Below are 57,671 nucleotides of genomic sequence, written 5' to 3' on the forward strand. Positions count from 1 at the left end.
GCACAAGCGCGGCCGGGGCATCTGAGCCGCGTTCAGGTCCCGGTGCGTCGCTCCGCGGCGTCGAACGCGGGCGCGAGCGGGGCCAGCGCCGCGCGGAGCTGGTCGGGCAGTGAGCCGGAGGGCACGACCAGTCCTCCGGCTTGCAAGCCCTCGGCGGCCCCCGCGTTCGCGGCCGGCTGGAGCCAGCCCTCCAGTGCGATGCGCACCGCCGCGGCCACGCTTGCCGCGAGGACGCGGGCCGTGTGCGCTCCGGCGTCACCCAGGCGTTCGGCGATCGCTGCCGTGAGCGGGGGCTCGATGCCGGTGGTGGTGTCGAGGAACGCGTCGCGCAGCGCGGTCCGGGTGGTGATCAACAGCAGCACCTGGCGTTCGTGCTCGCCGGTGTTCGCGTACTGCTCGACCACCGCCTCGGTGACGGCGTCGGCCAGGCGCGCTCCTGCGGGCCGAGCCGTGACCGCCGCCGCGATGCGCGCCTCCCGGTCGGCGGTGACGGCGGAGACGATCGCCTGCTCCCGGCTGGCGAAGTAGTTGTTGTAGGTGCGCGGTGAGACCCCGGCCGCCTCGGCGATGTCCTCGACCCGCACCTGGTCCGGTCCGTGCTGCACGGCCAGGCGCAGGGCCGCCTCGCGTAGCGCCTCGCGCGTGGCCTGCTTCTTCCGCTCCCGCAGCCCTGGGGGTGGCGTCGTCACGGTGCCAGCGTCCCACGCAGGGCTACGCGCGCGCAAAGTTGCGCGAACGAAAACTTGCGTACACGCATGTTTCCTGTCAGTCTCGACCCGACCGGGCCCGACGGAGAGGACGCCGCCATGCGCGCAAGAGGAATGACCTACGACACCGGATTCGTCGTGCACGGCCAGACGTCCCGCGAGCACCTCGATCCTGCGGTGGTCCGGCGTGAGCTCGCCATCATCCGCGACGACCTGCACTGCAACGCGGTCCAGATCATCGGCGGCGATCCGGATCGACTGGAACTGGCCGCCGGCGCCGCCGCCGACCTCGGCCTGGAGGTCTGGTTCTCGCCCTATCCGCTGGAGCTGGATCCGGAGCAGATCCTCACGCTCTTCCGCGACTGCGCCGAGCGGGCGGAACGGCTCCGGCAGCAGGGGGCCGCAGTCGTGTTCGTCGCAGGGGTCGAGCTGAGCGTGATGAACCGCGGGTTCCTGCCCGGCGAGAGCCCCGAGGACCGGGTCGCGCGGCTGATGAGCCGACCCGAACGGCGGGCCGACGCCATCCGCGAACTCGGCGTGCGCATCAACGCGTTCCTCCGCGACGCCGCGGCCACGGTCCGCGAGCGCTTCCAGGGTAGGCTCACCTACGCGTCCATCCAGTTCGAGCAGGTCGACTGGACTCCCTTCGACATCGTGGCGTTCGAGCTGATCCGCTCCGCCGAGGTCGCCGACCGGTTCCGGGACGCGGTGCGCACCCTGGCGCAGGGCCCGAAGCCGCTCGCCATCACCGGGTTCGGCACCGCGGCCTACCGTGGCGCGGGAGACCGCGGCGGGCGGGTGCTGGAAGTGGTCGGGTACGACCCGGAGACCAGGGCCCCGGTACGGCTCAACGGCGTGTACGAGCGTGACGAGGCCGGCCAGGCCGCATATCTGAGCGAGCTGCTGGAGATCTTCGAGACCGAGGGCGTGGACAGCGCGTTCGTGTTCCTGTTCGCCCTGCCCGGCTACCCGCACCGCCCGGACGGCGACCCCAGGGACGACCTGGACCGGGCCAGCCTGGGCATCGTCAAGCTCCTCGAAGGACGCCGTGGGCAGACCTACCCCGACATGGAATGGGAGCCGAAGGCCGCCTTCGCGGCAGTGGCACAGCGCTATCGGAGGTGACAGGCCCGGAGCCCACGGAAGCGGCTGAGGCCGGGCGGCGGGCCGTGCCGCGTCCGCAGGGCGGGACGCGGCGGGCACCGCACGGCGGCGGCCACCGGGCGTGACAGACTGACCGCTGTGTTGCGCTGGTTGACTGCAGGGGAATCGCACGGTCCCGCCCTCGTCGCGATGCTGGAGGGCGTGCCCGCCGGCGTCGAGGTGACCACCGGGGACATCGCCGGTGAGCTGGCCCGGCGCCGGCTCGGCTACGGCCGGGGCGCGCGGATGTCGTTCGAGCAGGACGAGGTGGAGGTCATCGGCGGGCTGCGGCACGGGGCGACCCTCGGCAGCCCGGTCGCGATCCGCGTCGGCAACTCCGAGTGGCCCAAGTGGCGCACCGTGATGGCCGCCGACCCGGTGGACGCGGAGGAGCTGGCCAGCCAGGCCCGCAACGCGCCGCTCACCCGCCCCCGTCCGGGCCACGCCGACCTGGCCGGCATGCAGAAGTACGGCCACACCGACGCCCGGCCGATCCTGGAGCGGGCCAGCGCCCGGGAGACCGCCGCCCGGGTCGCCGTCGGCACGGTCGCCAAGGCGCTGCTCCGGCAGGCCCTCGGCGTCGAGATCGTCTCGCACGTGGTGGAGCTGGGCCCGGTCGCCGCCAAGCCGGGGCTGCGCCCCACGCCCGCCGACGCCGACCGCATCGACGCGGACCCGCTGCGCTGCCTCGACCCGGAGGCCAGCGCCCGGATGGTCGCCGAGGTCGATGCCGCGAAGAAGGCCGCCGACACCCTGGGTGGCGTGGTCGAGGTGCTGGCGTACGGGGTGCCGCCGGGCTTGGGCAGCCACGTGCAGTGGGACCGCAAGCTCGACGCCCGGCTCGCGACCGCCCTCATGTCGATCCAGGCCATCAAGGGCGTGGAGATCGGCGACGGCTGGCAGCAGGCGCGCTCCCGTGGCTCCGAGGCGCACGACGAGATCATCCCCACCGCCACCGGCGTACGCCGGGTGACCGACCGGGCCGGCGGGCTGGAGGGCGGCATCACCACCGGCGAGCCGCTGCGCGTGAAGGCCGCGATGAAGCCGATCTCGTCGCTGAACCGGGCCCTGGCGACGGTGGACGTCACCACCGGCGAGCCGGCCACCGCGATCAACCAGCGCTCGGACGTCTGCGCCGTGCCCGCCGCCGCCGTCGTCGCCGAGGCGATGGTGGCGCTGGTGTTGGCGGAGGCCGCCACCGAGAAGTTCGGCGGCGACTCGGTCGCCGAGATCCGCCGCAATCTGGCCGGCTACCTCGACGCCCTGGTGATCCGGTGAGCGCGGGCCGGCGGGCGGGGCGCGCGGCGGTTCGGCGGTGCCGCTGATGGCGCCGGTCTGTGTGCTGGTGGGGGCGCCCGGCTCGGGCAAGACCACCGTCGGGCTGGCGCTTGCCGAGCTGCTCGGCGTGGAGTTCCGCGACACCGACGTGGACATCGTGCGCCTGGCCGGCAAGCCGATCTCCGAGATCTTCATCGACGAGGGTGAGGACCACTTCCGTACCCTCGAACGGGCGGCCGTGGCGGCGGGGCTCGCCTCGTGCGAGGGCGTGCTCGCCCTCGGCGGCGGCGCGATCCTCGCCGAGGAGAACCGCGCGGCCCTGGTCGGGCACCCCGTGGTCCACCTCTCCGTCGAACTGTCCGACGCGGTCAAGCGGGTCGGGCTCGGCGGGGGCCGCCCGCTGCTGGCCATCAACCCCCGGGCGACGCTGAAGTACCTGCTGGACCAGCGCCGTCCCCTCTACGCCGAGGTGGCCACCGCGACGGTCGTCACCGACGGGCGGGAACCGGCGGAGATCGCCGCCGAGATCGCCGCGCTCCTCAAGCGCTGAGCCGCCCGGCTCCTCCTCGAAGGCTGTGGCCGTCGCGCTCCTCGAGCGCTGGCGCGGGACGGCGGGAACGGGTGGCCACGAAGTGGACAGTTCCCCCCTCGGATCGGGCGGCTGGACTAGGCTGCCGGCGATGGACGAGGTGACCCGGATCCCGGTCGGCGGCGAGCGCCCGTACGACGTACTGGTGGGACGCGACCTGCTCGATGCGCTGCCCGGGCTGCTGCCGGACGCGACCCGGGTGGCGGTGCTGCACGCGCACCCGCTCCGGGAACTGGCCGACGCGATCGGCGGGCGGCTGCGCGCCGCCGGCGTCGCGACGCTGCTGATCGAGGTGCCGGACGCCGAGGCGGGCAAGCGCATCGACGTGGCGGCGACCTGCTGGGACCGGCTGGGCGAGGCGGGTTTCACCCGTACCGACGCGGTGGTGGGCGTCGGTGGCGGCGCGGTGACCGACCTGGCCGGCTTCGTCGCGGCCTGCTGGCTGCGGGGGGTGCGCTGGGTTCCGGTGGCGACCTCGCTGCTGGGCATGGTCGACGCGGCGGTGGGCGGCAAGACCGGGATCAACACCGCCGCCGGCAAGAACCTGGTCGGGGCGTTCCACCCGCCGGTCGGCGTCCTCGCCGACCTGACGACGCTGGACAGCCTCCCGCAGGCCGACCTCGCCGCCGGTCTGGCCGAGGTGGTCAAGTGCGGCTTCATCGCCGACCCGGTGATCCTCGACCTGGTGGAGCGGGACCGGGCGGCGGCCACCGACCCGACCGGCCCGGTGACCCGCGAGCTGATCGAGCGAGCGATCCGGGTGAAGTCCGACGTGGTCTCGGGCGATCTGCGCGAGTCGGGCGTGCGGGAGGTGCTCAACTACGGTCACACCCTGGCCCACGCCATCGAGAAGGCGGAGGACTACCGCTGGCGGCACGGCCACGCCGTGTCGGTCGGCGTCGTCTACGCCGGTGAGTTGGCCCGACTGGCCGGGCGGCTGGATGCCGCCACCGCCGAGCGGCACCGGACGGCCATGGCGGCGCTCGGCCTGCCCACCAGCTATCCCGCGCAGGCCTGGCCCGGACTGCTCGCCACGATGCGGGTCGACAAGAAGGCCCGGGGCAGCCAACTGCGTTTCGTCGTGCTGGACGGGCTGGCCCGGCCGGCGATCCTGGAGGGCCCGGACGACGAGCTGCTGGAGGCGGCCTACCGCGAGGTGGCCGCGTGAAGGTCCACGTGCTGAACGGCCCAAACCTCGGCCGGCTCGGCACCCGGCAGCCCGACGTCTACGGGGCGACCAGCTACGCGGACCTGGTGGCGCTCTGCGAGTCGACCGGGCGGGAGCTCGGCCTGGACGTGACGGTCCGGCAGACCGACGCCGAGCACGAGCTGCTGGCCTGGCTGCACGCCGCCGCCGACGAGGGCGCCGCCGTGGTGCTCAACCCGGCCGCCTGGTCGCACTACTCGTACGCGGTCCGGGACGCCTGCGCCATGTTGCGCGGGCCGCTGGTCGAGGTGCACATCTCCAACATCCACGCCCGCGAGGAGTTCCGGCACCACTCGGTGGTGTCGGCGGTGGCGACCGGGGTGATCTGCGGCCTCGGCGTCGACGGCTACCGCCTGGCCCTGCACCACCTGGCCGCCCTGATCCGCTGACCCCCGGCTGCCCTGCCCGTCCCGTCTGTCCTGGCCGTCCCGCCCGCCGTGTGCGGGCGCGCGGCGAGATGAGCGCCGATGGCGCGCTCTGTGCTCCAGCCGTCGTGACGATCAGTAACATCTCTCTTCGTTGCTGTCGGTGACTGCCGCTGCGTCCCGTGCTCCCTGCCCCTCCGACGCTTTGCTCTGCATCCAAATTCGCACCACGGGTCTGAGCTGGGATTTCTTGTCGGCGGCGAATCGTGGCGGGAGGCGAAATAGTGACCGTGCGTAACTGGTGCGTCCGTAGGTGCAGAGCAAAGGGAACGCGGCGGGCCTCTGCCGTGGAGCGTGGCAGCTTACGGAGTGTGAGCACCGACGTGCGTTGTTGCCGGCAACCCGCAAGGTGGCTGGGCCGGCGGGGCAGCGGTGGCTGGGCCGGCGCGGTGACGCGGCTGGGCCGGCCGCCTGGCGACGGCGGCTGGGCTGTCTGGGCGGCGCGGCGGGGTCGGCCGCGAGGCGGCGGCTCGGCCGGCGGGGCGACGGCGACTGGGCGGCTGCAAGCGGCGGCGGCTGGGGAGCTGCGAGGCGACGGCGGCTCGGCTGGCGGGGCGGCGTGGCGGGGTCGGCCGCGGGGCGACGGCGGCTCGGCCGGTCGGCGGGCAAACCAGTGGCGGGACCGGCGGGACAACCGCGGCAGCGGCGGCGGAGAACGGTGGGGCTGCGGCGGAAGCGTCGCGAGCGGGCGGCGGGAGAGTGGCGGAATCGCGGCGGGAAGTCGGCGGAAGCGCGGGGGAGGAGCCGGCGGGAGGGCGGTGGGAGGGCCGTGGGAAGGGCGGCGGGAAGCGGCGGACAGCGGCGTTCGGCGCAACTAGTAGACTTGCCAGGTCTGTCCGCCAATTGATGATCAAGGCAGGAAATGGCCACCACCAACGACCTGAAGAACGGCCTGGTACTCAACCTCGACGGAGAGCTCTGGGCCGTCGTCGAGTTCCAGCACGTCAAGCCCGGTAAGGGTGGTGCGTTCGTGCGTACCACGCTGAAGAACGTGCTGTCCGGCAAGGTGGTCGACAAGACCTTCAACGCGGGCACCAAGGTCGAGACCGCGACCGTGGACAAGCGCACCATGCAGTACCTCTACGCCGACGGCGAGGACTACGTCTTCATGGATCTGGAGACGTTCGACCAGATCAACGTGCCCGGTGCCACCGTCGGCGACGCGGCGAACTACCTGCTGCCCGAGGCTGAGGCGACCGTGGCCACCCACGAGGGTGTCCCGCTCTACATCGAGCTTCCGACCAGCGTCGTGCTGGAGGTCACCTACACCGAGCCGGGCCTGCAGGGCGACCGGTCGACCGGCGGCAACAAGCCGGCCACCGTCGAGACCGACGCGACGGTCCAGGTGCCGCTCTTCATCACCACCGGCGAGAAGATCAAGGTCGACACCCGCGACGGCCGTTACCTCGGCCGCGCCTGATGGCCGAGGGTCCCAAGCAGCAGATGCCTGCGCGCCGCAAGGCGCGTAAGCGGGCGCTGGACGTGCTCTTCGAGGCCGACCTGCGGGACCGCCCGCCGGTCGAGGTGCTCGCCGGCTACATCGAGCGGATCGAGAAGCCCCGACCCGAGCACCTGGGATACGCGGTGGGCCTCGTCGAGGGCGTCGCCGCCCACCTCGACCGGATCGACGAGGTGATCGCCAGCTACGCCGAGGGGTGGACGCTGGACCGGATGCCGGCGGTCGACCGCAACCTCGCCCGGATCGCGGTCTACGAGCTGCTCTACGTCGACGAGATCGACGACGCGGTGGCCATCAGCGAGGCCGTCGAGCTGGCCCGGCAGATGTCGACCGACGACTCGCCGCGCTTCCTCAACGGCATCCTCGGCCGCATCGCCGAGTACGCCACCCGCTGACGCGGCGCACGTCACACCCGGACGAACGTCACAGCGGGCGTGCTCAACAGGCGGGACGCGACACGAACGACGACGAGAGGGGCCCGTGCCATTCGGCACGGGCCCCTCTCGCGTTCCTGGTCAGCTGGCGAAGAACGCCCGCGGGTCGGCAACCAGCACGCCGTGCTCGGTGAGCCGCTCGATCAGGCCGGACGGCGAGGCGTCGTACACGATCGCGAGCGCGCGCAGGTCGTCGGCGCGGATGGAGAGCACGCGGCCGTTGTAGTCACCGCGCTGCTGCTGGATGGCACGCGCGTACCGGGCGACGTAGGCGAGGTCCTCGGAGGCCTCGTCGTAGAGCCGCTCCAGGTCGAGGACGATCTTGCTGGTGGGCTCGTGGCGAACCCCGCTGCCGTCGGGCAGCAGCTCCGAGACGGGAACGCGGTAGAAGTCGGCAAGCTCGGCCAGGCGCGACACCGTGACGGCGCGGTCGCCGCGCTCGTAGGAGCCGACCACCACCGCCTTCCACCGCCCGTTCGACTTCTCCTCCACGCCCTGCAGGGACAGGCCCTGCTGCTGGCGGATGGAGCGCAGGCGGGCGCCCAGAGACTTGGCGTATTCAGAGGGCATTAAACACTCCCAGTGCTGCTCGGGGTTCTCCCAGCGATCGCTACGGAGCGTGACGGTACGGGGATTGGCACAACTGGTCAAGTGGTCGTGACCTTACCGTTGGGATCACCGGGGGAGTTGTCCCCATTTCGCCGGGCTGACCAGGGGGTCAGTGGCCGGCGGCGGTCGGTGCGGTGACCACTGGTAACGTGGCGGGAAGCCCCGGTCCGGGCCGCTCGCGTCCCGGTACCGGCATCCGACGTCCTTTAACGACCCGTCCCGTGAGGCGGGGAAGGAGGTCCGCCGTGGCCTACCCACCTGCTGCCCAGTCGTCGCCGCCGCGACAACCCTCGGTGAAGGTGATCCTCGCCAGTGCTGACGTCCAGCGCGTGGTCGACCGCATCGCCCACCAGATCCTGGAGAAGACCCAGGGCGCCGCGGACACCGTGCTGCTGGGCATCCCCACCCGGGGCGCCCCGCTCGCGAAGCGGCTCGCCGCCCGGATCAGCACCTTCGAGGACGTGACCGTCCCGGTCGGCGTGCTCGACATCACCCTCTACCGCGACGACCTGCGCCGGCACGCCACCCGCGCGGTCGGGCCGACCCAGGTGCCGCCCGGCGGCATCGACGGCAAGCGGGTCGTCCTCGTCGACGACGTGCTCTTCTCCGGCCGCACGGTGCGGGCCGCGCTCGACGCGCTCAACGACGTCGGGCGGCCGGCGTCCGTCCAGCTCGCCGTCCTGGTCGACCGCGGCCACCGCGAGCTGCCGATCCGCGCCGACTACGTCGGCAAGAACATCCCGACGTCCCTGGCGGAGAGCGTGAAGGTCACTCTCGCGGAGACCGACGGCACCGACGAGGTCAGGTTGTACGGGGGTACCCGGTGAGCGTGCGGAGTGCAGCGGAGCGGAGCCCCGCAGCCGCGAACGAAAGGCGGCAGCGCCCATGATCAGGCACCTGCTCTCCGGTGCCGACCTGGACGCCGCCACCGCCACCGAGATCCTGGACACGGCCGCCGAGATGGCCACGGTCGCCGGCCGGGAGGTCAAGAAGCTCCCCGCGCTGCGCGGGCGCACCGTGGTGAACCTCTTCTACGAGGACTCCACCCGCACCCGGATCTCCTTCGAGGCGGCGGCGAAGCGGCTCAGCGCCGACGTGATCAACTTTTCGGCCAAGGGCTCCAGCGTGACCAAGGGCGAGAGCCTGAAGGACACCGCGCTGACCCTCCAGGCGATGGGGGCCGACGCCGTCGTCGTCCGGCACCCTGCCTCCGGCGCCCCGCACCGGCTCGCCGACTGGGTCGACGGCTCGGTGGTCAACGCCGGCGACGGCACCCACGAGCACCCGACCCAGGCGCTGCTCGACGCGTACACGATGCGCTCCCGGCTGGGGCGGCTGGCCGGCCTGTCGGTCGCGGTGGTCGGGGACGTCCTGCACAGCCGGGTGGCCCGCTCGAACGTCCTGCTGCTGTCCACGCTCGGCGCCAAGGTGACCCTGGTCGGGCCGCCGACGCTGATCCCCGTCCACATCGCGCAGGCGCTCGCGCCCGGCACCGACGTCTCCTACGACCTCGACGCGGTGCTGCCGCAGTCGGACGTGGTGATGATGCTGCGGGTGCAGCGCGAGCGGATGAACGCCTCCTACTTCCCGTCCGCCCGCGAGTACGCCCGCCGCTACGGCCTGGACGGCCCGCGGATGCGCCGGCTGCCCGAGCACGCGATCGTCATGCACCCCGGACCGATGAACCGGGGGATGGAGATCACGCCCGAGGTGGCCGACTCGCCCCGCTCCACCATCGTCGAACAGGTCGCCAACGGGGTCTCCGTGCGGATGGCCGTCCTCTATCTGCTGCTCGGGGGGAACAACCGGTGAGCTCGTACCTGATCTCCAACGTCAGCGTCGTCGGCGCCGCGCCGACCGACGTGCTCATCCGCGACGGCGTCGTCGCGGCCGTCGGCGCCGGGCTGGACGCACCGGAGGCGACCGTCGTCGACGGCACCGGGCTGGTCGCCCTGCCCGGCCTGGTCGACCTGCACACCCACCTGCGCGAGCCCGGCCGGGAGGACGCCGAGACCGTCGAGTCCGGGTCCCGGGCGGCGGCGCTCGGTGGCTACACCGCGGTCTGCGCGATGGCCAACACCTCGCCGGTGGCCGACACCGCCGGCGTGGTCGAGCAGGTCTGGCGCCTCGGCCGGGAGGCCGGGCTGGTGGACGTGCAGCCGATCGGGGCGGTCACCGTCGGCCTGGCCGGCGAGCACCTCGCCGAGCTGGGCGCGATGGCCGACTCGGCGGCCCGGGTGCGGATCTTCTCCGACGACGGGCACTGCGTCGCCGACCCGAGGCTGATGCGCCGGGCGCTGGAGTACGTGAAGGCGTTCGACGGGATCATCGCCCAGCACGCCGAGGAGCCCCGGCTCACCGAGGGCGCGCAGATGCACGAGGGCGAGGTCTCGACCCGCCTCGGCCTGACCGGCTGGCCGGCGGTCGCCGAGGAGGCGATCATCGCCCGGGACGTGCTGCTCGCCGAGCACGTCGGCAGCCGCCTGCACGTGTGCCACGTCTCCACCGCCGGCAGCGTGGAGGTGCTGCGCCAGGCCAAGGCCCGGGGCGTCCGGGTCACCGCCGAGGTCACCCCGCACCACCTGCTGCTCACCGACTCCCGGGCCGAGACCTACGACCCGGTCTACAAGGTCAACCCGCCGCTGCGCACCGCGGCCGACGTCGCCGCGCTGCGGGCGGCCCTGGTCGAGGGCGTGATCGACATCGTCGCCACCGACCACGCCCCGCACGCGGTGGAGGACAAGGAGTGCGAGTGGGCGTACGCCCGGCCGGGCATGCTCGGCCTGGAGACGGCGCTGTCGATCGCCCTCGACGTGCTCGGCCCGCAGTGGGACCTGATCGCCGAGCGGATGTCGCGCACCCCGGCCCGGATCGCCGGGCTGGAGGGGCACGGCCTCGACCCGGCGCCCGGCGTGCCGGCGAACCTGACCCTGGTCGACCCGGCCGCCCGTCGCACCATCGAGCCGGCGGAGCTGGCCAGCCGTAGCCGCAACACCCCGTACGCCCGCATGACGCTGCCGGGTCGCATCGTGGCGACCTTCCTGCGCGGCGAGCCGACGGTCCTGGACGGAAAGGCTGTTCTATGACGAAGCGGAGGCCCGCGATCCTCGTGCTGGAGGACGGGCGCACGTTCCACGGTGAGGCGTACGGCAGCGTCGGGGAGACCTTCGGCGAGGCGGTCTTCAACACCGGCATGACCGGCTACCAGGAGACGTTGACCGACCCGTCCTACCACCGTCAGGTGGTGGTGCAGACCGCCCCGCACATCGGCAACACCGGCGTCAACGGCGAGGACGACGAGTCGGGCCGCATCTGGGTCGCCGGCTACGTGGTCCGCGACCCGGCCCGGATCGGCTCGAACTGGCGGGCCACCGGCGGGCTGGAGGAGCGGCTGGCCGCCGAGGGCGTGGTCGGCATCAGCGGCGTGGACACCCGGGCGCTGACCCGGCACCTGCGCGAGCGCGGCGCCATGCGGGTCGGCATCTCCAGCGTCGAGGCCGACCCCCGGGCGCTGCTGGCCCGGGTGCGGCAGGCCCCCGAGATGGTCGGCGCGGACCTCTCCGCCGAGGTCACCACCGCCGAGCCGTACGTGGTGGCGGCCGAGGGCGAGCACCGGTTCACGGTCGCCGCGCTGGACCTGGGCATCAAGCGCAACGTGCCGCGCCGGCTCGCCGCCCGCGGGGTCACCACGCACGTGCTGCCGGCCGGTTCGACGATCGACGACCTGCTCGCCACCGGCGCGGACGCGGTCTTCTTCTCGCCCGGCCCGGGCGACCCGGCCACCGCCGACGCGCCGGTGGCCCTGGCGCGGGAGGTGCTGCGCCGGCGGGTGCCGCTCTTCGGCATCTGCTTCGGCAGCCAGATCCTCGGCCGGGCGCTGGGCTTCGGCACCTACAAGCTCGGCTACGGCCACCGGGGCATCAACCAGCCGGTGCTCGACCGGGTCACCGGCAAGGTCGAGGTGACCAGCCACAACCACGGCTTCGCCGTCGAGGTCCCCGGCGCGCGGCAGGGCGCGGTCGTACCCGATGCGGTGATCGAGACCGAGTTCGGTGGCGTCCAGGTGTCACACGTCTGCCTCAATGACAACGTGGTCGAGGGGCTGCGGGCGAAGGACGTGCCCGCCTTCACCGTCCAGTACCACCCGGAGGCGGCGGCCGGCCCGCACGACGCGGACTACCTCTTCGACCGCTTCGCCGAGCTCATCGAGGGCCGGACCCACAGCGAGGGGCGCACACATGCCTAAGCGGACCGATCTCAAGCACATCCTGGTGATCGGCTCCGGGCCGATCGTGATCGGGCAGGCCTGCGAGTTCGACTACTCCGGCACCCAGGCCTGCCGGGTGCTGCGCAGCGAGGGGATCCGGGTCAGCCTGGTCAACTCGAACCCGGCGACGATCATGACGGACCCCGAGTTCGCCGACGCCACGTACGTCGAGCCGATCACCCCGGAGTTCGTCGAGCTGGTGATCGCCAAGGAGCGCCCCGACGCGATCCTGCCCACCCTCGGCGGGCAGACCGCGCTGAACACCGCGGTCGCCCTGCACGAGGCCGGCGTGCTCGACAAGTACGGCGTGGAGCTGATCGGCGCCAACATCGAGGCGATCAACCGCGGCGAGGACCGGCAGCTGTTCAAGGACATCGTCGCCAAGGCCGGCGTACGCCTGGGGCTCGACGACCCGGCGGGCCTCGTGCCCCGCTCCCGGGTCTGCCACTCGATGGCGGAGGTCGAGGCGACGGTCGCCGAGCTGGGCCTGCCGGTGGTGATCCGGCCGTCGTTCACCATGGGCGGCCTCGGCTCCGGCATGGCGCACACCCCGGAGGACCTGGCCCGCATCGCCGGCGACGGGCTGGCCGCCAGCCCGGTGCACGAGGTGCTCATCGAGGAGAGCGTGCTCGGCTGGAAGGAGTACGAGCTCGAACTGATGCGCGACCGGCACGACAACGTCGTGGTGGTCTGCTCGATCGAGAACGTCGACCCGATGGGCGTGCACACCGGCGACAGCGTCACCGTCGCCCCGGCCATGACGCTCACCGACCGCGAGTACCAGCAGCTGCGCGACCTGGGCATCGCGGTGCTGCGCGAGGTCGGGGTGGACACCGGTGGCTGCAACATCCAGTTCGCCGTCAACCCGGCCGACGGCCGCATCGTGGTGATCGAGATGAACCCGCGGGTGTCCCGGTCGTCGGCGCTGGCCTCGAAGGCCACCGGCTTCCCGATCGCGAAGATCGCCGCGAAGCTGGCCATCGGCTACACCCTCGACGAGATCCCCAACGACATCACCCTGAAGACCCCGGCGGCGTTCGAGCCGACCCTGGACTACGTGGTGGTGAAGATCCCCCGGTTCGCGTTCGAGAAGTTCCCGGGCGCCGACCCGGAGCTGACCACCACCATGAAGTCCGTCGGCGAGGCGATGAGCCTGGGCCGCAACTTCAGCGAGGCGCTGAACAAGGCGATGCGGTCGCTGGAGACGAAGGCGGGCGGGTTCTGGACGCTGCCCGACCCGGCCGGCGCGACGAAGGAGAACACCCTCGACGCGCTGCGGATGCCGCACGACGGCCGGCTCTACACCGTCGAGCGGGCGCTACGCCTCGGCGCGTCGATCGCCGAGGTCACCGCCGCGTCCGGCGGGATCGACCCCTGGTTCCTGGACCAGATCGCCGCCCTCGTCGAGCTGCGCGCGGAGATCGTGGACGCCCCGGTGCTCGACGCCGAGCTGCTGCGCCGCGCCAAGCGGGCCGGCCTGTCGGACCGGCAGCTGGCCGCGCTGCGTCCGGAGCTGGCCGCCGAGGACGGCGTACGGACGCTGCGGCACCGCCTCGACGTCCGCCCGGTCTACAAGACGGTGGACACCTGCGCCGCCGAGTTCGAGGCGACCACGCCCTACCACTACTCGACGTACGACCAGGAGACGGAGGTCGTGCCGTCGGCCCGGCCGAAGGTGATCATCCTGGGTTCCGGGCCGAACCGGATCGGTCAGGGCATCGAGTTCGACTACTCGTGCGTTCACGCGGTACAGGCGTTGCGGAGCGCGCCGGTCGGCACCGCCGCGCCGGCCGCCGCGGGCGCGGGTTCCGCCTCCGGCGCCGGTTTCGAGACCGTGATGGTCAACTGCAACCCGGAGACCGTCTCCACCGACTACGACACCGCCGACCGGCTCTACTTCGAGCCGCTCACCTTCGAGGACGTGCTGGAGGTCTGGCACGCCGAGGACTCCTCCGGCCGGACGGCCGGCGGGCCGGGCGTCGTCGGGGTGATCGTCCAGCTCGGCGGGCAGACCCCGCTGGGCCTGGCACAGCGGCTGAAGGACGCGGGCGTGCCGGTCGTCGGCACCTCGCCGGAGTCGATCCACCTGGCCGAGGAGCGGGGCGCGTTCGGGGCGGTGCTGGCCCGGGCCGGGCTGCGCGCGCCGGCGCACGGCATGGCCACCTCGTACGACGAGGCGAAGGCGATCGCCGACGAGATCGGCTACCCGGTGCTGGTCCGGCCGTCGTACGTGCTGGGCGGGCGGGGCATGGAGATTGTCTACGACGACGCCACGCTGCGTGACTACATCGGGCGGGCGACGGAGATCTCACCGGACCACCCGGTGCTGGTCGACCGCTTCCTCGACGACGCCATCGAGATCGACGTGGACGCGCTCTGCGACGCCGACGGGGAGGTCTACCTCGGCGGGGTGATGGAGCACATCGAGGAGGCCGGCATCCACTCCGGCGACTCGTCCTGCGCGCTGCCGCCGATCACCCTGGCGGGCTCGCACGTGGCCCAGGTGCGCCGCTACACCGAGGCGATCGCCCGGGGGGTGGGCGTGCGGGGCCTGCTCAACGTGCAGTACGCGCTGAAGGACGACGTGCTCTACGTGCTGGAGGCGAACCCGCGCGCGTCGCGGACGGTGCCCTTCGTCTCCAAGGCGACGGCGGTGCCGCTGGCGAAGGCGGCGGCCCGGATCGCGCTGGGCGCCACCATCGCCGAGCTGCGCGCCGAGGGGCTGCTCCCGGCGACCGGGGACGGCGGTTCGCTGCCGGCCGGCGCCCCGATCGCGGTCAAGGAGGCGGTGCTGCCGTTCAAGCGGTTCCGCACCCCCACCGGCAAGGGCGTGGACTCGCTGCTCGGCCCGGAGATGAAGTCCACGGGCGAGGTGATGGGCATCGACACCGCCTTCGGGCACGCCTTCGCCAAGTCGCAGTCGGCCGCGTACGGCTCGCTGCCGACCGCCGGGAAGATCTTCGTCTCGGTCGCCAACCGGGACAAGCGGGGCATGATCTTCCCGATCAAGCGCCTGGCCGACCTGGGGTTCGAGATCGTCGCCACCACCGGCACGGCCGAGGTGCTGCGCCGGCACGGCATCGCCTGCGAGCAGATCCGCAAGCACTACGAGTCCGGCGGGGGCGAGGACGCGGTGTCGCTGATCCTCGGCGGCGACGTGGCGCTGGTGATCAACACTCCGCAGGGCTCGGGTGCGAGCGCCCGCTCGGACGGCTACGAGATCCGCAGCGCCGCCGTCACGGCGGACATCCCGTGCATCACCACGGTGCCGGGCGCGGCGGCGGCGGTGATGGGCATCGAGGCGCGGATCCGGGGCGACATGCAGGTCCGCCCGCTCCAGGAGCTGCACGCCGCCCTCCGAGCCGCCGAATGACCCCCCACCCGCACCCCCGACGCCCCCACCCGTACGCGTTGATCATGAAGTTGTTGTCGGCCGGCACGGCGTGTCGCGGCGACAACCTCATGATCGACGGGGGTGGTCGGTCGTGATGTTCGAGCGGGTGGTCCGGCCGGGGTTGTTCCGGATCGGCGGCGGGGACGCCGAGGCGGCGCACGAGTGGACGCTGCGGCGGCTGGCGGGACTCTCCCGCCGGCCGGCGGCCCTTGGGGTGTTGCGGGCCCGGTACGCCGTGCGGGCGCCGCGCACGGTGTTCGGCGTCGAGTTTCCCAACCCGGTCGGGCTCGCCGCCGGGATGGACAAGGACGGCGCGGCGCTGCCGGCCTGGCCGGCGCTCGGCTTCGGCTTCGTCGAGGTCGGCACGGTCACCGCGCACCCACAGCCGGGTAATCCCCGGCCCCGGCTGTTCCGGCTGCCCGGCAGCGAGGCCGTGGTGAACCGGATGGGCTTCAACAACGCCGGCGCCGAGGCCCTCGCGGCCCGGCTCGCGGCGCTGCCGCGCCCGATCGGCGTGCCGCTGGGCATCTCGCTCGGCAAGTCCAAGGTGACCCCGCTGGACGAGGCGGTGGCGGACTACCAGGCGTCCTACCGGGCGCTGCGCGCGCACGGCGACTACTTCGCGGTCAACGTCTCCTCGCCGAACACCCCGGGGCTGCGCTCGCTACAGGACCGGGCGCACCTGGACGCCATCCTGGCGGCGCTGGTGGGGGAGAAGCCGGTGCTGGTGAAGATCGCCCCGGACCTCACCGAGCCGGCGATCGCCGAGCTGCTGGAGGTCTGCCTGGCCCGGGGCGCGGCCGGGGTGATCGCCACGAACACCACGCTGGCCCGCGACGGCCTCGCCCCGGCGGACCGGGCGCGCGGCGCGGAGACCGGCGGCCTGTCGGGTCGCCCGCTCGCCGACCGCGCCCGCGAGGTGGTCGCCTTCGTGCACCGGGAGGCCGGCGGGCGGCTGCCGGTGATCGGCGTCGGGGGCATCGTCGACCCGGACGCGGCGGCCCGGATGTTCGACGCGGGCGCCGCCCTGGTGCAGCTCTACACCGGCTTCATCTACCGCGGCCCGGCCCTGGTCCGCGCCGCCGCCCGCGCCACGGGGACGGGCGGGTGACCCCCGAGGAGGTCCTGGCCGCCGACCGGGCGCACGTGTGGCACCCGTACGCGGCCCTGCCGCCGGCGAGCGCGCCCTACGTCGTGGAGGCCGCGGCGGGCGTACGGCTGCGGCTGGCCGACGGCCGGGAGCTGGTCGACGGGATGTCGTCGTGGTGGGCGGCGATCCACGGTTACCGGCACCCGGTGCTCGACGCGGCCGTGACCGACCAGCTCGGCCGGATGAGCCACGTGATGTTCGGCGGGCTCACCCACGAGCCCGCGGTCCGCCTGGCGGCCACCCTGGTCGAGCTGGCGCCAGAAGGGCTGGAGCACGTCTTCCTGGCCGACTCCGGCTCGGTCGGCGTCGAGGTCGCGATCAAGATGTGCCTGCAGTACCAGCGGGCCACCGGCCGGCCGGAGCGCCGCCGGCTGGGCACCTGGCGGGGTGGCTACCACGGCGACACGTTCCACCCGATGAGCGTCTGCGACCCCGAGGGCGGCATGCACCACCTCTGGGGCGACGTGCTGCCCCGGCAGGTCTTCGCCCCCGTGCCGCCCGGCGGCTTCGACACGCCGCCCGACCCGGCCTACGAGGCGGCCCTGGTCGACGCGGTCGAGCGGCACGCCCACGAGCTGGCCGCGGTCGTCGTGGAGCCGGTGGTCCAGGGCGCCGGCGGGATGCGCTTCCACCACCCGCACTACCTGCGGGTGCTGCGCGAGGTGACCCGGGCGCACGGCGTGCTACTGATCTTCGACGAGATCGCCACCGGCTTCGGCCGCACGGGCACGATGTTCGCCGCCGAGCACGCCGGGGTGGTGCCCGACGTGATGTGCGTGGGCAAGGCGCTCACCGGCGGGTACCTGACGCTGGCCGCCACGCTCTGCACGGCGGAGGTCGCCCGGGGCATCTCCGCCGGCGGGGTGCTGGCGCACGGTCCGACGTTCATGGGCAACCCGTTGGCCTGCGCGGTCGCCAACGCCTCCCTCGGCCTGCTGCGGGCCGGCGACTGGGCGGGGCGGGTGGCGAGGGTGCAGGCGGGCCTGCGGGCCGGCCTGGAGCCGTTGCGCGGCGGGCCGGGGGTGGCCGACGTGCGGGTGCTCGGCGCGATCGGCGTGGTCCAGCTCGACCACGAGGTGGACCTGCCCGCCGCGACCGCCGCGGCGGTCGCCGAGGGGGTCTGGCTGCGGCCGTTCCGCGACCTGGTCTACACCATGCCGCCGTACGTCACCGACGACGCCGACCTGGCCCGGATCGCCGCCGGGGTCGCCGCCGCGGTGCGGGCCGGCTGAGCCGCCGGTCACCATCCGGCGGAGGTACGCGGGCGCACGCGCCGCCCGCGACAGGAGCGTGGCCCCGGCGGCGGACGCCCCGGGTGCCGAGGAGAGGGAGAGAACCGGATGGAGAGCTTCGGCGCCCGCCTGTACCGGGCCGTCACCGAGCGGGGTCCGCTCTGTGTCGGCATCGACCCGCACCCCGGGCTGCTGGCCCGCTGGGGGCTCGACGACGACATCCGGGGGCTTGACCGGTTCGCCCGGACGGTCACGGACGCCCTCGGTGACCGGGTCGCGGTGATCAAGCCCCAGTCGGCCTTTTTCGAGCGGTTCGGCTCGAAAGGTATCGCGATTCTTGAGTCAACTATCCGACAGTTGCGCGATGCCGGCTCGCTCGTTCTGCTGGACGTCAAGCGCGGCGACATCGGCTCGACCGTCGCCGCGTACGCCTCGGCATACCTCGATCCATCCAGCCCGGTCCATGTGGACGCGGTGACGGCGAGCCCGTACCTCGGTGTCGGCGCGCTCGCGCCGATGTTCGAACTGGCCGCCGAGCACGGCGGCGGGGTCTTCGTGCTGGCGCTCACCTCCAACCCCGAGGGCGCCGCCGTGCAGCGCGCGCGCACCGCCGACGGACGCACCGTCGCGCAGGCCGTCATCGACGAGATTTCCCAGCTCAACGCGGGTGCGCAGCCGCTCGGCAGCGTCGGGCTGGTGGTCGGCGCGACCATCGGCGACACCGGTCACGACCTGTCCGCCGTGAACGGTCCGCTGCTCGCTCCGGGCCTCGGGGCGCAGGGCGCCACGGCGGCCGATCTGCGCGTCGTCTTCGGCTCCGCCCTGCCCGCGGTGCTGCCCTCGTACTCCCGCGAGGTGCTGGGCGCGGGCCCGGATCCGGACGCGCTGCGGGCCGCCGCCGACCGCGCCCTGACCGGCTGCCGGGCCGCCCTCGCCGCTGGTGACTGACTGACGGCTCGGTCACCTTTGTGAAGATCATCGCGCGTCCACGTTGCCGAATGCGCCGTCGACCGCTAGTTTTCCCCGCGCTGGGAACCACGGACCCCTTGGTTCACAGCGACACCACGTTTCACAGATGCGGCGGTGCGTCCCGCCCGTCGCGATAGGGACCTGAGGAGAACTGGTGCCGCTCCCGTCACTGACCCCCGAACAGCGCGCTGCCGCGCTGGAGAAGGCCGCGGAGATCCGCAAGGCCCGTGCTGAGCTGAAGGAGCAGCTCAAGCAGGGCAAGACCACCCTCGGAGCCGTCCTCGAGCGTGCCGAGTCCGACGACGTCGTCGGCAAGCTCAAGGTCTCCGCCGTGCTGCAGGCGATGCCGGGCATCGGCAAGATCCGGGCCACCCAGATCATGGAGAAGCTCAAGATCGCCGACAGCCGTCGCCTGCGTGGCCTCGGCGAGCAGCAGCGCAAGGCACTGCTTGGAGAGTTCGCCGCCAACTGAGCCTGGCTGCGTGTAGAAACAAGCAGTGAGCACGGATGACGAGGCGCGCCCGGCGGCTCGGCTCACTGTCCTGACGGGGCCTTCGGGCTCCGGCACGGAGAGTGTCGTCGAGCGCGTCCGGGCGCGTTCTCCGTCCGTGTGGGTTCCGGTGCCGGCCACCACGCGATCCCGCGCGGAGAGCGAGCTGGACGGCGTCGACCGGCTCTTCCTGGCCCCCGCCGAGTTCGACCGGATGGTCGCCGCCGGGGAGCTGCTGGAGTGGAGCCGGGCCGGGCCGTACCGGCGCGGCACCCCCCTCGAACCGGTGCGCGCCCGGCTCGCCGCCGGGCAGCCGGTGCTGATCGGCCTCGACCTGGCCGGCGCGCTGCTGGTCCGGGCGGTACTGCCCGACGCCCGGCTGGTGCTGCTGCACCCGCCGGGGAACCTCCCCCCGCAGGCCACACCGGCTGCCTTCGAACACACCCTCGCGCACGACCGCACCGGGCGGGTCGTCGACGAGCTGGTAGGCTTGTCCGGTTCTTCTTTCCTGGCTCCGGCGCCACCGCACATGCGCGGTTGACCGCCAGCACCGCCACGCGCGGTGCGATAGACGCAGAGGTTAATTCGTGGGATCCATCGCAAACCCCGAAGGCATCACCAACCCGCCGATCGACGAGCTCCTCGAGAAGACGACCTCGAAGTACGCGCTGGTGATCTTCGCCGCCAAGCGCGCGCGCCAGGTCAACGCCTACTACAGCCAGCTCGGTGAGGGGCTGCTGGAATACGTCGGCCCGCTGGTCGAGACCACGCCGCAGGAGAAGCCCCTCTCCATCGCCATGCGCGAGATCAACGCGGGCCTGCTCACCGCCGAGCCGACCGACCAGCCGTAATCCGCCCCGCGTCGATGTCCCCCCGGATCGTCCTCGGGGTCGGCGGCGGCATCGCCGCCTACAAGGCGTGCGAGCTGCTGCGGCTCCTCACCGAGTCGGGCCACCAGGTCCGGGTCGTGCCGACCGCGTCGGCGTTGCGCTTCGTCGGGGCCCCGACCTGGGCGGCGCTCTCCGGCCAGCCCGTCGCCGACGACGTCTGGTCGGACGTGCACGAGGTGCCGCACGTCCGGCTCGGTCAGCAGGCCGACCTGGTGGTGGTCGCGCCGGCCACCGCCGACCTGCTGGCCAAGGCCGCCCATGGCCTGGCCGACGACCTGCTCACCAACACGCTGCTGACCGCCCGCTGCCCGGTCGTGCTGGCCCCGGCCATGCACACCGAGATGTGGGAGCACCCGGCCACCGTCGCCAACGTCGCGACGCTGCGCTCCCGGGGCGTGCGCGTCGTCGAGCCCGCCGTCGGCCGGCTCACCGGCGCCGACACCGGCAAGGGCCGACTGCCCGACCCGGCGGAGATCTTCGCGGTCGCCCGCCGGGCCCTCGCGCGGGGCGTCGGGGCCCCCGCCGACCTCGCCGGACGGCACGTGGTGGTGACGGCCGGCGGCACCCGCGAACCCCTCGACCCGGTCCGCTTCCTGGGCAACCGCTCCTCGGGCAAGCAGGGCTACGCCTTCGCCCGCTGCGCGGTGGCCCGGGGCGCCCGGGTCACCCTGATCTCGGCCAACGTCTCGCTGCCCGACCCCGCTGGCGTCGACCTGGTCCGCGTCGGCACCACGGGCGAGCTGCGCGACGCCACGCTCGCTGCGGCGGCCGACGCCGACGCGGTGGTGATGGCGGCGGCTCCGGCCGATTTCCGTCCGGCGACCTACGCGCCTGGCAAAATCAAGAAGTCGGACGACGGCAGCGCGCCCACCATCGAGCTCGTCACCAACCCGGACATCGCGGCCGAGCTGGGCCGGCGCCGTCGACCGGAGCAGGTGCTGGTGGTGTTCGCCGCGGAGACGGGCGACGCCGAGGCCAACGGCCGGGCCAAGCTCGCCCGCAAGCGGGCGGACCTCGTCGTGATCAACGAGGTCGGGTCCGACAAGGTCTTCGGCGCCGAGACCAACGCGGCGACGGTCATCGGCGCGGACGGTTCGGTCAGCCGGATGCCCGAGCGGTCCAAGGAGGACCTCGCCGACGGCGTCTGGGATCTCGTGGTGGCCCGGTTGCCCGGCCGTTCCTGACGGCTGGAAACGGGCACGACCGAAGAGGCCAGGCTCTGACGCGGATGACTACACTGCCGCGGAACGACTTCCACAATTTAGGAGTGCCGTGACACGCCGCCTCTTCACTTCCGAATCGGTCACGGAAGGCCACCCGGACAAGATCGCCGACCAGATCAGCGACGGCATCCTCGACGCCCTGCTCGCCGAGGACCCACGCAGCCGCGTCGCCGTGGAAACCCTGATCACCACCGGTCAGGTGCACATCGCGGGCGAGGTGACCACCAAGGCGTACGCCGACATCCCGACGATCGTCCGCCGGACCATCCTCGACATCGGCTACGACTCGTCGAAGAAGGGCTTCGACGGCGCCTCGTGCGGCGTCAGCGTCTCCATCGGCGCCCAGTCCGAGGACATCGCGCAGGGCGTCGACAACGCCTTCGAGCTGCGTACCGGGGCGTCGGAGAGCGCGCTGGACGCCCAGGGCGCCGGCGACCAGGGCATGATGTTCGGCTTCGCCTGCTCCGAGACGCCGGAGCTGATGCCGCTGCCGATCGCCCTGGCGCACCGGCTGGCCCGGCGGCTCTCCCAGGTCCGCAAGGACGGCACGATCCCGTACCTGCGTCCCGACGGCAAGACCCAGGTCACCATCGAGTACGAGGGGCTGCGCCCCGTCCGGCTCAACACGGTCGTCGTCTCCAGCCAGCACGCGGCGGACATCTCGCTGGACTCGCTCCTCACCCCCGACGTGCGCGAGCACGTCATCGCCCCGGAGCTGGAGAGCCTCGGTCTCGACACCGAGGGCTACCGGCTGCTGGTCAACCCGACCGGCCGGTTCGAGATCGGCGGGCCGATGGGCGACGCCGGCCTGACCGGTCGCAAGATCATCGTCGACACCTACGGCGGCTACGCCCGGCACGGCGGCGGCGCGTTCTCCGGCAAGGACCCGTCGAAGGTGGACCGCTCGGCGGCGTACGCGACGCGCTGGGTGGCCAAGAACGTGGTCGCCGCCGGCCTGGCCGAGCGGTGCGAGGTCCAGGTCGCGTACGCGATCGGCAAGGCCCACCCGGTCAGCCTCTTCGTCGAGACGTTCGGCACCGAGACCGTGCCCGTCGCCTCGATCGAGAAGGCCGTCTCCGAGGTCTTCGACCTGCGCCCGGCCGCCATCATCCGGGACCTGAACCTGCTTCGCCCGATCTACCAGCAGACCGCCGCCTACGGCCACTTCGGCAGGGAGCTGCCGGACCTGACCTGGGAGAGCACCGACCGGGCCGCCGACCTCAAGTCGGCCGCGGGAGCCTGACCGGCACCAGGCGCAGCGACCGGCGACCCGCGGACGGGTCGCCGGTCGCTCGTGTCTGCGTCGACGTCCCCCTGGCCCACCTGGACCGCCCGTTCGACTACCTCGTCCCGGCCGAGCTGGACGCCGACGCCGTCCCCGGCGTACGCGTGAAGGTCCGCTTCGCGGGGCAGCTCGTCGACGGCTGGCTGCTGGAGCGGGCCGACGACTCCGGGCACACCGGCCGGCTGGCGTACCTGGAGAAGGTCGTCTCGCCCGAGCCGGTGCTCGCGCCGGAGGTCGCCCGGCTGGCCCGGGCGGTCGCGGACCGCTACGCCGGCAACCTCGCCGACGTGCTCCGCCTCGCCGTTCCGCCCCGGCACGCCCGCGTGGAGAAGGACGTCCGCGCCCGCGCCGCGGCCCCCGACGAAAACCCCGCCGCCTCCGACGAGAGCCTCACCGCCCCCGACGAGAACCCCGCCGCCTCCGACGAGAGCCCCGCCGCCCCCGAAGAGGGCACCGTCGCCTCCGACGAGAACCCCGCCGCGCCCGACGTGGACCCCGCCGCACCGGCGGAGGCCACCGGCGGGGACCCGCCACGACCCGACCCGGCCCCGGCGGACCCCGTCGCGCCGGCCGGGCCCGGTCCCGACGCCTGGCGGGACTACCCGGCCGGGCCGGCCCTGCTCCGGGCGCTCGCCGACGGCCGGGCCGCCCGGGCCGTCTGGTCGGCGCTGCCGGGGGAGGACTGGCCCGCCCGGTACGCCGAGGCCGTCGCCGCCACCGTGGCCGGCGGCCGGGGCGCGGTGGTGGTCGTCGCCGACAACCGCGACCTGGACCGTCTCGACGCCGCCCTGCACGACGCCCTGGGCCCGGGGCGGCACGTCTGCCTCTCCGCCGCGCTCGGTCCCGCCCGGCGCTACCGGGCGTTCCTCGCCGCCCGGCGCGGCGACGTGCCGGTGGTGGTCGGCACCAGGGCCGCGATGTTCGCCCCGGTCACCCGGCTCGGGCTGGTGGCGATCTGGGACGACGGCGACGACCTGCACGCCGAGCCGCGGGCCCCCTATCCGCACGCCCGAGAGGTGCTGCTCACCCGCGCCCAGCTCGGCGACGCCGCGGCCCTGGTGGGCGGCTACACCCGCACCGCCGAGGCGCAGCTGCTGGTGGAGACCGGATGGGCCCGCGAGGTGGTGGCCGACCGGGCGACCCTCCGGGCCCGGATGCCGGCGATCGCGCCGACCGGCGACGACCCGCAGCTGGCCCGGGACCCCGGGGCGGCCACCGCCCGGCTGCCCAGCCTGGCCTGGACGACCGCCCGGGACTCGCTCCGGGCGGACCTGCCGGTGCTGGTCCAGGTGCCCCGCCGCGGCTACCTGCCGTCGGTGGCCTGCGCCGAGTGCCGCACCCCGGCCCGGTGCCCGCACTGCGCCGGCCCGCTCGCGCTGCCCTCCGCCGAGGGCACCCCGGCCTGCCGCTGGTGCGGGCGGGTCGCCGCCGCGTACGCCTGCCCGGAGTGCGGCGGGCGGCGGCTGCGCGCCTCCGTCACCGGCGCCCGGCGCACCGCCGAGGAACTGGGCCGGGCCTTCCCCGGCGTGCCGGTGCGCACCTCCGGGCGGGAGGAGGTGCTGGCCACGGTCCCGGGCGGCGCCGGCCTGGTCATCGCCACCCCCGGCGCCGAGCCGGTCGCCGACGGCGGCTTCGGGGCGGTGCTGCTGCTCGACTCGTGGGCCCTGCTCACGCGGGCCGACCTGCGGGCGGGGGAGGAGGCGCTGCGCCGCTGGCTGGCGGCCGCCGCGCTGGCCCGTCCCGCCGCCGCCGGGGGCCGGGTGGTGGTGGTCGCCGACGGGGCCCTCGCCCCCGTACAGGCGCTGCTGCGCTGGGACGCCGGCTGGTTCGCCGCCCGGGAGCTGGCCGAACGGCGGGAGCTGGGCTTCCCGCCGGCGGTGCGGATGGCCAGCGTGACCGGCCTGCCGGCCGCCGTGGCCGACCTGCTGGCCGAGGCCCGGCTGCCGGCGGAGGCCGAGCTGCTCGGGCCGGTGCCGGCCGACGGGGAGCGCGAGCGGATGCTGGTCCGGGTCCCCCGGGCCCGGGCCGGCGCGCTGGCCGGCGCGCTGCACTCGGCGGCGGGGGTGCGCACCGCCCGCAAGGCCGCCGAGCCGGTCCGCCTCCAGGTCGACCCGCTGGCCCTCTTCTGACCGACGGCCCGGCCGGTCCGGCGCCGCTCCCACCGCCCGACCTGGCCCGTCGTCGCACGCCGTGTCCGGCGGTGTGTCGACACGCGGGTGATAGCATCGCCCGTCATGCCCGGGCGTACGACGGCTCCAGGTCGCGGCACGGCGCCACACCGCGCCGAGCCGGGGTCGTCGCAGGATCGCGCGACGATGGCGGGAGCGCGTCGGTTCGGCGCGGTGTCGATGATTCCAAACAGCCGGTGATCAGGGGTGGACCAGTCGTGACCGTTCGTCAGTCGATCGTCTTCAATGGTGACCTCGGCAGCGGCAAGAGCACCGTCTCCGTGGTGATCGCCGAGCGGCTCGGCCTGCGCCGGGTCAGCGTCGGTGACCTCTACCGCCAGATGGCGCAGGAGCGGGAGATGACCGCGCTCCAGCTCAACCTGCACGCGGAGCTGGACCAGGCCGTCGACGGCTACGTCGACCAGCTCCAGCGGGACATCGCAGCCTCGGGCGAGCGGCTCGTCATGGACTCCCGGCTGGCCTGGCACTTCTTCACGGACGCGCTCAAGGTGCACATGATCACCGAGCCGGGCGAGGCGGCCCGACGGGTGCTCGCCCGCCCGTCCGGCCCGGCCGAGAGCTACGCCTCCATGGAGGAGGCCAAGGCCAAGCTGCGCGAGCGCAGCGAGAGCGAGCGGGGCCGGTTCATCGTCCGCTACGGGGTGGACAAGGCCCGGCTGCGCAACTACGACCTGATCTGCGACACCACCCGCGCCTCGGCCACCGAGGTCATCGAGCACATCATCGACGCGTACGAGGGCCGGCTGGGCGCGGACGTGCTGCGCGACGCGCCGCCGCTGCTGCTGCTCGACCCGGCCCGCGTCTACCCGACCGAGGACATCGCCCACCTGCGCGACCTGTGGGACTCGGAGTTCGTCGGCGAGGTGGCCGCCGCCGGCGACGAGGCGCTGGAGCCGCTGCGGATCGGCTACACCGGCGAGTACTTCTTCGTCGTCGACGGGCACCGCCGCCTCAGCGCCGCCCTCCAGAACGGCTTCCGCCTGGTGCCGGCCCAGCTCGTCGCCGAGGTGGACGAGCCGGTGGTCGGCGGGATGAGCGCGGTGGACTACTTCGCCGCCCAGGCCCGGCCCGGTCTCATCCACGACTGGGAGGCCGCCCACTCCATCGAGCTGCCGTTGCCCGAGCACGCCCTGCTCGGCGGCGACGCGGTCCTGGCCGGGGAGCCGGGCACCGCCGTCTGAGCCGCCCGCCCCCGTCCCGTCGTGCCGTCGGGCCCGGCGGGTCCTGCGCGGCCACGGGCGCCTTCTGGTGACCATCGACACGCGACGGGCCGCGCCGCTTCGCGGTACGCCGGCCGGGGCGGCCGACGGCACTCCGTAGACTGGTACGGCACCAGTCCGCCCGCCGAAGGAGCCATGCCGAGTGACCGTCCAGCCCATCCGTCTGTTCGGGGATCCGGTGCTGCGCACGCCGGCCGATCCGGTGGTCGACTTCGACGTCGAGCTGCGCAAGCTCGTCGCCGACCTGACCGACACGATGCGTGAGCAGAACGGCGCCGGCCTCGCCGCGCCGCAGCTCGGTGTGGGCCTGCGGGTGTTCACCTTCGACGTCGACGACGTGGTCGGCCACCTGGTCAACCCGGTGCTGGAGTTTCCCGACGCCGAGGAGCAGGACGGCCCCGAGGGCTGCCTGTCCATCCCCGGCCTCTACTTCGACACCAAGCGCCGGCAGAACGTGATCGCCAAGGGCTTCAACGGCTACGGCGACCCGATGCAGATCGTCGGCACCGGTCTGATGGCCCGCTGCGTGCAGCACGAGACCGACCACCTCGACGGGGTGCTCTTCGTGGACCGGCTGGACCCGGCCGGGCGCAAGGAGGCGATGAAGGCGATCCGCCAGGCGGAGTGGTACGACCCGACCACCCCGCCGACGGTCAAGCTCAACCCGCACGCCTCGGGCAGCCCCTTCGGCCTGGGTCGGTGAGCCGGTGCGCGTGATCTTCGCCGGCACGCCGGCCGTCGCCGTTCCCGCCCTGGCGGCCGTGGCCGCCTCCCGGCACGAGCTCGTCGCCGTGGTCACCCGGCCGGACGCCCCCGCCGGGCGCGGTCGCGGGCTGGCCCGCTCCCCGGTGGGGGCGTGGGCCGACGAGCACGGGATCGAGGTGCTCACCCCCGCCCGGCCGCGTGAGCCGGAGTTCCAGGACCGGCTGCGCGCGCTGGCCCCCGACTGCGTCCCCGTGGTCGCCTACGGCGCGCTGGTGCCGCCGGCCGCCCTGGAGATCCCCCGCCACGGCTGGATCAACCTGCACTTCTCGTTGCTGCCCGCCTGGCGCGGGGCCGCGCCCGTGCAGCACGCCGTGCTGCACGGCGACGAGCTGACCGGGGCGAGCGTGTTCCAGCTGGAAGAAGGGCTGGACACCGGTCCGGTCTACGGCACGCTGACCAACGAGATCCGTCCGGCGGACACGTCCGGCGACCTGCTGGAGCGGTTGGCGCACTCCGGCGCCGGCCTGCTGGTGGCCGTCCTCGACGCGATCGACGACGGCACGGCCCGGGCCGAGCCGCAGCCCGCCGACGGGGTGTCGCTGGCGCCGAAGCTGACCGTGGAGGACGCCCGGGTGCGCTGGTCCGATCCCGCCTTCGCGGTGGACCGGCGGATCCGGGCCTGCACTCCGGCGCCCGGCCCGTGGACGACGTTCCGGGGCGAGCGCGTCAAGCTGGGCCCGGTCACCCCGGTGCCCGACGGACCGGAGTTGAAACCGGGCGAGCTGCTGGTGGAGAAGTCCCGGGTGCTGGCCGGCACGGCCACCACCCCGGTGCGGCTCGGCGAGGTCCGGGCGGCGGGCAAGCGGGCGATGCCGGCGACCGACTGGGCGCGGGGCGTCCGGGTCGCCGCGGGGGAGGAAGTCGCGTGACGGGCACTTCGGAACGGCCCTCGGGCGACCGCTTCTCCGGCGAACGGCGCGGTGAGCGCTCCGGCGGTGAGCGTCCCGGCGGTGAGCGCTCCGGCGGCGAGCGCTCCGACGGTCAACGGTTCGGCGGTGAGCGGTTCGGTGGGCGCGAGCAGCGTCCCCCGGGCGGCCAGCGCGGCGAGCGGCCGGCGCGGGGCGGCCAGTGGGGTGCCCGGTCCGGCGGTGACCGCCGCGACGGCGGCCGGCGTCCCCCGGCCCGCCCGGCGGTGGACCTGCCCCGCCAGGTGGCCTACGAGGCGGTCGCGGCGGTGCACCGGGACGACGCGTACGCCAACCTGGTGCTCCCGTCGCTCCTGCGCGACGCGGGGCTGGTCGGCCGGGACGCCGCCTTCGCCACCGAGCTGACCTACGGCACGCTGCGCCACCTCGGCACCCTCGACGCGATCCTCGGCGACGCCGCCGGGCGGGACGTGCAGCGCATCGACCCGCCGGTGCGCGACGCGCTGCGGCTCGGGGCGTACCAGCTCCTGCACACGCGGGTGCCGGCGCACGCCGCCGTCTCCTCGACCGTCGACCTGGTCAAGTCGGTGGGTGTCGGCGCGACGGGCTTCGCCAACGCGGTGCTGCGCGAGGTGGCCGGCCGCGACGCCGACGCCTGGGTGGCCAAGCTGGCCCCGTCGGCGGAGAGCGACCCGATCGGGCACCTGGCCCTGGCGTACAGCCATCCGCAGTGGATCGTGCGGGCCTTCGCCGAGGCGCTCGGCGGCGACCTGGGCGAGACCACCCGGCTGCTCATCGAGGACAACGAGCGCCCACCGGTGCACCTGTGCGCCCGGCCCGGGCTGGCCGATCCGGTGGAGCTGGCCGACGAGGCCGGCGGCGCGCCGGGCGCCTTCTCCCCGTACGCGGTCTATCTCTCCGGTGGGGCGCCCGGCGACCTGCCGGCGCTCGCGCGGGGGCGCGCCCACGTGCAGGACGAGGGCTCCCAGCTGGTGGCCAACGCCCTGGCGGTGGCCCCGCTCGACGGCCCGGACGGGCGCTGGCTGGACCTGTGCGCCGGCCCGGGTGGCAAGTCCGGCCTGCTCGGCGCCCTCGCGGCCCAGCGGGACGCGCGGCTGACCGCGGTCGAGGTCTCGGAGCACCGGGCCCGGCTGGTCGAGCAGGCCACCCGGGGCCTGCCCGTGAGCGTGCTGCACGCCGACGGCCGCACCGTCGGCGCGGACCCGAAGCTGCCGGAGGCGCACTTCGACCGGGTGCTCGTCGACGCGCCCTGCACGGGGCTGGGGTCGCTGCGCCGCCGCCCGGAGTCGCGCTGGCGGCGTCAGCCCTCGGACCTGCCGCCGCTGACCCGGTTGCAGCGTGAGCTGCTCGCCGCGGCGCTGCGTGCCGTCCGGCCGGGCGGGCTGGTCGCCTACGTGACGTGCTCCCCGCACACCGTGGAGACGCACGTGACGGTGACCGAGGCGGCCCGCCGCTCGGGGGTGCCGGTCGACTTCGTCGACGCCCGGCCGCTGCTGCCGGCGGGCATGCCCGGCCTCGGCGACGGGCCGACGGTGCAGCTGTGGCCGCACCGGCACGGCACCGACGCGATGTTCCTCGCGATGCTCCGCCGCACCTGAGCGGGGCGCCCGGGACAAACCGGTCCGCCCTGGTCGGGGCGGGCCGGCGACGCCCGGGGCCGTCGTGCGCACGGCGCGCCGGCGGCCGGGACCGCCGTCCCTCCACTGTCTCCCCAAACGCGCTCCGAGGTGGCATCATGTCGTCACCTATCGAGGAGCGTCCATGAAACGAAGAGTCCTGACCGTCGGTGCCGCACTCGCCGTCCTCGCCGCCGCCGCGGTCGCACCGGCTGTCGGGCCGGCGGCGGCGGCCCCGTCCGTCGGCGTGCTCGCGCCCGCCGCGCAGGCCCTGGCCGCACCGGACATCGCGGTGGCCAACGTCCAGGCCCACCTCACGCAGTTCCAGACCATCGCCACCCAGAACGGCGGCAACCGGCGGGCCGGGTCCGCCGGCTACACGGCCTCCGTCGCGTACGTCAAGACGAAGCTCCAGGCCGCCGGTTACACGGTCACCGAGCAGGTCTGCACCGACTGCACGTACCGGTCGAACAACCTGATCGCCGAGTGGCCGGGCGGGCCCGCCGACCAGGTCGTCATGTTCGGCTCGCACCTCGACGGCGTCTCCGCCGGCCCGGGCATCAACGACAACGCCACCGGCTCGTCGGCGCTGCTGGAGAACGCGCTGGTGCTGGCCCGGCAGAACCCGACGATGACCAAGCGGGTCCGGTTCGCCTGGTGGACCGACGAGGAGCAGGGCCTCAACGGCTCGGACTTCTACGTCCGCTCGCTGAGCGCCACCCAGCGGGGCTACATCAAGGGCTACTACAACTTCGACATGATCGGCTCGGTCAACGGCGGCTACTTCATCAACCGGATCACCTCCGCCACGGCCGCCCCGCTGAAGGCGTACTGGGACTCGCTGAACATCCAGCCCGAGGAGAACGTCGAGGGCCAGGGCCGTTCCGACGACTACCCGTTCGCGCAGGCCGGCATCCAGACCTCCGGGTACGCCGCGGGCGCCAGCGCCCGGAAGACCTCGGCGCAGGCCACCAAGTGGGGCGGCACGTCCGGCTCGGCGTACGACCCGTGCTACCACCGGTCCTGCGACACCACCTCGAACGTCAGCGCCACGGTGCTCAACCGCAGCGCCGACGGGATCGCGTATGCCATCTGGCAGCTCGCCGTGGGCTCGGCGACCAACGACTTCTCCGTCGCGGTGAGCCCGACGTCGGGCTCGGTGCAGCGGGGCGCGTCGACCACGGCGACGGTCTCCACGGCCACCACCGCCGGCACGGCCCAGACGGTCGGCCTGTCGGCGACCGGCCTGCCGGCGGGCGTCACCGCCTCGTTCAGCCCGTCGTCGGTCACCTCCGGCGGCTCCGCGACCCTGACGCTCAGCGCGTCGGCCTCGGCGACGCTGGGCACCTACACCGTCACGGTCACCGGGGCGGGCTCCGGCGGCGTCTCGCGCTCGGCCAGCTACACGCTGACCGTCGGCGGCAGCGGCGGCTGCTCCGGCGGCCAGCTCATCGGCAACGGCGGGTTCGAGAGCGGCTCGTCGCCGTGGACGGCGTCGTCCGGCGTGATCACCAACGACACCCGCCAGCCGGCGCGGACGGGCTCCTACAAGGCGTGGCTGCTGGGCTACGGCTCGACGCGGACGGAGACGCTGTCGCAGTCGGTGACCATCCCGGCGGGCTGTGCGAGCTACACGCTGTCGTTCTGGCTGCACGTCGACACGGCGGAGACGACGACCAGCACCGCGTACGACCGGTTGGTGGTGCAGGTGGGCTCGACGACGCTGGCGACGTACTCGAACCTGAACGCGGCGGCCGGCTACACGCAGCGGTCGTTCAACGTGGCCGCGTACGCGGGCCAGACGGTGACGCTGAAGTTCACCGGCACGGAGGACGCCTCGTTGCAGACCAGCTTCGTCGTCGACGACGTGACGCTCCAGGCCAGCTGACGCACCACCGGGTCGGGGCGGTCGGCCACGCCGGCCGCCCCGCTCAGGTGACCGGCAGGCCCTTCGTGCCGGCGCCCTTCACCGACCGGGTGAGGTTGCGGTCGCTGACCCACAGGAAGCACTGCACGCCCCGGTTGCCGTTGCGCCACTCCCGCTCGAACGGGTGGTAGTAGATCGAGCCGGCCCGGTACTGCAGGTCGCCGTTGTCCGGCACCTTCGCGTACTTCGCGATCAGCGTCCGGCACGCCCGGTGCACCTTCCGGGTGTCGCGGCCGAAGTCCTCGTAGCTGGTGTCGGGGGCCTGCCACACCCCGACGAACTCGGCGCGGTGCTTGCTGGTGCAGGCGACGGGCACCATGTCCCGCACCTCGTCGGCCCGCGTCCTCGGGTTGAAGCAGCGGTGGGCGAGCGGGGCGGCGCCGGTCAGCGCGCCCTTCAGGCTGCCCGTGCGGGCCTTCGCGGCGGCCTCGTCGAGGCTGGTCTGCTCGCTGAGGTCGCAGCGGAACCACCGGGCGCCGCCGCCCCACGCCTGCGGCGACGGCAGGACCACGCTCAGCCCGAGCCGGCCCGAGCGCCAGTCGCCGCCCACCATCTCGTTGACCTTCGCGTCGCACTCGGCGCGGGCGGCGCGCATGCCGGCCGACCCGGCCGGCGGGGGCGTGACCCGGTCGGCTCCCGCCCCGGTCAGCGTGCCGACGTGCACGGTCTCCGTGCGGTGCGACACCGCACAGTCGACGGGGCGGTAGGCGGTGAGGTAGCCGACGTCCTGCACGCCGGCGTGGCAGACCCCGGCGGCGGGCACGAACGCCTGCGGCGCGGCGGGTGCCGGCCAGTCGTCGGTCAGGTCACGGTCGGTGCCGGCCGGGGTGCCGCAACCGGCGAGCGCCAGGGCCGCCACCGTGCCCACCGTGGCCGCCGTCCACCACCGTCGCATCCCGACCTCCCGCCGTTCGTGGGCCGCGCCCGGCGGCGGCCAGCGCGACGGTCCCACCGGCGCGCAGGCGGCCGGACACGCCACGGTGCGGCAGCATACGGCACCCCCGCTCAGCTCGCGGGCAACCCTTGCGGGCCGGCGCCCCGCATGGAGCGGGTCAGCTTCCGGTCGTCGCTCCACAGGAAACACCGCACGCCCCGGTCGCCCTCCTGCCACTCCCGCTGCGACGGGGGATAGAAGATCGAGCCCGCCCGGTACGGCAGGTCACTGTTGACGGGCACCTCGGCGAAGGCGGCGATGAGCGCCATGCAGCGCGTGTGCGCCTGCCGGTGGGACCGGCCGAACTCGGCCCAGGTCATGTCCCGCTCCAGGTAGACGCCGACGAACTCGGCGCGGTGCGGCTCGGTGCAGAGCACCGGGGCCATGTAGTTCAGGTTGTCGCCGATCAGCTTGGGGTCGAAGCAGCGGTGCAGCAGCGGGGAGTCGCCGATCATCGCGCCCCGCAGGCTGCCCGTGCGGTTCACCGGCCGGGTGTTGTCGATGCTGCCGGTCTCGCTCAGGTCGCAGCGGAACCAGCGGGCGCCCGCGCGCCACGCGGGGGCGGAGGGCAGCGCGACGGTGAGGGCGACGCGGGCGGCGTGCCAGTCGCCGCCGAGCACCTCGCGGGCGCGCTGGTCGCACTCGGCGCGGGCGGGCCGCAGGGCCGCGGATCCCGGTTCGGGCCGGTCGCCGTCGGCGGTCGGCCCGGCGAACCTGCCCACGTGCACGGTCTCGGCCAGGTGGTTGCGGGAGCAGTCCACCGCCTCGTAGGTGCGGGCCTGCACGACGGCGGTGATCCGGGGCAGGCAGGCGTCGGTGGCCGGCACGAACAGCTGCGGCGCCCGCAGCGCCGGCCAGTCGTCGGTGAGGTCGCCGTCGGAGCCGCCCGGTCGTACGCAGCCGGACAGCAGGACCGTCAGCGTGCCGGCCAGCGCCAGCGCCGCGAGCCACCGTCGCATCGTCCGCCCTTTCCGGGAGCTGACGCGTCGACCGCCGCCGGGGCACCGTGCGGGCGTGCGGCTCACGTCACCGTCCCTGATGGAGTCTCGCCGCGTTTCCGTCGTCCGGCCAGTCACGGATGGCCCTTCGTCCGGTTTCGCCGGGCCGGGAGGACCAATTCTGCACCACAGGTCACCGTCGGGTCACCGGGTGTCCCGTTGGTGGCGCGCTGCGGGCGGCCGTCGGCCACGTTCGTACACTGGCCCGGTGACCGTACCGCCGCCGATCGTCGCGCCCAGCATCCTCGCCGCCGATTTCGCCCGCCTCGCCGAGGAGGTCCGCGCCGTCGAGAACGCCGCGGACTGGCTGCACGTGGATGTCATGGACAACCACTTCGTGCCCAACCTGACCATCGGGCTGCCCGTGGTGCAGAGCCTGCGGGCCGCCACCGAGCTGCCCTTCGACGTGCACCTGATGATCGAGGACCCGCGCCGCTGGGCGCCCGGCTACGCCGACGCCGGGGCGTACAACGTCACCTTCCACGCGGAGGCGTGCGACGACCCGGTGGCCCTGGCCAAGGACCTGCGCTCGGCGGGGGCCAAGGCGGGGCTGGCGATCGACCGGGACACCCCGATCGAGCCGTACCTGGAGCTGCTGCCGAGCTTCGACACGCTGCTGATCATGACGATCAAGGCCGGCTTCGGCGGGCAGCGGTTCATTCCGCAGTTGCTGGACAAGGTGCGTACGGCCCGCCGGCACGTCGACGCCGGCCACCTCGAACTGCGCATCGAGGTCGACGGCGGCATCGCCGCCGACACCATCGCCCAGGCGGCCGAGGCGGGGGCCGACGCGTTCGTCGCCGGCACCGCCGTCTACGGCGCCGACGACCCCGCCGAGGCCATCCGGAAGCTGCGGGCACTCGCGGAACACGCCGCCCCCGGGGCCTGACGTGGAACCGGCCGGCGACCGTCCGGACGTCATCCTCGTCGTCGACGACGACGAGGACATCGCGCGTTTCGTCGCGTTCAACCTCCGGCTGCACGGCTTCGAGGTGATCCACGCCAGCGACGGGCAGGAGGCGCTCGAGGTGATCGAGCGCCAGCGACCCGACCTGGCGGTGGTCGACCTGATGATGCCGCGCATCGACGGGTTGGAACTGACCCGGCGGCTGCGCGCCGACCCGATGACCTCGGCCCTGCCGGTGATCATGCTGACCGCCAAGGGCATGACGGTGGACAAGGTGCACGGGCTCAGCGCCGGCGCCGACGACTACCTGGTCAAGCCGTTCGACACCGCCGAACTGGTCGCCCGGGTCAGCTCCACGCTGCGCCGCAACAAGGAGTTCCGCGAGGTCTCGCCGCTGACCGGGCTGCCCGGCAACAGCCGGATCCGCCGGGAGATCTCCGACCGCGTCCGCAGCGGGGCCGACTACGCCGTCGGCTACATCGACATCGACCGGTTCAAGAGCGTCAACGACCGGTACGGCTTCGTCCGCGGCGACGACTTCATCTCGGCCCTGGCCCGCAGCCTGCACCGGGCGGTGGTCTCGGTCGGGCTGCCGCCGGCCTTCCTGGGGCACGTCGGCGGGGACGACTTCGTCATCGTCTGCGCCCCGGAGCAGGTCCGGCCGCTCACCTCCCGGGTCTCCGCCGACTTCGAGAAGGCCGCCGACTCGCTCTACGACCCGGTCGACGCCGCGCGCGGCTACGTGGAGCTGAAGGACCGCCGGGGCAACATCCGGCGGGCCGCCCTGGTGACCCTGTCGATCGGCGTGTCCCTCTCCGACTCCGGCAAGCGGTTCACCGACCCGCTGGAGGCGATCGCCGTCGCCTCGGAGATGAAGACGGTGGCCAAGAGCCAACCCGGCTCGTACGTGGCGGTGGACCGCCGACGCGGGGTTACCTGATTCGTGCGCTGTTGCTGTGAAGTACCACGCCCGGGTGGCGCGACCCCCCGTCCGGCGTGTAACACTTCCCGTGTACCCACCACGCGCTGGCGGGACTCGGTGTAATTCCGAACCGGCGGTGATCCACGGTGTGACCGTGGTAAGCCCGCGACCCGGTCGGCCTCGTGCCGCCCGGTGGACCTGGTGAGAATCCGGGGCCGACGGTTGGGAGCGGGAAACCCCGCCCCCAGACAGTCCGGATGGGAGACAGCGCGCGGGACGGACGGGCCCTGCCCGGCCGCTGAGTTCAGCGTGCCGTGCGCGCCCCCCGGGGCGGCCCCGCCGTACCCGGATCTCCGCCGCCGCACGCTCGCGGCCCCATGCCGTTGCCTCCCGTGCCCGCCCGCGCGTCGACCGGCGAGTGAGAGGGCAGGGCATGGTCGGCGTCTCCGTGGACGAGGCGATGCGTCGCGCGGTGGAACTCGCCGCGCGCGGTCTCGGCACGACCAGCCCCAACCCGGTGGTCGGCTGCGTGCTGATCGACGCCGACGGGCAGGTGGTCGGCGAGGGATTCCACGCCTACGCCGGCGGGCCGCACGCCGAGATCGTCGCGCTCGCCCAGGCGGGGGAGCGGGCCCGTGGCGGCACCGCCGTGGTCACCCTGGAACCGTGCGACCACACCGGCCGCACCGGCCCCTGCAGCACCGCGCTGGTGCGCGCCGGCGTCGCCCGCGTCGTCATCGCCGTGCCCGACCCCAATCCCCTCGCCACCGGGGGCGCCGCCACGCTGCGCGCCGCCGGGATCCAGGTCGACACGGGGGTACGCGCGTGCGAGGCGGAGGCCGGCAACATCGCCTGGCTCACCTCGATGCGCCGGGGCTGGCCGTACGTGATCTGGAAGTTCGCCGCGACGGTGGACGGCCGGTCGGCGGCGGCCGACGGCACCAGCATGTGGATCACCTCCGAGGCCGCCCGGATGGACGTGCACGCGCTGCGCGGCACCGTCGACGCGGTGCTCGCCGGGGTCGGCACGGTCCTCGCCGACGACCCCCGGCTCACCGCCCGCAACCTGCGCGACGGCACGCTCGCCATCCGGCAGCCGCTGCGGGTCGTGGTGGACACCGAGGGTCGTACGCCGGCCGACGCCCGCGTCCGCGACGGCGCGGCGCGCACGTGGATCGCCACCGCGGCGGAGGTCGGCACCGGGCCCGACGGCCGGGTCGACCTGCCGGCGCTACTCGCCGCGCTGCACGGGCGGGGGATCCGCGCCGCGCTGCTGGAGGGCGGCCCGAAGCTGGCCGGCGCCTTCCTGGCCGCCGGCCTGGTCGACAAGATCGTCGGCTACGTCGCGCCCCGGCTGCTCGGCGCCGGCCCGACCGCCCTGGTCGACGCCGGGGTGAACACCATCGCCGAGGCCATCGACCTGGAGTTCGTCGACGTCACGCAGGTCGGACCCGATCTGCGGATCACCGCGCTGCCCCGGAAGAGGGAGGGCTGACATGTTCACCGGCATCGTCGAGGAGTTGGGTGAGGTCGTCCGGATCACGGAGACGGCGGGGGACTCGGCGCTGGTCGCGGTCCGCGGCCCGCTGGTCACCTCGGACGCCCGGCACGGCGACTCGATCGCGGTCAACGGCGTCTGCCTGACCGTGGTCGACGTCACCGACGGGACCTTCACCGCGGACGTGATGGGGGAGACGCTGCGCCGCTCCGCGCTGGGCGCGCTGCGGGCCGGCGACCCGGTCAACCTGGAGCGGGCCGCCGCGCTGGGCAGCCGCCTCGGCGGGCACCTCGTGCAGGGGCACGTCGACGGCGTCGGCGAGGTGATCGCCCGCGAGCCGGCCGCGCAGTGGGAGACGGTCCGGTTCCGGCTGCCCGCCGCCCTGGCCCGGTACGTGGTGGAGAAGGGCTCGATCACGGTCGACGGCGTCTCGCTGACCGTCGCGGGCGTCGGCCTGGACTGGTTCGCGGTCGGCCTGATCCCGACCACGCTGAAGCTGACCACCCTCGGTGCCCGGGGCGTCGGCGACCCGGTCAACCTCGAGGTCGACGTGCTCGCCAAGTACGTCGAGCGGCTGCTCGGCGCCCGGCTGGCCGATCCCGCCGTTCCCGACGCCGGCCCGCCCGGTGGGCTGCCGGTCGTGGGTCTGCCGGGCGCCGCCACGACGGGCGGGGCGGCCTGATGGGCCCGCTCGGCTGGCTGCTCGACGCGCAGGTGAGCATCGCCGGGTCGCCGGTGCTGGTTCGGGAGATCGTCGGCAACGGGTTCGGGCTGGCGTCGGCGGTGTTCGGCCTGCGCCGGCTGGTCTGGGCCTGGCCCGTCGGCATGATCGGCAACGCGCTGCTGTTCACCGTCTTCCTGGGCGGCGTCTTCGCCACCCCGCAGGCGCACGACCTCTACGGGCAGGCGGGCCGGCAGGTCTTCTTCTTCTCGGTCAGCGTCTACGGCTGGTGGCGCTGGTCGCGCAACCGCCGCCACGGCGGCGACGGCGACGGTGCCGCGGTGGCACCCCGCTGGGCCACCGGCCGGGAACGGCTCGGCCTGCTGGCCGCGGCCGGGATCGGCACCGCCGCGGCGTACCCGCTGCTCGCCGCGCTCGGCTCCTGGGGGCCGCTGCCGGACGCCTGGATCCTCACCGGCAGCCTGCTCGCCACCTACGGCATGGCGCGCGGCTGGGTGGACTTCTGGCTGATCTGGATCGCCGTCGACGCGGTCGGCGTGCCGCTGCTGCTGCGCGGCGGGTTCTACCCCTCGGCCGCCATGTACCTCGTCTACGGCGCCTTCTGCGCCTGGGGCCTGGTCGCCTGGTGGCGCACCTCGCGGGCCGCCCGCCCGGCGCCCGCCCCGATCCCGTCGACCTACTCGGAGGCCGTGGCATGAGCGAGCGAAGCGAGCGAATCATCAGGCTCGGTGCGGTGGTGCCTCATGGCGGCACGGAGCGAAGCGGAGTGCCGGCATGAGCGAGCGAAGCGAGCGAATCATCAGGCTCGGTGCGGTGGTGCCTCATGGCGGCACGGAGCGAAGCGGAGTGCCGGCATGAGCGCCTTTGGCAGTATCGAGCAGGCGGTGGCGGACATCGCCGCCGGCCGGCCCGTCGTCGTGGTCGACGACGCCGACCGGGAGAACGAGGGCGACCTGATCTTCGCCGCCGAGTTGGCGACGCCGGAGCTGCTCGCCTTCATGGTGCGCCACACGTCCGGCTACATCTGCGCGCCGCTTACCGAGAGCGAGTGCGACCGGCTGGACCTGCCGCCGCAGCACCACACCAACCAGGACCGGCGCGGCACCGCCTACATGGTGACCGTGGACGCCCGGGAGGGCGTCAGCACCGGCATCTCCGCCGCCGACCGGGCACACACCATCCGGCTGCTCGCCGACCCCGGCACCGGCCCGGCCGACCTGGCCCGCCCCGGGCACGTGGTGCCGCTGCGGGCCCGCGAAGGCGGCGTGCTGCGCCGGCCCGGCCACACCGAGGCCGCCGTCGACCTGACCCGGCTGGCCGGGCTGCGCCCCGCCGGCGTGCTCTGCGAGCTGGTCAACGACGACGGCACCATGATGCGGGTGCCGGACCTGGAGAAGTTCTGCGCCGAGCACTCCCTGACCCTGGTCACCATCGCCGACCTGGTCGCGTACCGGCGGCGGACCGAGAAGCAGGTCGAGCGGGTCGCCGACGCCCGGATGCCCACCCGGCACGGCGTGTTCCGGGCCCTGGGCTACCGCAGCGAGCACGACTCGGCCGAGCACGTGGCCCTGGTCACGGGCGAGATCGGCGACGGGCGCGACGTGCTGGTGCGGGTGCACTCCGAGTGCCTCACCGGGGACGTGTTCGGCTCGGTGCGCTGCGACTGCGGCCCGCAGCTCGACGCCGCCCTGGACCGGGTCGCCCGGGAGGGACGGGGCGTGGTGCTCTACGTACGCGGCCACGAGGGGCGCGGCATCGGGCTGCTGCACAAGCTCCAGGCGTACCAGCTCCAGGACCAGGGCCGGGACACGGTCGACGCCAACCTCGACCTCGGCCTGCCGGCCGACGCCCGCGACTACGGCACCGGCGCGCAGATCCTCTACGACATCGGGGTGCGCTCGATGCGACTGCTCACCAACAACCCGGCCAAGCGCGCCGGCCTGGAGGGCTACGGGCTGACCGTCACCGGCCGCGAGGGGCTGCCGGTGCGCCCGCACCCGGAGAACGTGCGCTACCTGCGCACCAAGCGGGACCGGATGGGGCACCTGCTGGACGAGCTGGACGAGGTGACCGAGGCCCCGATGGGTCGCCCGGTCCTCGGCGACGAGATCGGAGCGTAGGCATGGCGGGTTTCGGTGAACCGGGCGTGACGGCGGTGGACGCCGCCGGGATGACCGTCGGCGTGGTCGCGGCGCGCTGGCACGGCGAGCTGACCGACCACATGCTCGACCGGGCGGTCGCCGCCGCCGAGGCGTGCGGAGCCCGGGCGGTCACCGCCCGGGTGGCCGGCTCGGTCGAGCTGCCCGTGGTGGCCCAGGCCCTCGCGCGGCGCTGCGACGTGGTGGTCGCGCTCGGCGTGGTGGTCCGCGGCGCCACCGCCCACTTCGACTACGTCTGCCGCTCGGTCACCGACGGGCTGACCCGGGTGGCGCTGGACGAGGGCAAGCCGGTCGCGCACGGCGTCCTGACCGTCGACACCCTCGCGCAGGCCCGGGACCGGGCCGGGCTGCCCGGCTCGGCGGAGGACAAGGGCTGGTCGGCCACCGTCGCCGCCCTCGACGCCGCCCTGGCCATCCGCGCCCTCGCCAGCAACGGCCACCGGGTCGGCTTCAGCGGCTGACCCCCGACCGACCGGGACCGTGCCGCCGCCGTGCCGCGTTCCCGGTCGGTGAGCGGGGCCTGACCCGGCGCACCGGCGCCGTCGGGGCGGCTGGAAGAATCGCGGCGTGAAGACGTTCGAGGAGTTGTTCGCCGAGCTGCAGGCCAAGGCCGCCGCGGGCACCCCCGGCTCGGGCACGGTCGCCGCGCTCGAGAAGGGCGTGCACTTCATCGGCAAGAAGGTCGTCGAGGAGGCGGCCGAGTCGTGGATGGCCGCCGAGCACGAGGGGCCGGAACGCACCGCCGAGGAGATCTCCCAGCTGCTCTACCAGGTCCAGGTGCTGATGCTGGCCAGCGGCCTCGACCTGAAGGACGTCTACCGACATCTGTGAGTGCGCCCCGTCGTTGATCAGTTTCGATCGAAGGAGCACTCCGTCATGCTGCGTGTCGCCATTCCGAACAAGGGCGCCCTGGCCGAGAAGGCCGCCCAGATGCTGCGCGAGGCGGGCTACCGCCAGCGCACCGACCCGAAGGACCTGGTCTGCCGGGACGAGCCCAACGACGTCGAGTTCTTCTACCTGCGCCCGAAGGACATCGCCACCTACGTCGGCTCCGGCGACCTCGACGTCGGGATCACCGGCCGGGACCTGCTGATCGACTCCGGCGCGCCGGCCGAGGAGGTCATGGATCTCGACTTCGGCCGGGCCACCTTCCGCTTCGCCGCCCGCCCGGAGGACGTCGACGACGTGCGGGAGCTGGGCGGGCACCGGATCGCCACCGCGTACCCGGGGCTCGTCGAGCGGCACCTCGCGGAGCTGGGCGTCAAGGCCGAGGTGACCCGCCTCGACGGCGCGGTGGAGAACGCCATCCGGCTCGGCGTCGCCGACGTGGTCGCCGACGTGGTCGAGACCGGCACCACGCTGCGCCAGGCCGGCCTGGTGGTCTTCGGCGAGCCGCTGCTGCGCTCGTCGGCGGTGCTGGTCCGCCGCGCCGACGCCGAGGCCCACCCGCAGGCCGCGCAGCTGCTGCGCCGGCTGCACGGGGTGCTGGTCGCCCGCCGCTACGTGATGCTCGCCTACGACGTGCCGGCCGGCCTGCTCGACCGGGCCAGCTCGCTGACCCCGGGCATCGAGTCGCCGACCGTCTCCCCGCTGCACCGCGAGGGCTGGGTGGCGGTGCAGGCGATGGTGCTCCGCGACGACGTGCACCGGATCATGGACGAGCTGTACGAGCTCGGGGCCCGCGCGATCCTGGTCACCAACATCCACGCCTGCCGGCTGTGAGTCGTACGCCCACGGCGACGGGTACCCCGGTGCCGCCCCCGGTGTCGCGCGCCCTGCCGCCGTGGGCGGCGCTGACCCTGGTCACCCTCGCCGGCGTCGCCTCGGCGGCCCAGGGCGCGGCCAACGCCGAGTTGGGCGAGCGGGCCGGCAACGCGACCCTGGGCGCGGTGGTCAACAACCTCGGCGGGGCCCTGCTGGTGGGCCTCGGGGTCCTGGCGCTGCCCTCGGCGCGCACCGGCCTGGCCGCGCTGCGCCGGGCCCGGCTGCCCTGGTGGACGTACCTGGGCGGGCTCGGCGGCGCGGGCATCGTGCTGGCCGGCGCGTACATCGTGCCGGTGCTCGGGGTGGCGGTCTTCACCATCGCCCAGGTCGCCGGCGGCAGCCTCGGCGGGCTGGCCGTCGACCGGGCCGGGCTGGCGCCGGTGGGGCGGCTGGCGCTCACCCCGCCCCGGGTGGCCGGTGCGCTGCTCGGCGTGACCGCCGTGACGCTGGCCCAGCTCGGCCAGCCCGTCGGCGACCTCGCCCTCGGCCTGGTCCTGCTCGCCGTGGCGGGCGGGCTCGGTGTCGCGCTCCAGTCCGCGCTGAACGCGCGGGTCTCGGCCGCCAGCTCGGCCGCCGCCGGGATGGTGGTCAACTTCGCCACGGCCACGCCCGTCGTGCTGCTGGTCGCGGCGCTGGCCGGCGCCCTCACCGGGCCCGGCCCGACCTGGCCGGACGACTGGTACCTCTACACCGGCGGCCTGCTCGGCGTCGTCATCGTGGCCGCCCTGCTGGTCGGGGTCCCCGCGGTCGGCGTGCTGCGCACCGGGCTCGCCCTGGTCGCCGGCCAGTTGGGTGGCGCCCTGCTGCTGGACGCGTTGCTGCCGGGCGGCCCCGGCCTGCGGCTGCCGGTGCTCGCCGGCGCGCTGCTCACCCTGGCGGCCGCCCTGGTCGCCGGCCGGGGGGCCGGCCGGCGGGGTCCGGGTCCCGGGGAAAGCGCCCGGGCAGTGCCGGAACGTGTGGCGGCGCGGGAACGGCCGGGACCGGGTGGCAGACTGGTGGGGTGAGCGAAATCGAGTCCGTCCACCTGCGCCCGCGCCGCATCCGAGTGGTCTGCTGGGCCTGCGCGGCCGTGCTGTTCGTGGTGTTCAGCCTGCTGGCCACCTCGCTGAGCGGCGCGACGGGCAACGGCTACGGCAGCTTCCAGCGGGGCGACCAGATCGCGATGGTCGGGCTCGGCGTCCTCGGTGCGCTCGCCGTCCTGATCTTCACCCGTCCCCGGGTCGACGCGAACGCGTCGGGGGTGCGCGTGCGCAACCTTGTCGGCTCGTACGAGCTGCCGTGGGAGGTCGTCCGGGGGGTCCGCTTCGACCGGGGCGCGCCCTGGGCCAGCCTGGAGCTGCACGACGACGACCTGCTGCCGATGGTCGCCCTCCAGGCCGCCGACAAGGAGCGGGCCGTCGAGGGGGTCCGCGCCCTGCGCCGGCTGCACCAGGCGCACCAGGCCCGGCTCACCGAGGGCGCCGCCGGCCGCTGACCCGGGTGCCCAGTTGGGAGGCTGTCCGGGCGAGGGTGTAGTGTTACCAAGTCGACCAGGCTGTCTTCGTGTGTGCGCATCGCGCCCATGCGTGCAGCCGTGAAAGAGGAGCGCCTGCTCCCACCCGAGTCGCCACCACGGTGGCCGGGTCCGGTCACCGGTTCCGGGCACGTCCCGGCACCGGATGCGCGATCATGTGATCGTGCCGACCGGTCGAGCGGGCCCTGGCATGCGCCGGGGCCTTCTGCTTTCCGGGTCGGCTCCCACCCGGGAGCCGCGAGGGTCGGCCACGTAGAGATTCCGACTCGAGGAGGCCCCATCAGCGTCGAACCACGCGTGAACGAGCAGATCCGGGCACGTGAGGTCCGACTGGTCGGCCCCGAGGGTGAGCAGGTGGGCATCGTCCCGCTGGAGCGCGCCCTTCAGCTGGCCGCGGACGTCGACCTGGACCTGGTCGAGGTTGCGCCGATGGCGCGCCCGCCGGTGTGCAAGCTCATGGACTTCGGCAAGTTCAAGTACGAGAGCGCACTGAAGGCGCGCGAAGCGCGGCGTAACCAGCAGCAGACCGTCATCAAGGAGATGAAGCTCCGCCCGAAGATCGACCCGCACGACTACGAGACCAAGAAGGGTCACGTGGTGCGGTTCCTCAAGGCGGGCGACAAGGTCAAGGTGACGATCATGTTCCGCGGTCGCGAGCAGAGCCGCCCGGAGCTGGGTTACCGGCTCCTGCGCCGGCTCGAGTCGGAGATCTCGGAGCTGGGATACGTCGAGGCTGCTCCGAAGCAGGACGGTCGAAACATGATCATGGTGCTCGCGCCGCACCGCGCCACCAAGGCCGCCGCGGTCGCCGCCACGGCCACCCGGGGCGGGCCGCGGGAGCGGGACGCCGAGGGCGCCCCGGCCGGCGAGCCCGCAGCGGCCGGTGACACCGGCACCGTCGCCGACAACAGCGGCGAGTAACAGGGGAGAGACGTTCCACATGCCGAAGATGAAGAGCCACACGGGGATGGGCAAGCGGGTCAAGGTGACCGGCAAGGGCAAGATCGTTGCCCAGCAGGCCGGCCTCCGGCACAACCTGGAGAAGAAGCCCTCCACCCAGACCCGTCGGCTGACCGGCACCGTGGTGCTGGCCAAGGCCGATGTCAAGCGCATCAAGAAGCTGCTCGGCCGCTGACGCGCGCCACCTTACGTAATTAGGAGTTGAGATGGCACGCGTCAAGCGGGCTGTGAACGCCCAGAAGAAGCGTCGTACCCTGCTGGAGACCGCGAGCGGCTACCGCGGTCAGCGCTCCCGCCTCTACCGCAAGGCCAAGGAGCAGGTGCTGCACTCGATGCAGTACGCCTACCGGGACCGTCGCGACCGCAAGGGCGACTTCCGGCAGCTGTGGATCCAGCGGATCAACGCGGGCGCCCGCGCCAACGGGATGACCTACAACCGCCTGATCCAGGGCCTGCGCCTGGCCGGCATCGAGGTCGACCGCAAGATCCTGGCCGACCTGGCCGTCAACGACGCCGCCGCCTTCGCGGCGATCGTCGAGCTGGCCCGGGCCGCGGTCGCGGCCGAGGGCACCGGCGGCGCGGCGGCCCAGGCCGCCTGATCCCCGCCCACCAGCAGATCGAGGCGTCTCCCATGCAGTCACCATCGCGCGGGAGACGCCTCGACGCTGTCTCCGGCCCCTTCACCCCGCGTACCCCCAGGGTCGTCGCCGCCCGCCGGTTGCAGCGCCGCAGGGACCGCGAGGCCGCCGGCCGCTTCCTGGCCGAGGGGCCGCAGGCGGTCCGCGAGGCCCTGGCCCGCCCGGGGGTGGTCACCGAACTCTTCGGTACGCCCGCCGCCCTGGACCGGCACGCCGACCTGGCCGCCGTCGCGGCCCGTGCCGACGTGCCCGTCTCCGAGGCGACCGACGAGGCGCTCGCCGCGCTGGCCGAGACCGTCGCCCCGCAGGGCCTCGTCGCCGTCTGCCGCCACCTCGACGTGCCGCTGGAGCGGGCCCTGGCCGACGGGCCCCGCCTGGTGGCCGTGCTCGCCGGGATCCGCGACCCGGGCAACGCCGGCACCGTGCTGCGCACCGCCGACGCCGCGGGCGCCGGTGCGGTGGTCTTCGCCGGCGAGGCCGTCGACCCGTACAACGGCAAGTGCGTGCGGGCCTCGGCCGGCAGCCTCTTCCACGTCGACGTGGTCCGCGCGCCGGACCCGGTGGACGTCGTCGCGGCGCTGCGCGCCGCCGGGCTCGCCGTGCTCGCCACCACCGGCTACGGCGAGGACGACCTCGACGACCTCGCCGACGACGGCCGGCTCGCCGCCCCCACGGCCTGGCTCTTCGGCGCGGAGGCGCACGGCCTGCCCGAGGCGCTCACCGCCGCCGCCGACGCCCGGGTCCGGGTGCCCCTGCACGGGCGCGCCGAGAGCCTGAACCTGGCTGCGGCCGCCGCCGTCTGCCTGTACGCTTCGGCGAGAGCACAGCGGCGGTCGTGACCCGGCCGTCGAGACAGATCGCAGGGGAGACCGTCCGCCCATGAACGCGCCACGGCGTTCGTTTAGCCAGCCCGCCGGTGTCGGCGGGCGGCGGGCCTGACCTGCTCTCCGCACAACTCCCACCGGCGGGCTGCGGCACAGCCGCGCGTCCGTAGACTCGCTTCGCCGCCCGTGAGGGCTGGCGCCGCCGTGAGGGAGTGCCCGTACGCCATGAGCTACCGCAACGATCCGTACGACCCGAAGCAGGTCGCCCTGCTCGACCCGGCCGCCCTGGCCGAGGCCGTCGCCGCCGCCGAGAAGGCGTTCGCCGAGGCCGGTGACCCGGACGCGCTGACCGCGCTGCGCCCGGCGCACCTCGGCGACCGGTCCCCGGTCTCGCTGGCCCGCCGCGAGATCGGCGCGCTGCCGCCGGCCGCCAAGTCCGACGCCGGCAAGCGGGTCAACGAGGCCCGCCGCGCCATCGACGCCGCGTACGCGGCCCGCCAGGAGGTCCTGGACCGGGAGCAGGCCCAACGGGTGCTGGTGGAGGAGCGCGTCGACGTGACGCTGCCCCACGACCGGCGGCCCCGGGGCGCCCGACACCCGATCAGCACCCTGATGGAGCAGGTCAGCGACCTGTTCGTCGGCATGGGCTACGAGGTGGCCGAGGGGCCCGAGGTCGAGCTGGAGTGGACCAACTTCGACGCCCTGAACATCCCCGCCGACCACCCGGCGCGCGGCCTGATGGACACCTTCCACGTCGCGCCGCCGGAGGGCACGGAGGGCTCCGGCCTCGTCCTGCGCACCCACACCTCGCCGGTGCAGGCGCGCACCATGCTGACCCGCAAGCCGCCGATCTACGTGATCGTGCCGGGCCGGGTCTACCGCACCGACGAGCTGGACGCCACCCACGCGCCGGTCTTCCACCAGGTGGAGGGGCTCGTGGTGGACCGGGGCATCACCATGGCGCACCTGCGCGGCACCCTGGACCACTTCGCCCGGGCGATGTTCGGCGAGGGCGCGAAGACCCGCTTCCGGCCGCACTACTTCCCGTTCACCGAGCCGTCGGCCGAGTTCGACGTGTGGTTCCCCGAGCACCGCGACGGCCCGCGCTGGGTCGAGTGGGGCGGTTGCGGCATGGTCAACCCGCGGGTGCTGCGCGCCTGCGGCATCGACCCCGAGGTCTACTCCGGATTCGCGTTCGGCATGGGCATCGACCGGACGGTGATGTTCCGGCACGGGGTCAGCGACATGCGGGACATGGCCGAGGGCGACGTGCGGTTCACCCGCGCGTTCGGGACCGGGGCATAGGCGATGCGGGTACGAGTCATGGAGACGGTGGTCTGAGTCATGCGAGTTTCTGTCAGTTGGCTGCGGGAGTACGTCGACCTCCCGGCCGACCTGCCCGCCGGCGACCTGGAGCAGGCCCTGGTCGGCCTCGGCATCGAGGTCGAGTCCGTGGCGGACCTGCGGGAGACCGTCACCGGTGCGCTGGTGGTCGGTGAGGTCCGCGAGATCGAGGAGCTGACCGGCTTCAAGAAGCCGATCCGGTTCTGCCGGGTCGATGTCGGCGACGCCAACGGCACCGGCGAGCCGCAGGAGATCGTCTGCGGGGCGCGCAACTTCGCCCCCGGCGACCGGGTCGTGGTGATCCTTCCCGGTGGCGTGCTGCCCGGCGGCTTCGCCATCGGTGCGCGCAAGACGTACGGGCGCAACTCCCACGGCATGATCTGCTCCGCGCGGGAGCTGGGCCTGGGCGACGACCACGACGGCATCGTCGTGCTGCCCCAGGACACCCCGGCCAAGCCGGGCGACGACGCGCGGCCCGTGGTCGGCCTCGACGACGTCGTGGTCGACGTGGAGATCACCCCCGACCGGGGGTACGCGATGAGCGTCCGCGGTCTGGCCCGGGAGCTGTCGCACGCCCTCGGCGTGCCGTTCCGCGACCCGGGCCTGGCGCCCGCGCCCGGCGGCACCGCCGAGCCGGCGTACCCGGTCGAGGTGCGCGACACCGTCGGCTGCGACCGGTTCGCCGCCCGCCTCGTGCGCGGCGTCGACCCGACGGCGCCGACCCCCGGCTGGATGCAGCGGCGGCTCACCGTCGCCGGCATCCGCAGCATCTCGCTGCCGGTCGACATCACCAACTACGTGATGCTCGAACTGGGCCAGCCGATGCACGCCTTCGACGCCGACCGGATCGCCGGGCCGCTGGTGGTCCGCCGCGCCGAGGCGGGGGAGAAGCTCACCACCCTGGACGGGGTCACCCGCGCCCTCGCGCCCGAGGACATGGTCATCTGCGACGGGACCGGCCCGATCTCGCTGGCCGCCGTGATGGGTGGCGAGACCAGCGAGGTCGTCGCCGGGACGACGAACGTGCTCTTCGAGGCCGCCCACTGGGACCCGGTGATGGTCGGGCGCACCGCCCGCCGGCACAAGCTGTTCAGCGAGGCGGCGAAGCGGTGGGAGCGGGGCGTCGACCCGGCCCTGCCGCTGGTGGCCATCGCGCGGGCGGTCCGGCTGCTCACCGAGCACGCGGGCGGCGCGGCCGGTGACGAGATCCTCGACATCGACCACGTCCGGCCGCGCACCCCGGTCGTCCTGCCGGCCGACCTGCCGAGCCGGCGGATCGGCGTGAACTACCCGCCCGCGCGGGTGGCCGCCCTGCTGGAGCAGGTCGGCTGCACGGTGGCCCGGGGCGCCGACCGGCTGGCCGAGGACCCGGGCGAGGTCGGCGTGGCCGCCGGCACCGGGGGCGCGCTCAGCGTCACCCCGCCGACCTGGCGGCCCGACCTGACCGACCCGGCCGACCTGGTCGAGGAGGTGGTCCGCCTCGACGGGTACGACCGGGTGCCGTCGGTGCTGCCGACCGCGCCGCCCGGCCGCGGCCTGACCTGGCAGCAGCGCCGCCGCCGGGCCGTGGCCCGGTCGCTCGCCGAGCGGGGGTACGTGGAGGTGCTCGCGCACCCGTTCGTCGCCCCCGGGCTGGCCGACCAGCTCGGCCTGCCGGCCGACGACCCGCGCCGGAGCGCCGTGCGACTGGCCAACCCGCTGTCGGAGGAGGAGCCGCTGCTGCGCACCACGCTGCTCGGCCCGCTGCTCGGCATCGCGAAGCGCAACCTCGGCCGGGGCCAGCGCGACCTCGCCCTCTACGAGATCGGCGCGGTGTTCCACCCGCGTCCCGACGCCGGCCGCCCGCCGGCGATGGGCGTGGACCGGCGACCCACCGACGAGGAGTTCGCCGCCGCCGACGCGGTGGTGCCCGACCAGCCCCGGCACGTCGCCGTCGTGCTGACCGGCGACATCGAGCCGGCCGGCTGGTGGGGCGCGGGCCGCCCGGCCGGCTGGGCGGACGCCGTGGAGGCCGGCCGGGACGTGCTGGCCGCCGCCGACGTCCCCGCGCACCGGATCGAGGTCCGGGCCGCCGAGTACGCCCCCTGGCACCCCGGCCGCTGCGCCGAGCTGCTGGTCGACGGCACGGTGGTCGGGCACGCCGGCGAGCTGCACCCGGCGGTCGTGGCGGCGCTGGAGCTGCCCCGGCGCACCAGCGCCATGGAACTGGACCTGGACGCGCTGCCGGCCGCCCCGGTGGCGTCCGGGCCCGTCGTCTCGGGCTTCCCCCCGGCGCTGATCGACGTGGCGCTGGTGGTGGACGCCTCGGTGCCCGCGGCGCAGGTGCAGCAGGCGCTCGTCGAGGGCGCCGGCGGGCTGCTGGAGCAGGTGCGCCTGTTCGACGTGTACGCCTCGGAGCAGCTCGGCGAGGGGCGCAGGTCGCTGGCGTACAAGCTCACCTTCCGGGCCCCGGACCGGACGCTGACCGTGGAGGAGGCGGTGGCCGCCCGGGACGCGGCGGTCGCCCGCGCCGCGGAACGCTTCGGCGCCACCCTGCGCGGCGCCTGAGTGACGACGAGGGCTCCTTCCGCCGGCGCGGGAGGAGCCCTCGCCTTCCCCGGCTCCACAGGCGGGTGGGAGCGTGCTCGGGGCCGATCTCATTCCCATGCAGTCGACTGCATGAACTTGCAGGGAGGCGTCGCCGCTTGCTAGCCTCCTCTGCATAGTCATGCGGAGGTGGGGATGGGTATCCGAGTCGCGGTCGCCGGGGCGAGCGGCTACGCCGGCGGCGAGCTGATCCGCCTGGTCGCCGGGCATCCGGAGTTCGAGCTGGTCGCCGCCACCGCGCACAGCCAGGCCGGGCACCGGCTCGATGTCGTACACCCGCAGCTCGCCGGCCTGGACCTGGTCCTCGGCGAGACGGACGCGGCGACGCTGGCCGACGCGGACCTGGTCTTCCTGGCCCTGCCGCACGGGCAGTCGGCGGCCCTGGCGGCCCAACTGCCGCCCGAGGTCCGGGTCGTCGACCTGGGCGCCGACCACCGGCTCGCCGACCCCTACGCCTGGGCCAACTACTACGGCGGCACGCACGCCGGGCCGTGGACCTACGGCCTGCCCGAGCTGCCCGGCCAGCGGGAGCTGATCGCCGGCGCCACCCGGGTCGCCAACACCGGCTGCTACGCCGCCGCGATCATCCTGGCCCTCGCCCCGCTGATCGCCGCCGGCGTGGCCTCTCCGGCCGACGTGGTGGTCGTCGCGGCCTCCGGGACCTCCGGCGCCGGCAAGGCGGCCAAGCCGCACCTGCTCGGCAGCGAGGTGATGGGCGACCTGTCGCCCTACCGCGTGGGCACCCACCAGCACGTCCCGGAGATCAAGCAGGCCACCGGCGCGACCGGCCTGTCGCTGACCCCGGTGCTCGCGCCGATGCCCCGGGGCATCCTCGCCACCGTGACGGCGGTGCCGGCCCGGGGCGTCGACCCGCGGGCGGTGCTCGCCGAGGCGTACGCGGACGCGCCCTTCGTGCACGTGCTGCCCGAGGGCGCCTGGCCGCACACCGCAGCCACCCTCGGCTCCAACTCCTGCCACCTCCAGGCCACGGTCGACGTCGACTCCCGCCGGATGATCGTGCTGAGCGCGCTGGACAACCTCGGCAAGGGCGCCGCCGGCCAGGCCGTGCAGAACGCCAACCTGATGTGCGGCCTGCCGGAGACGACCGGCCTCTCCACTTGGGGAGTCGCACCGTGAGCGCGAGGAGTGCAGCGCAGCGGAGCCCCGCAGTCGCGAATAAAGGAGTCGCGCCGTGAGCGCGAGGAGTGCAGCGCAGCGGAGCCCCGCAGTCGCGAACGAAGGAGTCGCACCGTGAGTTCCGTAGCCACGAACGAAGGACTGGTGCAGTGAGCGTCACGACCCCACGGGGGTTCCGGGCGGCCGGGGTGGCCGCCGGGCTCAAGACCAGCGGCGCGAGCGACGTCGCGCTGGTCGTCAACGACGGCCCGGACGCCGGTGTCGCCGGCGTGTTCACCGCCAACCGGGTCAAGGCCGCGCCGGTGCTCTGGACGCAGCAGGTGGTGCGCGGCGGCGTCGCGCGCGCCGTGATCCTCAACTCCGGCGGCGCCAACGCCTGCACGGGCCCGGCCGGCTTCCAGGACACCCACGCCACGGCCGAGCACACCGCCGCCGCGCTCACCGCGGCCAGCCCACGGCTGATGCTGGGCGCCGCCGACGTGGCGGTCTGCTCGACCGGCCTGATCGGCGAGCGGCTGCCGATGGGCAAGCTGCTTCCCGGCGTACGCTCGGCGATCCGCCGGCTGGCGCGCGACGGCGGCCCGGCGGCCGCCGAGGCCATCATGACCACGGACACCCGGCCCAAGACCGCGGTGGCCCGGGGCAGCGGCTGGACCGTCGGCGGCATGGCCAAGGGCGCCGGCATGCTCGCGCCGGCGATGGCCACCATGCTCTGCGTACTGACCACCGACGCGGTGGCCGGGCCGGAGGACCTCGACGCCGCCCTGCGGGAGGCGTGCCGGGTCACCTTCGACCGGATCGACTCCGACGGCTGCATGTCGACCAACGACACGGTGCTGCTGCTGGCCAGCGGCGCGAGCGGCATCGCGCCGACGCCGGCCGAGCTGGCGGCGGCGGTCACCGCCGCCGCCCACGACCTGGCCCAGCAGCTCATCGCCGACGCCGAGGGCGCCACCAAGCAGATCGCCATCGACGTGGTCGGCGCGGCGAGCGAGGACGACGCGGTCGAGGTGGGGCGCTCGGTGGCCCGCAACAACCTGGTCAAGACCGCGCTGTTCGGCAACGACCCGAACTGGGGCCGGATCCTCGCCGCCGTCGGCACCACCGCCGCCGCTTTCGAGCCCGACGGCGTCGACGTCGCCGTCAACGGTGTCTGGGTGTGCCGCTCCGGCGCCGCCGCCGAGGACCGGTCGAAGGTCGACCTGACCGGCCGGGACGTCACCATCCGCATCGACCTGCACGCCGGCGCCGCCGAGGCGACGATCTGGACCAACGACCTGTCCCACGCGTACGTGCACGAGAACTCGGCCTACTCGACATGAGCCTCTCCACCGACCTCGCCCGCGCCCAGGTCAAGGCCGCCACGCTGATCGAGGCGCTGCCCTGGCTGGCCCGCTTCTCCGGCTCGACCGTCGTGGTCAAGTACGGCGGCAACGCCATGGTCGACCCCGAGCTCCAGCGGGCCTTCGCCGCCGACATGGTCTTCCTGCGCTACGCCGGCCTGCGGCCGGTCGTGGTGCACGGGGGCGGCCCGCAGATCTCCGCCATGCTCGGCCGGCTGGGCATCGCCAGCGAGTTCCGGGGCGGCCTGCGGGTCACCACCCCCGAGGCGATGGACGTGGTCCGGATGGTCCTGGTCGGCCAGGTCGGCCGGGAACTCGTCGGCCTGATCAACGCCCACGGCCCGTTCGCGGTGGGCCTCTCCGGCGAGGACGCCGGGCTGTTCACCGCCGTGCGGCGGCCCGCGTACGTGGACGGGGAACCGGTCGACGTCGGGCAGGTCGGCGACGTGGAGTCGGTCGACGTCTCGGCGGTCACCGACCTGATCGGGGCCGGCCGCATCCCGGTGATCTCCACCGTGGCGCCCGACGCCGACGGGGTGCTGCACAACCTGAACGCCGACACCGCCGCCGCCGCCCTCGCCGTCGCTCTCGACGCCCGCAAGCTGGTCGTCCTCACCGACGTGCCCGGCCTCTACGCCGACTGGCCCGACACCGACAGCCTGATCAGCGAGATCACCGTCGACGAACTGGCGGCGCTGCTGCCGTCGCTGTCCAGCGGCATGGTCCCGAAGATGGAGGCGTGCCTGCGGGCGGTGCGGCAGGGCGTGCCGGCCGCGCACGTCGTGGACGGCCGGGTCGCCCACTCCACGCTGCTGGAGGTCTTCACCTCGGAAGGATTCGGAACCATGGTCGTTCGCGCGAGGAGTGAGCTTGCGAGCCCCGCAGTCGCGGACAAGGAGGGTGCCGTGAGAGCGAGGAGTGCGGGAGCGGAGCGACCAAGCCCCGCAGTCGCGAACGGAGAGGGTGTCGTGAGAGCGAGGAGTGCGGGAGCGGAGCGACCAAGCCCCGCAGTCGCGAACGAACCGGACACCGTCAGCGCGCGGGGCGGGTCCGTCAGCCCTGCCGCCGCCAACCAGGAAGGCACGATCGCCGGATGAGTACGCTCGTCGAGCGCTGGGCACAGTCCATGATGGACAACTACGGCACGCCGCCGCTCGCCCTCGTCGCCGGCTCCGGCGCCGTCGTGGTCGACGACGCCGGTCGGGAGTACGTCGACCTCGTCGGCGGCATCGCGGTCAACGCCCTCGGTCACGCCCACCCGGCCGTGGTGGCCGCCGTGTCGAAGCAGATCGCCACCCTCGGGCACGTCTCGAACCTCTACGTCGCCGAACCGCCGGTGGCTCTCGCCGAGCTGCTGCTGGCCCTGGCCGGGCGGCCGGGACGGGTCTTCTTCGCCAACTCGGGCGCGGAGGCCAACGAGGCGGCGTTCAAGCTCTCCCGGCTGACGGGCCGCACGCACGTCGTCGCCACCCGGGGCGGCTTCCACGGCCGGACGATGGGCGCGCTCGCCCTTACCGGCCAGCCGGCCAAGGCCGACCCGTTCCGCCCGTTGCCCGGCGAGGTGACCCACGTCGACTTCGGCGACGTGGCGGCCCTGGAGGCGGCGGTCACCGACGCCACCGCGATGGTGATCCTGGAGCCGATCCAGGGGGAGAACGGCGTGGTGGTCCCGCCGGCCGGCTACCTGGCCGCCGCACGCCGGATCACCGCCCGGCGCGGCGCGCTGCTGGTGCTCGACGAGGTGCAGACCGGTGTCGGGCGTACCGGGCACTGGTTCGCGCACCAGGCCGAGGGGATCGAGCCCGACGTGGTGACCCTGGCCAAGGGCCTCGGCGGCGGGCTGCCCATCGGCGCCTGCCTGGCCTTCGGCCGCGCCGCCGAGTTGCTGGCCCCCGGTTCGCACGGCACCACCTTCGGCGGCAACCCGGTGAGCTGCGCCGCCGCCCTCGCGGTGGTGTCGACAATCGCCAGCGAGGGGCTGCTCGACCACGTCACGCGGGTCGGCGAGCGGCTGCGCCGGGGGATCGAGGCGCTCGACCACCCGCTGGTCGACAACGTACGCGGTGCGGGCCTGCTGCTCGGCGTGGTGCTCACCGCGCCCGTCGCCAAGGTGCTCGCCGAGGCGCTGAGGGAGGCCGGCTTCCTGGTCAACCCGGCGCAGCCCGGCGTGCTGCGGCTCGCGCCGCCGCTGATCCTCACCGTCGCCCAGGCCGACGACTTCCTGGGCGCCCTCCCGGCCGCCCTCGACGCGGCGTCCCCGGCCGCCGCCGGCTCGATCCCGGCCGCCGCCGCTGCCGCCTCCGTCCCGGCGACTGTCGGCGCATCCCCGGCTGCCGCCGCCGGCTCCGCCGGCTCCGCGTCGGATCTTGGTGAGAAACGTCCCCTCCAGGGGCCGGAACCTACCAAGATCTCGACGCCGCCCACCGCACCCACCGCACCCACCGCGTCGACGCCGCCCACCGCGTCGACCGCCTCGACGCCGCCCACCGTGTCCACGCCGCCCACCCTGCCCACCCTGCCCACCGCGCCAAGGCTGTCCACCGGCGGCGGGGCGATACCGAGCACGACGGAGGCGGGGGCGTGATCCGGCACTTCCTGCGGGACGACGACCTGAGCCCCGCCGAGCAGTCGGCGGTGCTCGATCTGGCGGCGCGGATGAAGGCCGACCGGTTCGGTCACCGGCCGCTGGCCGGGCCCCGGTCGGTGGCGGTGCTGTTCGACAAGCAGAGCCTGCGTACCCGGTTCTCGTTCGACGTGGGCATCGCCGAGTTGGGTGGGCACCCCCTCGTGGTGGACACCCAGGTCACCCACTTCGGGCGGGGCGAGACCCTGGCCGACGCCGGCCGGGTGCTGTCCCGCTACGTCGCGGCGATCGTGCTGCGTACCCACGGCGACGACCGGATCGCCGAGGTGGCCGACGGCGCCAGCGTGCCGGTGGTCAACGCGCTCACCGACGGCTTCCATCCCTGCCAGCTCCTGGCCGACCTGCTCACCGTCCGCGAGCACTGCGGCGGCACCGCCGGGCGGACGCTGGCGTACGTCGGCGACGCGGCGAACAACCTCGCCCACTCGTACCTGCTCGCCGGGGCGACCGCCGGCATGCACGTCCGGGTCGCCGGGCCGGCGGGCTTCGGCCCCGACCCGGATGTGGTCGCCCGGGCCGCGAAGATCGCCGCCGGCACCGGGGGGTCGGTGCAGGCGCTGACCGACCCGGTGGCGGCGGTGGCCGGCGCCCACGTGGTCGCCACGGACACCTGGACCTCGATGGGGCAGGAGGACGACGGGCTGGACCGGACCACCCCGTTCCTGCCGTACCAGGTCAACGCCGCGCTGCTCGGGCACGCCGCGCCCGACGCCGTCGTGCTGCACTGCCTGCCCGCGCACCGGGGCGAGGAGATCACCGACGAGGTGCTCGACGGCCCGCAGAGCGTCGTGTTCGACCAGGCGGAGAATCGGCTGCACGCCCAGAAGGCGCTGCTGACGTTCCTCCTCGGGGCCGCGCCCGCCGCCCCGGACGCAGCGGCGCCGGGCGTCGCCGCGACCAGGGAGACACCATGACCGCCCCGCTGACCCGTGCCGCCCGGCACGCCCGCATCGTCGAGCTGATCCGCGACAAGGCGATCCACTCGCAGACCGAGCTGGCCGACCTGCTCTCCGGCGACGGCATCCAGGTCACCCAGGCCACCCTCTCCCGGGACCTCAAGGAGTTGGGCGCGGTCACCGCGCGCGGCGGCGACGGGCGGGCCGTCTACCTCATCCCCGAGGACGGCCACCGGCCGCTGCGCGACGCCGAGGCGGCACCGGCCCGGCTGGTCCGACTGCTGCGCGAGCTGCTCAACGGGGTCGACGCCAGCGGCAACATCGCCGTACTGCGTACTCCGCCGGGCGCAGCCCAATACCTGGCCAGCGCGTTGGACCGGGCGGGCCTGCCCGAGGTCGTCGGCACCATCGCCGGCGACGACACCATCCTCGTCGTGGCCCGCGAGGCCGTCGGCGGGGCCGCGCTCGGCGACAAGCTCGCCGGCTGGGCCCGCCGCGAAGAGAACGTCGAAGGGAACACCACACCATGACCGAGCGGGTCGTGCTCGCCTACTCCGGAGGGCTCGACACCTCCGTCGCCATCCCGTACCTGGCCGAGGAGACCGGCGCCGAGGTGATCGCCGTGGCGGTGGACGTCGGGCAGGGCGGCGAGGACCTCGACGCCATCCGGCAGCGCGCCCTGGACTGCGGCGCCGTGGAGTCGGAGGTGGTCGACGCGCGCGACGAGTTCGCCGCCGGGTACTGCCTGCCGGCCATCCGCGCGAACGCGCTCTACATGGACCGCTACCCGTTGGTCTCCGCGCTGTCCCGGCCGTTGATCGTCAAGCACCTGGTGGCTGCGGCGCGCAGGCACGGCGGCACCATCGTGTCGCACGGCTGCACCGGCAAGGGCAACGACCAGGTCCGCTTCGAGGTCGGCCTCGGCGCGCTCGCCCCCGACCTGAGGATCGTCGCGCCGGCCCGGGACTTCGCCTGGACCCGGGACAAGGCGATCGCCTACGCCGAGGAGAAGGGGCTGCCGATCGACGTGTCGGCGAAGTCCCCGTACTCCGTCGACCAGAACCTGTGGGGCCGCGCCGTCGAGACGGGCTTCCTGGAGGACATCTGGAACGCGCCCGTCGAGGACCTCTACTCGTACACCTGCGACCCGGCGCAGGAGCGCGACGCCGACGAGGTCGTGATCACCTTCGACGCCGGCGTCCCGGTGGCGATCGACGGCGAGACCGTCACCCCGTACCAGGCGATCCGGGAGCTCAACCGGCGCGCGGGCGCCCAGGGCGTCGGCCGGCTCGACATGGTCGAGGACCGCCTCGTCGGCATCAAGAGCCGCGAGGTGTACGAGGCACCGGGCGCGATCGCGCTGATCACCGCCCACCAGGAGCTGGAGGCGGTGACGGTGGAGCGGGACCTGGCCCGGTTCAAGCGCGGCGTCGACCAGCGCTGGGGGGAGCTGGTCTACGACGGCCTCTGGTTCTCGCCGCTGAAGCGCGCGCTGGACGCGTTCATCGACGACGCGCAGCGGCACGTCACCGGCGAGGTGCGGCTGACCCTGCACGGCGGCCGGGTCACCGTCACCGGGCGCCGCTCCGAGGCCAGCCTCTACGACTTCGGCATGGCCACCTACGACACCGGCGACACCTTCGACCAGTCCCTGGCGAAGGGCTTCGTGCGGCTCTGGGGCCTGCCCAGCGAGATGGCCGCCGCACGGGACGCCCGGTTGGGCGGCTGCTGACCATGACCACCAGAATGGGCGCCGTGGACGACAAGAGCCTGACCGAGAACAGCGCCGCCACCAACCGCACGAGCCTGTGGGGCGGCCGATTCGCCGGCGGCCCCGCCGAGGCCCTGGCCCGCCTGTCGGTGAGCGTGCAGTTCGACTGGCGGCTGGCCCCGTACGACATCGCGGCCTCCCGGGCGCACGCCCGGGTGCTCGCGGGCGCCGGCCTGCTCGACCCGGACGAACTGGGCCGCATCCTCGCCGCCCTGGACGACCTGGAGGCCGCCTGCGCCTCCGGGCAGTTCCGTCCCACGGTCGACGACGAGGACGTGCACACCGCCCTGGAGCGCGGCCTGCTGGAGCGGCTCGGCAGCCTCGGCGGCAAGCTGCGCGCCGGCCGGTCCCGCAACGACCAGGTCGCCACCGACCTGCGGCTCTACCTGCGCGACCACGCCCGGGGCGTGGCCGGTCGGCTGGTCGAGCTGGCCGAGGCCCTGGTCGAGCAGGCCGAGCGGCACGTGGAGACCGCCGCACCCGGCATGACGCACCTCCAGCACGCCCAGCCGGTCACGTTCGGGCACTGGCTGCTGGCCCACGTGCAGCCGCTGCTGCGCGACCTGGAGCGACTGAGCGACTGGGACCACCGCACGGCGGTCAGCCCGCTCGGCGCGGGCGCGCTCGCCGGCTCCGGCCTGCCGCTGGACCCGGTGGCCGTCGCCAAGGAGCTGGGCTTCCGCACGTCCTTCGCCAACTCGATGGACGCGGTCGCCGACCGGGACTTCGTCGCCGAGTTCCTCTTCGTCACCGCGATGATCGGGGTGCACCTGTCCCGCCTCGGCGAGGAGGTGGT

55 protein-coding genes, 1 pseudogene and 1 riboswitch (2 of these 57 cut by a window edge) are annotated in these 57,671 nt (G+C 74.2%); of the genes and pseudogenes, 52 read left to right on the forward strand and 4 right to left on the reverse strand.

What is annotated here, in order from left to right:
- On the forward strand, positions 1-25 hold the 3' portion of the coding sequence (locus tag EV374_RS28005) for a glycosyltransferase family 2 protein (protein WP_132240157.1). The gene continues 896 nt to the left of window position 1, outside the view; only the last 25 of its 921 coding nucleotides appear in the window; its start codon lies off the left edge, out of view; its stop codon occupies positions 23-25.
- A gap of 7 nt (positions 26-32) precedes the next feature.
- Here the strand turns inward: EV374_RS28005 and EV374_RS28010 are convergent, their stop codons facing one another.
- Positions 33-689, reverse strand: a complete 657-nt coding sequence (locus EV374_RS28010) for a TetR/AcrR family transcriptional regulator (protein WP_132240158.1) — start codon at positions 687-689, stop codon at positions 33-35.
- Positions 690-806: 117 nt separating this feature from the next.
- Between EV374_RS28010 and EV374_RS28015 the strand changes: the two genes are divergently transcribed.
- The 7 genes from EV374_RS28015 to nusB all read left to right on the forward strand — a co-directional run bounded on the left by EV374_RS28015 (position 807) and on the right by nusB (position 7,203).
- Positions 807-1,832 carry a hypothetical protein gene (locus EV374_RS28015; RefSeq protein ID WP_207914618.1) on the forward strand — a complete coding sequence of 342 codons (1,026 nt, stop codon included), beginning with the start codon at positions 807-809 and terminating at the stop codon, positions 1,830-1,832.
- Between the two features lie 117 nt (positions 1,833-1,949).
- A complete protein-coding gene (gene aroC / locus EV374_RS28020; protein WP_132240159.1) occupies positions 1,950-3,128 on the forward strand; it encodes a chorismate synthase in 1,179 nt (392 codons plus the stop codon).
- A 46-nt stretch (positions 3,129-3,174) separates the two neighbouring features.
- The gene (locus tag EV374_RS28025; protein ID WP_132240160.1) at positions 3,175-3,678 is read left to right on the forward strand and encodes a shikimate kinase; all 504 of its coding nucleotides are present in this window, start codon (positions 3,175-3,177) and stop codon (positions 3,676-3,678) included.
- Between the two features lie 130 nt (positions 3,679-3,808).
- Complete coding sequence (gene aroB / locus EV374_RS28030) at positions 3,809-4,885, forward strand: 3-dehydroquinate synthase (protein WP_132240161.1); 1,077 nt, start codon at positions 3,809-3,811, stop codon at positions 4,883-4,885.
- A complete protein-coding gene (gene aroQ, locus EV374_RS28035; RefSeq protein WP_132240162.1) occupies positions 4,882-5,313 on the forward strand; it encodes a type II 3-dehydroquinate dehydratase in 432 nt (143 codons plus the stop codon). Before aroB ends, aroQ begins: the two co-directional genes overlap by 4 nt.
- 898 nt (positions 5,314-6,211) lie before the next feature.
- Complete coding sequence (gene efp / locus EV374_RS28040) at positions 6,212-6,769, forward strand: elongation factor P (protein WP_132240163.1); 558 nt, start codon at positions 6,212-6,214, stop codon at positions 6,767-6,769.
- 23 nt (positions 6,770-6,792) lie between these two features.
- Positions 6,793-7,203: a transcription antitermination factor NusB gene (gene nusB, locus EV374_RS28045; protein ID WP_207914624.1), complete on the forward strand. Its 411-nt coding sequence runs from the start codon at positions 6,793-6,795 to the stop codon at positions 7,201-7,203.
- Between the two features lie 120 nt (positions 7,204-7,323).
- Here the strand turns inward: nusB and bldD are convergent, their stop codons facing one another.
- A complete protein-coding gene (gene bldD / locus EV374_RS28050; protein WP_013285505.1) occupies positions 7,324-7,812 on the reverse strand; it encodes a transcriptional regulator BldD in 489 nt (162 codons plus the stop codon).
- 284 nt (positions 7,813-8,096) lie between these two features.
- Here bldD and pyrR point away from each other — a divergent pair, with 284 nt between their 5' ends.
- From pyrR to EV374_RS28145, 19 genes are all read left to right on the forward strand, one after another.
- Entirely contained in the window at positions 8,097-8,678 is a 582-nt protein-coding gene (gene pyrR, locus EV374_RS28055; protein ID WP_132240165.1) for a bifunctional pyr operon transcriptional regulator/uracil phosphoribosyltransferase PyrR, read from the forward strand.
- Between the two features lie 58 nt (positions 8,679-8,736).
- Positions 8,737-9,663 carry an aspartate carbamoyltransferase catalytic subunit gene (locus EV374_RS28060; RefSeq protein WP_121395245.1) on the forward strand — a complete coding sequence of 309 codons (927 nt, stop codon included), beginning with the start codon at positions 8,737-8,739 and terminating at the stop codon, positions 9,661-9,663.
- On the forward strand, positions 9,660-10,937 hold the full coding sequence (locus tag EV374_RS28065; RefSeq protein ID WP_132240166.1) for a dihydroorotase: 1,278 nt from the start codon (positions 9,660-9,662) through the stop codon (positions 10,935-10,937). The genes EV374_RS28060 and EV374_RS28065 overlap by 4 nt, the downstream gene beginning before the upstream one ends.
- Positions 10,934-12,097 (forward strand): glutamine-hydrolyzing carbamoyl-phosphate synthase small subunit, encoded by a 1,164-nt coding sequence (carA, locus tag EV374_RS28070; RefSeq protein WP_132240167.1) that lies wholly within the window; start codon positions 10,934-10,936, stop codon positions 12,095-12,097. Before EV374_RS28065 ends, carA begins: the two co-directional genes overlap by 4 nt.
- Positions 12,090-15,491, forward strand: a complete 3,402-nt coding sequence (carB, locus tag EV374_RS28075) for a carbamoyl-phosphate synthase large subunit (protein ID WP_132240168.1) — start codon at positions 12,090-12,092, stop codon at positions 15,489-15,491. Before carA ends, carB begins: the two co-directional genes overlap by 8 nt.
- A 112-nt stretch (positions 15,492-15,603) precedes the next feature.
- Positions 15,604-16,623 carry a quinone-dependent dihydroorotate dehydrogenase gene (locus EV374_RS28080; RefSeq protein WP_132240169.1) on the forward strand — a complete coding sequence of 340 codons (1,020 nt, stop codon included), beginning with the start codon at positions 15,604-15,606 and terminating at the stop codon, positions 16,621-16,623.
- Positions 16,620-17,894: an adenosylmethionine--8-amino-7-oxononanoate transaminase gene (locus EV374_RS28085; RefSeq protein WP_132240170.1), complete on the forward strand. Its 1,275-nt coding sequence runs from the start codon at positions 16,620-16,622 to the stop codon at positions 17,892-17,894. Before EV374_RS28080 ends, EV374_RS28085 begins: the two co-directional genes overlap by 4 nt.
- Positions 17,895-18,002: 108 nt before the next feature.
- The gene (gene pyrF, locus EV374_RS28090; RefSeq protein WP_132240171.1) at positions 18,003-18,842 is read left to right on the forward strand and encodes an orotidine-5'-phosphate decarboxylase; all 840 of its coding nucleotides are present in this window, start codon (positions 18,003-18,005) and stop codon (positions 18,840-18,842) included.
- Positions 18,843-19,017: 175 nt separating this feature from the next.
- Positions 19,018-19,335: an integration host factor, actinobacterial type gene (mihF, locus tag EV374_RS28095; RefSeq protein ID WP_007458370.1), complete on the forward strand. Its 318-nt coding sequence runs from the start codon at positions 19,018-19,020 to the stop codon at positions 19,333-19,335.
- 25 nt (positions 19,336-19,360) lie between these two features.
- Positions 19,361-19,894 (forward strand): nucleoside/nucleotide kinase family protein, encoded by a 534-nt coding sequence (locus EV374_RS28100; RefSeq protein WP_132240172.1) that lies wholly within the window; start codon positions 19,361-19,363, stop codon positions 19,892-19,894.
- Between the two features lie 46 nt (positions 19,895-19,940).
- The gene (gene rpoZ / locus EV374_RS28105) at positions 19,941-20,204 is read left to right on the forward strand and encodes a DNA-directed RNA polymerase subunit omega (protein ID WP_007075826.1); all 264 of its coding nucleotides are present in this window, start codon (positions 19,941-19,943) and stop codon (positions 20,202-20,204) included.
- 14 nt (positions 20,205-20,218) lie between these two features.
- Positions 20,219-21,427, forward strand: coding sequence for a bifunctional phosphopantothenoylcysteine decarboxylase/phosphopantothenate--cysteine ligase CoaBC (gene coaBC / locus EV374_RS28110; RefSeq protein ID WP_132240173.1), 1,209 nt, complete (start codon positions 20,219-20,221; stop codon positions 21,425-21,427).
- A gap of 88 nt (positions 21,428-21,515) precedes the next feature.
- Complete coding sequence (metK, locus tag EV374_RS28115) at positions 21,516-22,709, forward strand: methionine adenosyltransferase (protein ID WP_091632919.1); 1,194 nt, start codon at positions 21,516-21,518, stop codon at positions 22,707-22,709.
- Positions 22,710-22,780: 71 nt separating this feature from the next.
- Positions 22,781-24,880, forward strand: a complete 2,100-nt coding sequence (locus EV374_RS28120; RefSeq protein ID WP_486486013.1) for a primosomal protein N' — start codon at positions 22,781-22,783, stop codon at positions 24,878-24,880.
- Positions 24,881-25,137: 257 nt separating this feature from the next.
- Entirely contained in the window at positions 25,138-26,121 is a 984-nt protein-coding gene (locus EV374_RS28125; RefSeq protein ID WP_132240174.1) for an AAA family ATPase, read from the forward strand.
- A 181-nt stretch (positions 26,122-26,302) separates the two neighbouring features.
- On the forward strand, positions 26,303-26,863 hold the full coding sequence (def, locus tag EV374_RS28130; protein ID WP_132240175.1) for a peptide deformylase: 561 nt from the start codon (positions 26,303-26,305) through the stop codon (positions 26,861-26,863).
- 4 nt (positions 26,864-26,867) lie between these two features.
- The gene (fmt, locus tag EV374_RS28135) at positions 26,868-27,794 is read left to right on the forward strand and encodes a methionyl-tRNA formyltransferase (protein ID WP_132240176.1); all 927 of its coding nucleotides are present in this window, start codon (positions 26,868-26,870) and stop codon (positions 27,792-27,794) included.
- A complete protein-coding gene (locus tag EV374_RS28140; protein WP_486486007.1) occupies positions 27,791-29,410 on the forward strand; it encodes an RsmB/NOP family class I SAM-dependent RNA methyltransferase in 1,620 nt (539 codons plus the stop codon). Before fmt ends, EV374_RS28140 begins: the two co-directional genes overlap by 4 nt.
- A gap of 163 nt (positions 29,411-29,573) precedes the next feature.
- Positions 29,574-31,316: a M28 family peptidase gene (locus EV374_RS28145; RefSeq protein WP_132240177.1), complete on the forward strand. Its 1,743-nt coding sequence runs from the start codon at positions 29,574-29,576 to the stop codon at positions 31,314-31,316.
- A gap of 43 nt (positions 31,317-31,359) precedes the next feature.
- Here EV374_RS28145 and EV374_RS28150 read toward each other — a convergent pair whose 3' ends face one another.
- Both EV374_RS28150 and EV374_RS28155 read right to left on the reverse strand, forming a co-directional pair.
- Positions 31,360-32,250 (reverse strand): septum formation family protein, encoded by an 891-nt coding sequence (locus EV374_RS28150; protein WP_132240178.1) that lies wholly within the window; start codon positions 32,248-32,250, stop codon positions 31,360-31,362.
- A gap of 110 nt (positions 32,251-32,360) precedes the next feature.
- On the reverse strand, positions 32,361-33,248 hold the full coding sequence (locus tag EV374_RS28155) for a septum formation family protein (RefSeq protein WP_132240179.1): 888 nt from the start codon (positions 33,246-33,248) through the stop codon (positions 32,361-32,363).
- A gap of 247 nt (positions 33,249-33,495) precedes the next feature.
- On the opposite strand from EV374_RS28155, the gene rpe reads away from it, so the two are divergent.
- The 25 genes and pseudogenes from rpe to argH all read left to right on the forward strand — a co-directional run.
- A complete protein-coding gene (rpe, locus tag EV374_RS28160; protein ID WP_132240180.1) occupies positions 33,496-34,176 on the forward strand; it encodes a ribulose-phosphate 3-epimerase in 681 nt (226 codons plus the stop codon).
- 1 nt (position 34,177) lies between these two features.
- Positions 34,178-35,134, forward strand: a complete 957-nt coding sequence (locus EV374_RS28165) for a response regulator (protein WP_132240181.1) — start codon at positions 34,178-34,180, stop codon at positions 35,132-35,134.
- Positions 35,135-35,215: 81 nt separating this feature from the next.
- A riboswitch (FMN riboswitch) is annotated at positions 35,216-35,389 on the forward strand.
- A gap of 160 nt (positions 35,390-35,549) precedes the next feature.
- Complete coding sequence (gene ribD, locus EV374_RS28170) at positions 35,550-36,611, forward strand: bifunctional diaminohydroxyphosphoribosylaminopyrimidine deaminase/5-amino-6-(5-phosphoribosylamino)uracil reductase RibD (RefSeq protein WP_132240182.1); 1,062 nt, start codon at positions 35,550-35,552, stop codon at positions 36,609-36,611.
- A gap of 1 nt (position 36,612) precedes the next feature.
- Positions 36,613-37,296 carry a riboflavin synthase gene (locus EV374_RS28175; protein ID WP_132240183.1) on the forward strand — a complete coding sequence of 228 codons (684 nt, stop codon included), beginning with the start codon at positions 36,613-36,615 and terminating at the stop codon, positions 37,294-37,296.
- Positions 37,296-37,994 carry a nicotinamide riboside transporter PnuC gene (gene pnuC / locus EV374_RS28180; protein ID WP_132240184.1) on the forward strand — a complete coding sequence of 233 codons (699 nt, stop codon included), beginning with the start codon at positions 37,296-37,298 and terminating at the stop codon, positions 37,992-37,994. The genes EV374_RS28175 and pnuC overlap by 1 nt, the downstream gene beginning before the upstream one ends.
- Positions 37,995-38,150: 156 nt before the next feature.
- Complete coding sequence (locus EV374_RS28185; RefSeq protein ID WP_132240185.1) at positions 38,151-39,416, forward strand: bifunctional 3,4-dihydroxy-2-butanone-4-phosphate synthase/GTP cyclohydrolase II; 1,266 nt, start codon at positions 38,151-38,153, stop codon at positions 39,414-39,416.
- Positions 39,417-39,418: 2 nt separating this feature from the next.
- A complete protein-coding gene (ribH, locus tag EV374_RS28190; RefSeq protein ID WP_132240186.1) occupies positions 39,419-39,916 on the forward strand; it encodes a 6,7-dimethyl-8-ribityllumazine synthase in 498 nt (165 codons plus the stop codon).
- 106 nt (positions 39,917-40,022) lie between these two features.
- The gene (locus tag EV374_RS28195) at positions 40,023-40,286 is read left to right on the forward strand and encodes a phosphoribosyl-ATP diphosphatase (protein ID WP_088947482.1); all 264 of its coding nucleotides are present in this window, start codon (positions 40,023-40,025) and stop codon (positions 40,284-40,286) included.
- 45 nt (positions 40,287-40,331) lie between these two features.
- On the forward strand, positions 40,332-41,177 hold the full coding sequence (gene hisG / locus EV374_RS28200) for an ATP phosphoribosyltransferase (protein ID WP_132240187.1): 846 nt from the start codon (positions 40,332-40,334) through the stop codon (positions 41,175-41,177).
- Complete coding sequence (locus tag EV374_RS28205) at positions 41,174-42,223, forward strand: DMT family transporter (protein WP_486486008.1); 1,050 nt, start codon at positions 41,174-41,176, stop codon at positions 42,221-42,223. Before hisG ends, EV374_RS28205 begins: the two co-directional genes overlap by 4 nt.
- Positions 42,220-42,693, forward strand: coding sequence for a PH domain-containing protein (locus EV374_RS28210; protein WP_132240188.1), 474 nt, complete (start codon positions 42,220-42,222; stop codon positions 42,691-42,693). The genes EV374_RS28205 and EV374_RS28210 overlap by 4 nt, the downstream gene beginning before the upstream one ends.
- Before the next feature lie 336 nt (positions 42,694-43,029).
- The gene (gene infC / locus EV374_RS28215; protein WP_089000940.1) at positions 43,030-43,653 is read left to right on the forward strand and encodes a translation initiation factor IF-3; all 624 of its coding nucleotides are present in this window, start codon (positions 43,030-43,032) and stop codon (positions 43,651-43,653) included.
- A gap of 19 nt (positions 43,654-43,672) precedes the next feature.
- Positions 43,673-43,867: a 50S ribosomal protein L35 gene (gene rpmI / locus EV374_RS28220; RefSeq protein WP_007458415.1), complete on the forward strand. Its 195-nt coding sequence runs from the start codon at positions 43,673-43,675 to the stop codon at positions 43,865-43,867.
- Between the two features lie 31 nt (positions 43,868-43,898).
- Positions 43,899-44,291, forward strand: coding sequence for a 50S ribosomal protein L20 (rplT, locus tag EV374_RS28225; protein ID WP_030335718.1), 393 nt, complete (start codon positions 43,899-43,901; stop codon positions 44,289-44,291).
- A gap of 32 nt (positions 44,292-44,323) precedes the next feature.
- Positions 44,324-45,169, forward strand: a complete 846-nt coding sequence (locus EV374_RS28230) for a TrmH family RNA methyltransferase (RefSeq protein WP_132240189.1) — start codon at positions 44,324-44,326, stop codon at positions 45,167-45,169.
- A 210-nt stretch (positions 45,170-45,379) separates the two neighbouring features.
- Positions 45,380-46,459, forward strand: coding sequence for a phenylalanine--tRNA ligase subunit alpha (gene pheS, locus EV374_RS28235; protein WP_132240216.1), 1,080 nt, complete (start codon positions 45,380-45,382; stop codon positions 46,457-46,459).
- Positions 46,460-46,498: 39 nt separating this feature from the next.
- Complete coding sequence (gene pheT / locus EV374_RS28240; RefSeq protein WP_132240190.1) at positions 46,499-49,045, forward strand: phenylalanine--tRNA ligase subunit beta; 2,547 nt, start codon at positions 46,499-46,501, stop codon at positions 49,043-49,045.
- A gap of 174 nt (positions 49,046-49,219) precedes the next feature.
- A complete protein-coding gene (gene argC, locus EV374_RS28245) occupies positions 49,220-50,221 on the forward strand; it encodes an N-acetyl-gamma-glutamyl-phosphate reductase (RefSeq protein ID WP_132240191.1) in 1,002 nt (333 codons plus the stop codon).
- Positions 50,222-50,370: 149 nt separating this feature from the next.
- On the forward strand, positions 50,371-51,543 hold the full coding sequence (gene argJ, locus EV374_RS28250; RefSeq protein WP_132240192.1) for a bifunctional glutamate N-acetyltransferase/amino-acid acetyltransferase ArgJ: 1,173 nt from the start codon (positions 50,371-50,373) through the stop codon (positions 51,541-51,543).
- Positions 51,540-52,424, forward strand: a pseudogene (argB, locus tag EV374_RS28255) (acetylglutamate kinase); the annotation flags it as partial. The gene argJ and the pseudogene argB, both read left to right, overlap by 4 nt.
- A 233-nt stretch (positions 52,425-52,657) precedes the next feature.
- On the forward strand, positions 52,658-54,148 hold the full coding sequence (locus tag EV374_RS28260) for an aspartate aminotransferase family protein (protein ID WP_486486009.1): 1,491 nt from the start codon (positions 52,658-52,660) through the stop codon (positions 54,146-54,148).
- Complete coding sequence (gene argF, locus EV374_RS28265) at positions 54,145-55,122, forward strand: ornithine carbamoyltransferase (protein WP_132240193.1); 978 nt, start codon at positions 54,145-54,147, stop codon at positions 55,120-55,122. Before EV374_RS28260 ends, argF begins: the two co-directional genes overlap by 4 nt.
- Positions 55,119-55,634 carry an arginine repressor gene (locus EV374_RS28270; RefSeq protein ID WP_132240194.1) on the forward strand — a complete coding sequence of 172 codons (516 nt, stop codon included), beginning with the start codon at positions 55,119-55,121 and terminating at the stop codon, positions 55,632-55,634. Before argF ends, EV374_RS28270 begins: the two co-directional genes overlap by 4 nt.
- Entirely contained in the window at positions 55,631-56,836 is a 1,206-nt protein-coding gene (locus EV374_RS28275; RefSeq protein ID WP_132240195.1) for an argininosuccinate synthase, read from the forward strand. Before EV374_RS28270 ends, EV374_RS28275 begins: the two co-directional genes overlap by 4 nt.
- A 14-nt stretch (positions 56,837-56,850) precedes the next feature.
- Positions 56,851-57,671 carry the 5' portion of an argininosuccinate lyase gene (gene argH / locus EV374_RS28280; RefSeq protein ID WP_132240217.1) on the forward strand. 643 nt of this gene lie beyond the right edge of the window, so only the first 821 of its 1,464 coding nucleotides appear in the window; its start codon is at positions 56,851-56,853; its stop codon lies beyond the right edge, outside the window.

Source organism: Micromonospora sp. CNZ303, assembly GCF_004345505.1.

Bases quoted from the DNA above. Each gene is read 5' to 3' on its own strand.
- EV374_RS28015 (WP_207914618.1), top strand. From the start codon at position 807: ATGCGCGCAAGAGGAATGACCTACGACACCGGATTCGTCGTGCACGGC.
- EV374_RS28025 (WP_132240160.1), top strand. From the start codon at position 3,175: ATGGCGCCGGTCTGTGTGCTGGTGGGGGCGCCCGGCTCGGGCAAGACC.
- aroB (WP_132240161.1), top strand. From the start codon at position 3,809: ATGGACGAGGTGACCCGGATCCCGGTCGGCGGCGAGCGCCCGTACGAC.
- efp (WP_132240163.1), top strand. From the start codon at position 6,212: ATGGCCACCACCAACGACCTGAAGAACGGCCTGGTACTCAACCTCGAC.
- nusB (WP_207914624.1), top strand. From the start codon at position 6,793: ATGCCTGCGCGCCGCAAGGCGCGTAAGCGGGCGCTGGACGTGCTCTTC.
- bldD (WP_013285505.1), bottom strand. From the start codon at position 7,812: ATGCCCTCTGAATACGCCAAGTCTCTGGGCGCCCGCCTGCGCTCCATC.
- EV374_RS28060 (WP_121395245.1), top strand. From the start codon at position 8,737: ATGATCAGGCACCTGCTCTCCGGTGCCGACCTGGACGCCGCCACCGCC.
- carA (WP_132240167.1), top strand. From the start codon at position 10,934: ATGACGAAGCGGAGGCCCGCGATCCTCGTGCTGGAGGACGGGCGCACG.
- carB (WP_132240168.1), top strand. From the start codon at position 12,090: ATGCCTAAGCGGACCGATCTCAAGCACATCCTGGTGATCGGCTCCGGG.
- pyrF (WP_132240171.1), top strand. From the start codon at position 18,003: ATGGAGAGCTTCGGCGCCCGCCTGTACCGGGCCGTCACCGAGCGGGGT.
- coaBC (WP_132240173.1), top strand. From the start codon at position 20,219: ATGTCCCCCCGGATCGTCCTCGGGGTCGGCGGCGGCATCGCCGCCTAC.
- EV374_RS28145 (WP_132240177.1), top strand. From the start codon at position 29,574: ATGAAACGAAGAGTCCTGACCGTCGGTGCCGCACTCGCCGTCCTCGCC.
- EV374_RS28150 (WP_132240178.1), bottom strand. From the start codon at position 32,250: ATGCGACGGTGGTGGACGGCGGCCACGGTGGGCACGGTGGCGGCCCTG.
- EV374_RS28155 (WP_132240179.1), bottom strand. From the start codon at position 33,248: ATGCGACGGTGGCTCGCGGCGCTGGCGCTGGCCGGCACGCTGACGGTC.
- ribD (WP_132240182.1), top strand. From the start codon at position 35,550: ATGGTCGGCGTCTCCGTGGACGAGGCGATGCGTCGCGCGGTGGAACTC.
- EV374_RS28175 (WP_132240183.1), top strand. From the start codon at position 36,613: ATGTTCACCGGCATCGTCGAGGAGTTGGGTGAGGTCGTCCGGATCACG.
- pnuC (WP_132240184.1), top strand. From the start codon at position 37,296: ATGGGCCCGCTCGGCTGGCTGCTCGACGCGCAGGTGAGCATCGCCGGG.
- EV374_RS28185 (WP_132240185.1), top strand. From the start codon at position 38,151: ATGAGCGCCTTTGGCAGTATCGAGCAGGCGGTGGCGGACATCGCCGCC.
- ribH (WP_132240186.1), top strand. From the start codon at position 39,419: ATGGCGGGTTTCGGTGAACCGGGCGTGACGGCGGTGGACGCCGCCGGG.
- hisG (WP_132240187.1), top strand. From the start codon at position 40,332: ATGCTGCGTGTCGCCATTCCGAACAAGGGCGCCCTGGCCGAGAAGGCC.
- rpmI (WP_007458415.1), top strand. From the start codon at position 43,673: ATGCCGAAGATGAAGAGCCACACGGGGATGGGCAAGCGGGTCAAGGTG.
- rplT (WP_030335718.1), top strand. From the start codon at position 43,899: ATGGCACGCGTCAAGCGGGCTGTGAACGCCCAGAAGAAGCGTCGTACC.
- EV374_RS28230 (WP_132240189.1), top strand. From the start codon at position 44,324: ATGCAGTCACCATCGCGCGGGAGACGCCTCGACGCTGTCTCCGGCCCC.
- pheS (WP_132240216.1), top strand. From the start codon at position 45,380: ATGAGCTACCGCAACGATCCGTACGACCCGAAGCAGGTCGCCCTGCTC.
- pheT (WP_132240190.1), top strand. From the start codon at position 46,499: ATGCGAGTTTCTGTCAGTTGGCTGCGGGAGTACGTCGACCTCCCGGCC.
- argC (WP_132240191.1), top strand. From the start codon at position 49,220: ATGGGTATCCGAGTCGCGGTCGCCGGGGCGAGCGGCTACGCCGGCGGC.
- EV374_RS28260 (WP_486486009.1), top strand. From the start codon at position 52,658: ATGAGTACGCTCGTCGAGCGCTGGGCACAGTCCATGATGGACAACTAC.
- EV374_RS28270 (WP_132240194.1), top strand. From the start codon at position 55,119: ATGACCGCCCCGCTGACCCGTGCCGCCCGGCACGCCCGCATCGTCGAG.
- EV374_RS28275 (WP_132240195.1), top strand. From the start codon at position 55,631: ATGACCGAGCGGGTCGTGCTCGCCTACTCCGGAGGGCTCGACACCTCC.